The organism is Bradyrhizobium sp. SZCCHNRI1009, from assembly GCF_032487575.1.
Classification (GTDB): domain Bacteria; phylum Pseudomonadota; class Alphaproteobacteria; order Rhizobiales; family Xanthobacteraceae; genus Bradyrhizobium.
In genome coordinates this window covers 511519-569189 of sequence record NZ_JAUEUL010000001.1, presented here as the reverse complement: position 1 = coordinate 569189, position 57671 = coordinate 511519, and the positions used below count along the sequence as shown (strand labels likewise).

Below are 57671 nucleotides of genomic sequence, written 5' to 3'. Positions count from 1 at the left end.
ACCGGGCTGTCGCGGGCCGGTAAGACCGTGTTCATCACGGCGCTGATCCACGACCTCGTTCGCGGCGGGCGCATGCCGGTGTTCGAGGCCTTGGCCTCGGGCCGCATCGCCCGCGCCTATCTGACGCCGCAACCCGACGACGGCGTGCCGCGCTTTGCCTATGAGAGCCACGTGCGGGCGCTGGTCACCGAGCGACGCTGGCCGAGCTCGACCGTCGACATCAGCGAGCTCAGGCTGGTGATCGAATTCCAGCGCGCCAACGGCGCCGAGCGGACGCTCACGCTCGACATCGTCGACTATCCCGGCGAATGGCTGCTCGACCTGCCGCTGCTGAACAAGAGCTATGAGCAATGGGCGCGGGAAAGCCTCGCGCTGTCGCGCATCGAGCCGCGCGCGCATGTCGCCAGGGACTGGCACGCGCATCTGGCGACGCTCGCCCCCGAAGGCCGCGAGGACGAGTCGGCGACACTCGAGGCCGCACGGCTGTTCACCGACTACTTGCGCGCCTGCCGCGACGAGCGCTTCGCCATGAGCCTGCTGCCGCCCGGACGCTTCCTGATGCCGGGCAATCTCGCCGGCTCTCCGGCGCTGACCTTCGCACCGCTTGACGTGCCCGCCGACGGCCAGGCGCCGGCCGGCTCGCAATGGGCGATGATGGCGCGCCGCTACGAGTCCTACAAGGACATCGTTGTCAGGCCGTTCTTTCGCGACCATTTCGCCCGGCTCGATCGCCAGATCGTGCTGGTCGACGCGCTGGCGGCGTTCAATGCCGGACCGGAGGCGCTGCACGATCTCGAGGCGGCGCTGACCGGCATTCTCGATTGCTTCCGCGTCGGACGCGGCAATCTGCTGACCGCACTGTTCCGGCCGCATATCGACCGCATCCTGTTCGCGGCGACCAAGGCCGACCATCTGCATCACACCAGCCACGACCGGCTCGAAGCCGTGCTGCGGCGCGCCGTCAACCGCGCGGTGGCCCGGGCCGAGAGCACGGGCGCTGCGATCGATGTGGTGGCGCTGGCCGCCGTCAGGGCGACGCGCGAGGCGCTGGTCGCCCGCGGCCGCGACAAGCTGCCGTCGCTGCTCGGCACGCCGGCCGCCGGCGAAAGCGCCAATGGCGAGATCTTCGACGGCGACACCGAGGTGGCGACGTTTCCGGGCGAGCTGCCGGCCGATCCGGAGGAGCTGTTCAAGGGCGGCGCCTACCGCGGCCTGTCGAGCGCTGCTGCCGACGGCACCGACTTCCGCTTTCTGCGCTTCCGCCCGCCTTTGCTGGCCCCCGATGCTGGCGGCGAGCCCGCTTTGCCCCATATCCGCATGGACCGCGCCCTTCAGTTCCTGATCGGAGACCGGCTGCAATGAGCGAACGCGCCAAGCCTCGTCGTCCCCAGACCTTCCGGCTCGATGATCCCGACGTCGTCGTGGTCGATGCCGAGGACGCCGCCCGGCCCGGCCGGGGCACCATCCAGATCACGCCTGAGGCCGACCCGGCGCAATTGCCGGTGCCGGTCGAGACCGTGCTGCCGGCACGGCGCGGCTTTCGCTGGGGCGCCGTTTTCTGGGGCTCGGTCACCGGCCTCGTCCTGCTCGGCCTCGGCCTCGGCGTCACCCGGCTGATCGAGGATCTGTTCGCGCGCAGCGAGGCGCTCGGCTATGTCGGCGCGGGATTCGCGGCCGCAGCCGCGATCGCATTGGCGGTCGTCATTGCCCGAGAGACCTACGGCCTGGTGCGTCTCGCCACCATCGAGAAGCTGCATCAGCGCGCGGCCGCCGTGCTGCTGTCCGACGATCGCGCCGAGAGCCGCGAGGTGGTCGCCGAGCTGCTGCGGATCGCACATGCCAATCCCCGGCTGGCGCGTCCGCGTGCCGCGCTCGCCGGCCACGCCGACGACATCATCGATGGCGGCGACATGATCAAGCTTGCCGAGCGCGAGCTGATGGCGCCGCTCGACGTCGAGGCACGGCGCCTGGTGTCGGTCGCGGCGCAACGTGTATCCGTGGTCACGGCTGTCAGCCCGCGCGCGCTGATCGACGTGCTGTTCGTCTTTGTCGCGAGCCTGCGGATGATCCGGCAGCTCGCGCGGCTCTATGGCGGCCGTCCCGGCGCGCTCGGCATGATCAGCCTGTTGCGCCATGTCGTCGCGCATCTCGCCATCACCGGCGGCATGGCCGCGAGCGACAGCCTGATCCAGCAGGTGCTGGGCCATGGCATCGCGGCAAAGCTGTCGCAGCGGCTCGGCGAAGGCGTGCTCAACGGACTGCTTACGGCGCGGCTCGGGCTCGCGGCCATCGACGTGACCCGGCCGATGCCGTTCGCCGCGCTGCCGCGACCGGCGCTGGCGGATCTCGCCAAGGATCTCCTGCGCAAGCAGGAGGAGCAGGGATGAGGCTCAGGCCGGCGGCGCGGAATCGAACTCACCGGCGAGCCAGCGCCATTGGTACAATGGCGAGTCCGGCGGCGGCGCCAGTTCGGGCGTCCAGCCCGTCAGCCTGCCGAACGCGTAGGTGTCCATGACGCGGCCGCGCCAGCTCCGCTCGACGCGTCCGAGCGGCTCGCGGTGCGCGGTCGTGTCCGCCAGCAGCGGGCCGGCATTGTCCGGCTCGCGCACGACGTAGAGGCCGGCATGTCCCGCGATCAGGTTCATGCCGGGATCACGAAAGCCGATGAAGCGGGCACGCTCGTTGATCTGGATCACCGGCACGCGGCCGCGAAAGAACCACCGCATCATCGCGTAGGTGCGATAGTCGGAGGTCGCGATCCAGGTGGCACCGCTGCTTTTGAGCTCCTGCTCGGCGCGCGCCGCCACCTGCTGATAGCCCGCCTCGGCGCCGATCGGATCGGCCCGCCCGAGGAAATTCCAGGGCGCGGCAACGTAGTAGAGGAAGATCAGGACCACCATGGCGATGCCGCTGACGACGGCGATGCGCGCCCAGCGCACGGTGGATCGGACGAACCAGGCGGGCACGCCGTCCTGCGGCAGCTTGACGATGTTGATCGCGACCGCCGCAAACCCGATCGGCCACATGAACATCGGCCAGGTGTCGCCGATCCGCAAAGTGAACGACTTCCAGAGGAAGTAGAGGAACGGCACCAGCACCGCCGTCGACAGCAGGATCGCGACCGGCTCACGCGTGCGATAGCCGCGCCAGGCCGTGAAACTCAGCGCCGACAGCGTGACCGGCAGCAGCACGAAGCCGACCTGTCCGAACTGCAATCCGATGTAATCGCCGAGCGTCCGCAACGACAACTCATGCGGCGCGGTGGCGCGAACGAACTGGAAGCGGAACGAGGCCCAGTCGTGCTGTACGTTCCAGATCAGCACCGGCGAGAACACGGCCAGCGCAATCAATGCTCCGCACCATGGATAGGGACTGAACAGCCAGCGGCTGCGCCAGGCCGGAACGAGCAGGAATGCCGCCACGCCCGGCAGCAGCATGACCACCGTGAATTTGGACAACAGCGCCAGTCCGCCGAACAGGCCGGCCGCGAGCCACCAGCGGCCGTCATCGCTCTCGGCGAGGCGAACCAGCGCCCAGATCATCGCGAGCGCAAACGGGATCACCGCGACGTCCGGGGCCACCTTGGCCATCAGCAGGCCATAATAGAGCGCGGCCTCTGGCAGCAGCACCACGATGATCACCGCCCGCATATTGTGAGTGGCGCGGCGAACGATGTCGGCGAGCAGGAGCTGCGTCGCGCCCATCGCGAGGATGCCGGCAAAGCGGACGCCGAGATTGGTATCGCCGAACAGGGCAGTGCCCAGCCGGATGAACCAGGCGATCATGGGCGGATGATCGAGGAAGCAGAGCTGCAGCTCCTTCGACCAGGTCCAGTAATAGGCCTCGTCGGTGCGCAGATCGAGCGCAGCGGCGTAGACGAGACGGATGATCGTCATGCTCGTGATCACGGCCGCCGCCATCAGCCACGCAGCGCGCGTGGACCGAAACTTTGGGCTGTCGATGCCTGGGGAAATGGCCGTCACGCGGTGCTTTTCCCCGACTCCGCCGGGCGAGTCAACGTTCGCTCGCGCCGCCGGATGACCGCCGCCATCAGCCCTCTAGGACAACAGGGAATAAATCTCTAGCATTGCGGCTCCAGATCATACGGACCACATGACCATTTCGATTTCCCATCGTTTACAGTCCGCCCGGCGCGGCATCGGTGTGCGGCAGGTACGGCTGATCTGCGGCTTCATCCTCTTCAGCTACCTGCTCAGCCATTTTCTCAACCATGCGCTCGGCAACATCTCGCTGCAGGCCCTCGCCGAGGGCGTGTCCTATCATGTGGCGTTCTGGCAGTTTCCTCCGATCGCCGTGCTGTTCTATGCGGCCGCTCTCACCCATGGCGGGCTCGGCGTGTGGGCGCTTTATCAGCGCCGGCAATTCAGCCGCAGCACGATGGAGCCTCTGCAGCTGCTGCTCGGCCTCAGCATCCCCGCGTTGATCTTCAGCCACATCGCCGGCGTCCGCATCGGGCAGGCCCTGTACGGACAAGAGAAGCTGTACCCGCAGGTTCTGTACTCCTATTGGACCGGCCCGTCCTGGCGGATCTGGCTGATGTCGGCCGCGCTGCTGACGTCATGGGCGCATGGCTGCATCGGGCTGCACTTCTGGCTGCGGCTCAAGCCGTTCTACAAGCGCGCGGCGCCGTGGCTGCTCGCCTGCGCCGTGCTGATCCCGGCGCTGGCGCTGCTCGGCTTCTACCGTGGAGGCCGAGACGTCATCGCGGCAAGCGCAGCGCCGCAGTGGCGGGTCGAGAATCTGTCGCGGCAGATGGGCACGCCCCTGGAGCAGGCAGTACTCGAGACCATCATGAACGGCTTCCTGATCGGCTATGGCGGCCTGATCGGCTTGGCGCTCGCCGCGCGCGGCGTGCGAGCGGTGCATGAGCGACGTGGCGGCATGGTCACGCTATCCTACAACAATGGCCGCTCCATCCGGGTGCCAAAGGGTTTGTCGGTGCTCGAGGCCAGTCTGCGCAACAACGTACCGCATGCCAGCATGTGCGGCGGCCGCGCGCGCTGCTCGACCTGCCGCATCAGGGTGATCGGAGATCCCGGCGCGCTGCCGCCACCCTCGCCTCGCGAGGCCTTCGTGCTCGCGCAGATCGGCGCGGCCGACCCGTCGGTCAGGCTGGCCTGCCAGTTGCGCCCCACCGGCGATCTTTCATTCTTTCAGCTGTTCATGCCGAACCCGACACCCGGCGAGCGCACTAGCTCGCGCGCCGGAATCGGGCAGGAGCGCTACCTCGTCAGCCTGTTCGTCGACATGCGCGGATCGACCGGCCTCGCTGAGAAACGGCTGCCGTTCGACGTCGTGTTCATCGTCAACCGCTTCCTCAGCGCCGTCTCCCAGGCCGTGCTGGCGAATGGCGGGCAGCCCAATCAGTTCGTCGGCGACGGTATGCTCGCGCTGTTCGGACTAGCCACCGATTCACATGTCGCGTGCGGCCAGGCGATCCAGGCGGCGCGCGACATCGCGGCCAACATCGCCGAGCTGAACGCGTTCCTCAGCCATGATCTGCATGACCCGATCCGCTTCGGCATCGGCATTCACGGCGGCGAGGTGATCGTGGGCGAGATCGGCTATCGCGACCACATGGTGTTCACCGCGCTGGGCGACGCCGTCAACGTCGCATCACGACTGCAGGACATGACGAAGACCCTCGGCTGCCAGGTCATCATCTCGGACGAGGTCTACGCGCGGGCGCGACTTGCCGCCGACGTGCTGCCGCAGCGCGAGGTCGAGATTCGCGGCCGCGCTGAGCCGATGCGCGTCAGGACGGCAATGGATGCCGCCGAACTCGCGATGCTCTCGGACGAAGGGACGGCTGCATGACGAGTTGCGTTGAACCTGTTTGCAGCCTGCGCTGTCATACCGAGAACGGTTGCAGCGGGTCCGCGGCGACGGGCGGAACGGTGGCGTTGCGGTCAAAAGCCGCAAAGCCGCCACGATATCGATCATTTCGGGCCAAAACCGCCCGCTGTTTGCGCTATCACGCCTGTCACAACCGCAGTATTCTCGAATTCCGGGCCTGACGGTTTGCGGGGACCGCCGGTTCGAATTGGATTGATCCCGCGGAGGCGACGTATGGCTAAAGGTACGGTCAAGTGGTTCAACCCGACCAAGGGCTATGGCTTCATCCAGCCTGCGGCCGGGGGCAAGGACATTTTCGTTCACATCTCCGCCGTGCAGAAGGCCGGGCTGGCGACCCTCAACGAGGGCCAGACCATCGAGTACGACGAGATTGCCAACCGCGGCAGGAGTTCGGCCGAGAACCTGAAAGTGTAGCGGATCAATTGGCGCGCCATTCCGCCTCGCGGCTTTTCGGCGCGATCGTTCCCCTCACCAAGCCAGCATGATTGTCGACACGTCGAAATAGACAGGAGCGGTGCCCGCTCCTGATCACATCTTTACGCTTGTTTGTAGTTTCAGCTCCCTCCCCGCCATTGCCTCGCCCGCCCGACCCGGGTCAAATGCGCCTCGAACCGCGCCGACAACAGAATTCCAGCGCGCGGAAACAAGCGACGGGAGCGACGCATCATGGACGACAAGGGCATTTTCCATGGCCTGAAGGTGCTGGACTGCGCGAGCTTCATCGCGGCTCCCGCAGCCGCCACCGTGCTTTCCGATTTCGGCGCTGACGTCATCAAGATCGAGCCGCCCGGCGCCGGCGATCCCTACCGCAACCTGCCGAACCTGCCGGGCTATCCGCGCAGCGAGCATAACTACGCGTGGTATCTTGAAGCCCGCAACAAGCGCAGCCTCGCGCTCGACCTGTCGAAGCCGGAAGCGCAGGCCGTCCTGCATAGATTGGTCGGTGAGGCCGATGTCTTCATCACCAACTTTCCGCCGTCGGTCCGCGCCAAGCTCGGCCTCACCCACGACAAGCTCGCGCCGCTCAATCCACGGCTGATCTACGCGTCGTTCACCGGATATGGCGAGAAGGGCGAGGAAGCCGACAAACCCGGCTTCGACAGCAATGCCTACTGGGCGCGCTCCGGACTGATGGACCTGGTCCGTGCCGACGAGAGCACGACACCCGCCCGCTCCGTCGCCGGCATGGGCGACCACCCCTGCGCGATGGCGTTTTATGGCGCGATCGTCACGGCGCTTTACCAGCGCGAGAAGACCGGCAAGGGCTGCCATGTCGCCTCCAACCTGATGGCCAACGGGGTCTGGGCAGCCTCCGTGCTCGCCCAGGCCAAGCTTTGCGGTGCGACCTTCGTCGAGCGGCGGCCGCGCGAGCGCGCGCTGAACGCGGTCGCCAATCACTACAAATGCCAGGACGGCCGCTGGATCATGCTGTCGCTCCTCAATGAGGAGAGGCAGTGGCCGATCCTCGCCCGCTGCCTCGGCCGGGAGGAGCTGATCGACGATCCGCGCTTCGTCACCAAGGCCGATCGCCACGCCCGCTCGGTCGAGCTGATCCATGAGTTCGACGCGGTGTTCGCGACCAGGCCGCTGGCCGACTGGCGCCGGATCCTCGACGGCAGCGGGCTCGTGTTCGGCGTGGTCGGCATTCTCGACGACATCCCGAACGACAGGCAGATGATCGAGAACGATGTGCTGGTGCCGTTCGAGAACGACACCATGCTGACCGTCAACAGCCCGATCTTCATCGACGGCCAGCGCAAGGTCGCACCGCGCAAGCCGCCCGGCATAGGGCAGCACAGCGACGAGATCCTGCGCAGCGCCGGCTTCGACGACGAGGCCATCCGCGACCTGCGCGCGCGCGGCGCAGTAGCCTGAGCTAGCGCGTCGCGATGAAGCACATGCCGAACCGCGTCGCCGGCCCGGTCTGACAGGAAAGGTTCGCGGCGCAGGTCCAGGTCGAGAAGCTCCTGTCGTTGTCCGTCGCGTCAGCGTGGCGCGCGTAGCAATGCCCGCCCCAGCCGTCATTGTAGACCGTGCCGGCGAGCTCATCGCTGCCGCGCAGCTGCGGGCGGCTGGCGAAGCCGCGCGAGAAATCCGGCGTACGGCCCTCGGCAAAGGCGTTGAGGATGTCGCGCCGGCGGACCTGGTCGCCGAAGAAATGCGGCGAGCCCGGCACCACCACGGTGTTGGACGGCTTCTCCGCCATCCAGTCGACACCGGGGAAGTGGAAGCCGCCGATGCCGCGGGTCTGATGGCAGCCGCCGCAGCTCGAATCGTTGAGGCGACGCTCGAAGCCCGCGACCGACTGGATGTTCTGCAGCACGATGCCCTGCGCGGCCGCCTTCTCCAGCGCGCCGACCACATCGGCCTCGGTGAACACCGCGCCCTGCCCGGCCGCGCTCCCCTGCACCAGCCCGTAGGCCGGCAGCAGATCGGAATTGACGAAGCCGACCGGGGTCGGCGCCACCGCAACCTTGGCCAGGAACTGGTCGGGGATCACCGCGGTGCCGCGGTCGAGCTCGCCGAGATGGACGGGGTCGAGCAGCCAGGCCTTGAACTCGCGCGCCAATGCGGCATCCGAAAGCAGCCGGTCGCGATCGACCTGATCCTCCAGCACCGCCTCCTCGAACGTCCCGCTCGCGGCCTGATAGTCGAACACCTTCATCATGTAGTCGGTGCGGAAATCGCGGATCGCCGATTTCGGCGCATGCGCGATCTGCAGGTTGGTCTCGATGCGGTGGATGTTCTCCGGCCTGATCAGCGCCAGCGGCCCGTCCGGCGCCGTCAGCTTCGCGGCAAGCTCCGGCCCGGTCAGTTGCAGATCGGACGTCGCCAGCCACCGCTTGGCGATCTCGGCGCAGCTCGGGGAGTTGCTCTTGGCTTGCGCGTCGCTGCGCGCCTTGAGCACGATGTTGAGCGTCATCGGCAGCCGCGGCGAGGCGACCTCGCCGTCCTTGGCCTCGGGCGGCGTCGTCCGCGTCAGGCGGTACAGCAGCCGCACCTCGCCGCAATGGTCGGGATCGACGAAGGCGCGATCCATGCGATTGACGACACCGGCCAGCACGAAGCGGGCATCGGACGAATCGAGCACGGTGCGGTCGAACAGCTGGAACGCGTAGGACGTGCCGACGCCGATGCTCTCGTTCGGCAACGTCGTCTTGTGCTTGTCGACGTAGCGGTCGAACTCCGCCTCGAGCGCCTTGCGCACGGGGGCCATCGACGGCAGCGCGAACAATGCCGCGTCGGTCAGCGGCGCATCGCTCGCGCGCGCGAGCATCTTTCCGAGGCCGAACGCGCCGTTGTCGAGCTCACGCAGCGCGAACGGCTCGAGGATGGCGGCGCCGCGCTCGATCGGCGCGCTCTCGTCCGCGTAAGCGAACGGGGCGCAGCACAGCATCACAAGGCCGAATACCGACAGTCGCAAGATCCGCCTCCTCGATTCCATGGCGCAACTGACGGCCTGCTAGCCCTCGAAGATAGCCGAAAGGCGGGCGGCTTCGGACAATTGTGCGACGAGGCGCCTCACGTCGCGGTGAGGCGCCTCGTCAGATTCGTCTCCAAAAACAGATGGTCGGTCAGCGCGAGACGACAAGCCCCTTGGTGGTGACGACCACCCAGCGGCCGTCCTGCTTGCGGATCGCGTCGACCTTGCCGAGACCCGGCACGGGATCGCCGGCATAGACCTCGTAGAGGCCGCCGCGGCCCTCGATCAGCGCGCCGCCACGACCGACGTCACGCAGCACCCAGCCCTCGACGACCTTGGGCTTGGCGGCGTCCGCGCGGTTCGGCTCGGGACGAGGAGCGGCCTCCGCCCGCGCCGGCTCGGTCCGGCTCGCCTCTGCCCTTGCTGCTTCGGTCCTGGCTGCCTCGGCGCGGTTCGCCTCCTGGCGGCTCGCCACCCCCGCGGGCGGGGCCGCCGCATTGATCGCACCCACGGCCTGCGGCACGGATGCCGCGCTGTCACGTGACGCCGCCTGCTGCGATGTCGCGGACGCCTGCGCAGCGCGCAGCCGGTCCACGGCCTCGCTCAGACGCTGCAGCTCGCTTGGCTTGGCCGACGATTTCGTCGACAGGTCACCCAGGATCTTCTCGAGCCGGTCGAGACGCTCGGCGGACTTGTTGAGCTCGACGAGGCTGGTCTGATTGGTCTGGTCGAGGCTCGCCTTCAGCGCGGCGACATCATTGTCGATCCGCGCCACCGTCGCGCCAAGCGTGGAATCCGCAGCCTCGCCGGCCGTCGCATCGGCCACGTCACCGCCGCCGGAGCGCGTGACGAATTTGGCGGTGACCAGACCACCGGCAACGCCGCCGACGACCATCGACAGCAGCAGGATCGCGGCCATGGCCGGAAGGCCGAGCCTCCCGTTCACGGCATGCGGAATCACGGCATGCGGAAGGGTCTGCGCCTGCGGAGGCGACGACGCCCCAGCGGCGCGAGCTGCCGTCGCGGCGGCCGCCGGCTTGGGCGCCGCATCGACCTTGAACGGCTCGGTCTTGAACTTCGCCCTGGCCCAGGCTGCGGCCTTGTCGACGGCGGCAAGAGCACCAGCCTTGGTCAGCGGTCCGGCGACCGCCTGGACCGGCGTGACCGGACGCGGCGCGGACGCCTCTGGCTTGGCTGCGGATGCCGACTTGGCAACGGGCTCCGGCTTGGCAGCCGGCTCCGGTTTGACGGCCGGCTCGGGCCGGACGACGGCTTCCGTCTTGGTGGCAGTCACGGGCTTGATCGGCGCATCCGGCTTGATGGGCGCGTCCGGCTTCGGCGAGGTCGTAGCCATCGGACCCACCTTCGGCGCATTGGCCGCGAGCGTCGACAGCTTCGGCGTCTCGACCTTGAGGAGCTCGCCGGCCGCCGCCGCCTTGATCGGCTCCGACTTGACCGGCTCGGTCCTGATCAGATCCAGGATCGTCGAGGGAGATTTCGCAGCACTCGGGATCGCTCCGGCTTCGACCTTGCCCGGCACCGTGCCCCTTGCCGCCTGCGACTTTGTCAGCTCGGGCTTGACCTTGTCGGACTTGCCCTTGTCGGATTTGACCAGGTCGAGCCGCGCAGGCTCGGGCTTGGCGCGCTCCAGCTTCACCGCCTCGATCTTGGCGGGCTCGATCTTGTCCGGCTCGGCCGTGACGACTTCGCTCTTGGCCTGCTCGGGCTTGATCGTTCCGATCTCGGTGCCGGCCGTCATCCCGGTATTGATCGCAGAGCTGTTGATCGCTGGGCTGTTGAGCCCAGGGCTGTTGGGCGCAGACTTGGCGTCGGTCGTGGCGCCGTCCAATGCAACCGGTCCGGCCTTGGTGTCGAGCTGCGGCTCGGGCGCGGTCACCGCTTCCACGATTGCCACCTTGGGGTCGATGCCCGGACGATCAGCCGCCGGCGCTTCGTGATCCGGCGCGATCATGGGCGGGGCCACCGCGGCGATCGTGGGCACGGCCGGATCGACTGCGTCCGGGGAGGCGGATGTCGTCAGGGCCGGGTCGACGCTCGCAGGGGCCGCGCCAGTCGTACCGGCCACGCCAAGGCTGGCCCGTTCGGGCTTTTGGTCGCTCACGTTCAGAGTCTCCGCATGACGTTGAGCACTTGGTAACCTTAGTTAGCGTTCGATTGATTGCCAAAATCTTACTTTTGCAAGGCTTACCTGAGTTTTAGGGATTCATACCGGGCGGATTTGCGCCGACAAAGTGGAGCAGATGTGGCGGGCGGTGCCCGAATATTCAGCTCTGGGCGGCCCGTCCGGAGGCAGCAAGCTCGATCGGCACGCGGCGCAGCGTGGTCGACGGGGAGTCAAACAGAGCCGCTCTCGCGGCGCGATTGCACCCGAGCTTTGACCATCATTCCCTCCGCATCAGTCGGAGGGCGCAGGGAAGGCCGGGTGCCGACTGGCACCCGTGGCCCCCGTGCGGAAAGATTGCACGGGGCAGGAACCACAGGTTCAGCCGGAACGACCCGGCCCTCCCTGCGCGATGGCGTTACGGCTGCTTCGTAGTCTCCCCGGTGCGCCGGGCTTTCTGGTCACCGTCATCCGCACGAGGCGAAGCCTGCATGCGAACTTGACATCGGCATCGGGATGCCAGGACCCTACGACTTGACCGTCCGTACCGCGCTTGCTCGCCGGCCCGCTTGCGCAAAGCCCCAAGTCCGACACGGCCACCGCTCCCCGCTGCTACGCCTCGTGACGATCGGCCGAAACGTCCCTCTTCATCGCAGGCGGGATGGCCGGGATCATCGTCGTGATTTGCCCGACGCTGCAAGCCGGCAAGCGTGCGACAAACTGGCTCGACGGGCAGTTGGCGCATAAGAGGGATGCGGGAATTGCCCGTCGGGTCAGTGGTCGATGGACGACTGTAGGCTTGCGAATGCTATCAGTCTTGCAATGCCATTCAGTCTTGCAATGCCATCGACAGACGGAAGGCATGCTTGTCAGCCAACTGAACGCCAGTTCTCGACATCGGACGGCTGGCTCCCTGCTTGGCTGATAGGACGGGCCTGCACCAGAACCTTGAGGGAAGCGTTAGCCGAGCGAGGAACGAGAAACCGAAGAGAGCAATGCGCATCGATTGTCAGCCGGCCATCAAAGGCGTGCGGCCCGATGATCCGGTGGGATATGCCGACGAGCCCGGCAACTTCCATATCGGCGGCGCCGGCCAAATGCCCCGAACCGGGATTCCGCTTCTGCGACCGGAACACGAATATGAATTCTGCTTCTACGCAGACAGCAAATATGAAGGCGGCAGCTACGACGTAGAGGTCACAATGACGAGCACTGATCGATTCACGGGCTCGAGCGTGCAGATTGATCCAGAAGATCTTGATCGCACCACGCGGAACATGAGGCGCTTCTTTTCAGACCGCTGTTTTCTGATGCCGCGGATACCAATTCCTGCCGGGGAGCACTTTCGAAGCCTAAGGATGTTATGGCCCCCAAGAGACCGGAACAACGATGACGGTGCCGCACCGTCGAGATCGCCCCTGGTCAATACACAATCATAGATTGTATATTGTGCCGCCGGCCTTGTTGTTTTCGATGAACGCTCTGGTTGCTTTCGTAGACTAATACTCTGTGTTCGGGTTATTTTTCATTTTCAGCATTTCAAGGGGAGCGCTCATGCGAAAGCTCATTTCTTCGATCGGATTGTTGTGCGTCGCACTTTTGATCCTGGCCTCGCCGGGCGCGCACGCGCAGGCGACGCGGACCTGGGTGTCCGGGGTCGGCGACGACGTCAACCCGTGCAGCCGGACTGCGCCCTGCAAGACCTTCGCCGGCGCGATCTCGAAGACCGCCGCCGGCGGTGAGATCGACGTGCTCGATCCCGGCGGCTACGGCGCCGTCACGATCACCAAGTCGATCACCATCGACGGCGGGGGGACCATGGCCTCGGTCCTGGCGTCGGCGACCAACGGCATCAATGTGAATGCCGGCGCCAACGATGTCATCATCCTGCGCAATCTGAGCATCAACGGCGCCGGCACGACCCTCGGCCTCAACGGCGTCAATTTTCTCGCCGGCCGAAAGCTCGTCATCGAGAACTGTACCTTCGAGAACTTCTCGCAAAGCGCAATCTCTGTCGCGCCGACCGGTGCGGCACAGGTGGTGATCGCGGACTCCTCGCTCAAGGCGTCGGCGTTCGGCGTCACGGTCTCGACCGCCAATTCGAGCAGCGCGATCAGCGTGCTCGTCTCGAACACGAGGACCATCGAAAATGGCAATGCCGGAATATCCGCCACGGTCCCGGCCGGAAAGCCGGGGATGGGGGTGTTTCTCGATCGGCTGACCTCCGAGTTCAACAACACCGGCGTTCTGGCAAGCGGCAGCGGCGCCATCGTGACGTTGGGAAATTCCGTCATCCAGGGCAATTCCAACGGCGTCGTCCAGACCGGCGGCGGCTCCGTCTCGTCCTTCAAGAACAACGCAATCAGCAACAACGGCGTCGACGGCACGCCGCTCACGGGGATCAGCCTGAACTAGCGACGCCGCCGCGGGAAGCCCGACATCTGGCGACCCGCGCCTGGCGGACAACGTGCAATCACATCAGCGAGGTCCCGTCGCCGGCGGGACCTCGCTCGATTGTATCGATGCCGGCGCTCAGACGCCGGCGGCGGCCGCGTGCTGGGCCGCCATCTCGGCATCCGCAGCGGTGACGCGCTGGAACGCCGGACGCTGGGTGATGCGCTCGGCGTAGCGCACGAACACGTCCTTGCGCGGCACCACGCCGAACATCATGGTCCAGTTGAAGGCGACACCCCACAGCACGTCGGCGGCGGTCATGCGCTCGCCGAGCAGATACGGCCCCTTGGCGAGCTGCTGCTCCAGCGCCCCCAGCATCGTGTCGTAATCGGCATAGGGCGACTGCGTGACCGGCGCGGGCTCGCGCTTCATGAAATGGTCGATCACGGCGGGCTCGAACGACGCGCCGTAATACGCGATCCAGCGCAGATAAGGTCCGCGCATGGGATCGTCGAGCGCCGGCGTCAGCCCCGCCTGCGGAAACAGATCGGCGAGATAGATGAAGATCGCGACCTGCTCGGTCACGATCTGGCCGCGATGTCCGATCGTCGGCACCTTGCCGAGCGGATTGACGGCCAGGAATTCCGGCTTGCGCTGCTCGCCCGCCTTCATATTGAGGACATGCAGATCGTAGGGCGCGCCCAGCTCCTCGAGCAGGATGCGCGCGCCCGCGGCGCGAGTCTGCGGCGAGTAATACAGCGTGATCTTGTTGTCGGCGGTCATGATGGTCTCCTCCCATTGCCGGCTGCGGTGGCGGGCTTGTCGCACACCATACCTGACAAGGCGTGTCAGGTATGTTTAAACAACGTCATGCGCGCGAGCCGGCTGCTCTCCATCCTCACCACCTTGCAGGCCAAGGGACAGGTCACGGCGCCCGAACTCGCAGGCGCCTGCGAGGTCTCGGTGCGCACGATCTACCGCGACATCGACGCGCTCGCCGCGGCGGGGATCCCCGTCTATGCCGAGCGCGGCGCCGAAGGCGGGTTCCGCCTGCTCGACGGCTATCGCGTGCGGCTGAACGGGCTGTCCCCGGCCGAGACCGATGCGCTGTTCATGGCGGGCCTGCCCGGCCCCGCCGCAGCCCTCGGGCTCGACGACGCGATGAGCGCGGCGCAGACCAAGCTGGTGGCGGCGCTGCCGCAGAGCCTGCGCGCCAATGCCGGCCGCATGCAGGCGCGGTTCCATCTCGACGCGCCTGGCTGGTTCGGCGAGTCCGAGGAGCCGCCGCATCTGCGCGTCATTGCCGACGCCCTGCTCCGCGACGTCATGGTCGACGTCCGCTATCAGACCTGGCGCGCCGAGAAGCGCCGCCACGTCGCGCCGCTCGGCCTCGTGCTGAAGGGCGGCAATTGGTATCTCGCCGGGCAGGTCGAGGGCAGCGTGCGCACCTACCGGGTCGCGCGCATTCTCGACTGCCGCGTGACCGCGGACAGCTTCGCCCGGCCCGCCGATTTCGATCTCGCCGCCTATTGGCGCGTCGCGACGGAGCGGCTGGAGGCGGAGCTGCATCCGAAGACGGCCACGGTGCGGCTGTCGCCGCTCGGCGTGCGGCTGCTGGAGGTGTGGAGCCAGCCTTACGTGCGAGCGCGCACGCGCCTCGCCGACGAGGCCGACGCCGATGGCTGGCGCATCGCGACGATCCCGACCGGGACGACGCTGTGGCACGCCGCGGGTGAATTGCTGCGGTTTGGCCCCGAGGCCGAGGTGCTCGATCCGCCGGAGTTGCGCGCGAAGATGGCCGAGCTGGCGCAGGCGATGGCGAAACGCTACGGCGCCTGAGCTGCGACGGTGTGAGTTGTGGACGTATTTTCCATCCGCGTCGTTGCGAGCGCAGCGAAGCAATCCAGGGTGGAGGGCAGGACTCTGGATTGCTTGGCTGCTGTTTAGCCCGGAGACATAGCTTACACCTGTTCGGGGACATGGTTGACACTTTTGGGGTCACGCAAATCGATCGCTGCGATCTGATGAGCGGCAAAGAAAACTCCGAATTTTCCGTCTTGGCTGAGTGGACGAATAGCGAGTCGCTCACCGCGAAAGGCTTGAGGGACTTTCCAGAGCCGTCCCTCGAAACTGACATAGGCCTTCGTGCTCGACACGGAACGGACGATCTCCCCCTCGTCGTAGTCCACCGTCGGAAGGCGATCCGGCATGGTGCGTTGGCTGGGCCGATAGCGGCTTGCCGGCACATTGAAGTCGAGAGCCTCATGGGGGCGGTCGAGATTGTAGACGGCTCGCCATTCGTCGAGTGCCCGCTGGACATCGGGAAGGTCCCTGTAACGCTTGAAGGCAAAGACCTCGGCCTTCAGGCTGCGGTGGAAGCGTTCGTTCTTGCCGCGGCTCTGGGGATGATAGGGCCGGCTATGGATCGTTCGAACGCCGAGCTTCAGCAGCCAGACCGTCAACGCGGTCCAGGGGTCTTCGAGAGTAAAGCCCCAGGGGCCACCGTTGTCGACGAACATCGCATCCGGCAGTCCATAGCGGCGGAACGTCGTCTCCAAATGTCCTTTGACCGTAGAGCCGCGCTCATTGTCGCAGGCCGCCAGGCACAAGGAAAAGCGCGAGTGATCGTCCAGCGCGGTGAGCGGATGACAAGACACACCGTTCTCCAGCGCACTGTGTCCCTTGAAGTCCATCTGCCACAGCTGATTGGGCGCATCCTTCTCGAACCGCGTGTAGGGCTGCCCGGGCGTGCCGCCAGGCTCCGTCACCCGATCGTAGCGGCGCAGGATGTTATGCACGGTGGAGATCGCCGGGACAGCTTGCCCATCGCGATCGAGACGATGCGCGAGCTTGCGCGCGCCCCAGGCCGGGTGAGCATCGCGCAACGCGACAATCTGCTGCTCAGTCGCAGCTGCGGTGCGCTCCGGACTTCGATGCGGCCGCCGCGACCGGTCCGCCAGCGTCGTATCGCCGGCGTCAGACCGCTCGATCCATTTGTAGCCGGTCTGGGGGCTGATGCCGAACCGCCGACACAGCTGCCGCCGGTTGGCTCCCTCCTGCTTGGCAAGCATCACAAACTCTCGTCGCTGGTCCATGACAGACACCTCTCGCCACGGCATCGCTCGCCCCTTTGCTTGACGAATCGAGCCAATTTTGAGGTGTCAACCATGTCTCCGAACACCTGTCAGCCATGTCCCCGGGCTGAACACTGCGCTCGCAATGACGGGGCAAGAGGGGGCGCGCTCACATCCAGCTAGGATGAGCGCGACCGGCGAAGTGAGTGCGACTGGTACGATCAGCGCTACAGCACCACTGGCGCGTCGGGCAGCTCGTTCGTCTCTCCCGCATGCGGCGGAAAGTACCTGGCGAGCTCGCGCGACACGGCCGCGATGCCCTGCATCACGCCCTGCTCGAACCGTCCGGCGCGGAACTCAGCCTCCATCGCGCGGCAGATCGTCTCCCAGCCCTCGGCGCCGACGCGGTGATGAATGCCGCGGTCGGCGATGATCTCGACGTCGCGATCAGCCAAGAGCAGGTAGATCAGGACGCCGTTGTTGTGCGCGGTGTCCCAGATGCGCAATTGCGAGAACACGTCGAGCGCGCGCTCGCGCGGCGGCTGGTCGCGCCACAGCGGCCGGCCGTCGAGCGCGCCCTCGACGACGAAGCGGAGCTGGCCGGCATGGGTGCGCTCGCCGTCCTTGATCGCCTGCTCGATGCGGGCCAGCACAGCCGGCGTGAAGATGCGCCTGAGCTGCCAGTGATGCTGCAGGAGATGCCGGCCGATCCGCCTGATGCCCATGGTCGCGCGCCCCGTCCTCACCAGCTGCCCGAGGCGCCGCCGCCGCCAAAACTGCCGCCGCCACCGGAGAAGCTGCCGCTGTCGCTCGAGCTGCCGCTGCTCCAGCCTGATGACGACGAGCCGCTCGACCAGCCGCCGCGGCGGCCGCTGCCCGGCGTCATCGCGCCGAAGGCGTCGGCAACGAAGGCGATGACGAAGCCGGCGATCGCCGACAGCGCCGCCAGCCCAACCGATCCCACCATCAGCCAGGCGAGCACGCCCATGGCGCCACCGGTCGCGAGCGAGCCGATCAGCCGGCCGAGCAGCGTCCGCAGAAAGCCGCCGATCACCAGTGCGCCGAACAGCGCCACCGGCGCGAACGAGGTGATGGAATCGAAATCCAGGTCGTCGCCATGCGAGGCCTGCGGCTGCGGCACCGGCAGGGTCTCGCCGTTGATGACGCCGATGATACGGTCGATGCCGGCATCGATACCGCCGGCGAAATCGCCGGTACGGAATTTCGGCGTGATGACCTCGTCGATGATGCGACGCGCGGTGACGTCGGTGAGGCTGCCTTCGAGGCCGTAGCCGACCTCGATGCGCAGCTTGCGGTCGTTCTTGGCGATCACCAGCAGCGCGCCGTCGTCGACCTTCCTGCGCCCGATCTTCCAGGCCTCGGCGACACGGAGCGAGAACTGCTCGATGGTCTCCGGCTGCGTCGTCGGCACGATCAGCACCGCGACCTGGCTGCCCTTGCGGGTTTCCAGGTCCTTCAGCTTCTGCGTGAGGCCCGCGATGTCCGAGGAGGACAACGTGCCGGTCTGGTCGACGACGCGGCCGGTGAGCTGCGGCACCGCGACGTCCGCCAGCACGATCGTCGCGAGGCAGACGAACAGCGTCGCAAGCAGCGCCTTGAGGACCGGCAGCGCGCGCACGATTCCTTGGCTCCGGCTATTTCGACGGCGCAGGCGACGGCGCGTTGAAGTCGACCTTCGGCGCCACCGAGATCTCGCGCTCGTTCTCGACGGTGAAGTTGGCCTTCTCCTTGTAGCCGAACACCATCGCGGTCAGATTGTTCGGGAAGGTGCGGATGCCGACGTTATACTCCTGCACCGCCTTGATGTAGCGGTTGCGCGCCACCGTGATGCGGTTCTCGGTGCCTTCGAGCTGGGACATCAGGTCGCGGAACAGCGCGTCCGATTTGAGCTGCGGGTAGTTCTCGGTCACGACCAGCAGCCGCGACAGCGCGGAGGTCAGCTCGCTCTGCGCCGCCTGGAACTTCTGCAGCGCCGCGGGATCGTTGACGACGTCGGGCGTGGCCTGGACACTGCCGACCTTGGCGCGGGCGTTGGTGACGCCGAGCAGCACGTCCTTCTCCTGCTGGGCAAAGCCCTTCACGCTGTTGACCAGGTTGGGCACGAGGTCGGCACGGCGCTGATACTGGTTGACCACCTCCGACCAGGCCGCCTTGACCTGCTCGTCATTGGTCTGGATGACGTTGTAGCCGCAATTGGTCAGGCTCAGCGTCATCAGCGCCGCCAGCACGGTCAGCAATCTCCGCATCGCGCGTCCCCCTCTTCATCCGGTTGTACCGCCTTCACACAGCACAGCTTTGGCGACGGCGCAATGACGGCAGCCGGCCGCCGGACATGGGTCGCGGCGGCCGGTGGGTCGGTTCAGGGAAGTTCCGGGGCTCAGGCAGCGTTGGAGGACATACCCTCCGCCGTCATTGCGAGCGCGAGCGAAGCAATCCAGAGTCCCGCCCACCACCCTGGATTGCTTCGCTGCGCTCGCAAAGACGGGCGGAGGCAGTTGAGACGCAATCTTGCAACCGACTCGCCGAACTCCCGCTCAACTGCCCTTGCGGTCGCGCAGCTGGGTCACGAACATGTCCTGCCAGCTCGCGGGCTTGACCTTGATCGAGCCGACGCCGTGCATGAACTCGGCGATCTTCAGCACGCCCTCGGGCGTCGCGGAGAACCAGGTGTCCTTGTCCTGCAGCATCTCCAGCACGTCCTCCTTGGTGGTCTTCACCTTGGCGGTGCGGGCGTAGATCTCGGCCGCGGCAGCCTTGTCGTTGGCGATCAGCGTGCAGGCCTCGTCGAGCGCGTCGAGGAACGCCTGCACGACCTTGGGATTGGCGTCGACGAAGCGCTTGGGCGCGAACACCACGTCCATCGTCATCCGTCCGAGCACGTCGGCGGAATTGGCAACGCGGCGGATCTTCGAATCCTTCAGCTCGATGTAGGAGAACGGCGGGGAGGTGAAATGCGCCGTGATCTCGGTCTTGCCCGAGGTGAGCGCCGCCAGCGCCTCCGGATGCGGCAGGCCGACGGTCATGGGATCGAGCTTGGCGTAGTTCTCCTTGCCGAACTCCTGCGCCGCCATCATCTGCAGCATGACCGCCGACAGCGAGGTCTTGATGCCTGGCAGGGCGATCTTGTCGCTCGGCTTGAAATCCTTCAGCGACTTGATCTCGGGATTGTTGGTGTTCATCCACAGCGAGGTGGAGCTGAGGCCGCTGACGCCGACCACCTCCACCGCTGGAATGCCCTTGGCCTTGGCCCACAAGGTGATGAAGCCGGGCGCGCCGGTGCCGGCGATGTCGAGCGAGCCGGCCATCATCGCGTCGTTGATGATGTTGCCGCCGTCGAGCATCTGCCAGTTCACCTTGAACGGGCCGAGCCCGGCCTTCTCGGCCTGCTTCTCCATCAGCTTCTGATCCTCCATCACGATCAGCGGCAGATAGAGGATGCCGTAGCCCTTGGAGAGCCTGATCTCCTTGACCTCGGCCTGCGAGGCACCGATGGCGCCGAGCAGCGCGGCGAGGCCGAGCGCGGCGGCCGTGAATGATTTGCTCCAGGACATGGTCGTCTCCTTCCTTGTTGTTGTGCTTATAACTCGAAATTCAGTGCTGCATGCCCCAGCGCTGCACCGTCTTGCGCTCGATGGTGGCGAACACGACGTTCTCGACGACGAGACCGATGAAGATCACGGTGAACAGGCCGGCGAACACGTTCGCCGTCTCAAGCTGGTTGCGGTTCTCGAAGATGAACCAGCCGAGGCCGCCCGAGCCGGAGGACACGCCGAACACCAGCTCGGCTGCGATCAGGGTGCGCCAGGCGAAAGCCCAGCCGACCTTGAGACCGGTCAGGATCGCCGGGAAGGCGGCCGGGATCAGGATGAAGCGCACCAGCTTCAACCCGCGCAGGCCGTAGTTCAGGCCGACCATGCGCAAGGTATTCGACACCGAGCGGAAGCCGGAATGGGTGTTGAGCGCGATCGCCCACAGCACCGAATGCACCAGCACGAAGATGATGCTGCCCTTGCCGAGGCCGAACCAGATCAGCGCCAGCGGCAGCAACGCGATCGCCGGCAGCGGGTTGAACATCGAGGTCAGCGCCTCCAGCATGTCGGCGCCGATCCGCGAGCCGATCGCGATCGTGGTCAGCACGGCGGCCAGCGCGATGCCGATGCCATAGCCGATCAGCAGCGTCTCCAGCGACACCAGGGTGCGCGCCGGGATGATGCCGTTGCCAATGTTCTCGAAGAAGGCGGAGAGCGTGTCGGTGAAGGTCGGAAACAACAGGGGATTGCCGAGCCACAGGCCATAGGCCTGCCACAGCGCGGCGAGCGCCAGCAGGATGATGGCCTTGCGGACCGCACCGATACGGTAGATGCGCTCCAGCCAGGATAGGCTCGCCTCGACCTTGACGTCGCCGAGGGGCGTGTCTGCATTGACGATCTCCGGGCGCAGCGCCAGCGTCTCGCTCATGGATGCTCTCCTCGTCTCAGTGATGGCCGAACAGCATGTCGTTGATGCGCCCTTCGAGCGCGACCTGCTCGGGCGAACCCATCGTACCCGGCGGCACGCTGTTGAGCTCGGCGCGGACGCGGCCGGGATGCGGCGACAGCAGCAGGATGCGCGAGCCGATCTTGATCGCCTCCTCGATCGAATGCGTCACGAACAACACGGTGAAGCGGGTGTCCTGCCAGAGCTGCAAGAGCTCGTCCTGCATCTTGCGCCGGGTCAGCGCGTCCAAGGCGGCGAACGGCTCGTCCATCAACAGCACGTCGGGCTCCATCGCCATGCCCCTGGCGATCGCGACACGCTGCTTCATGCCGCCGGAGAGCATGTGCGGATAGGAGTCGATGAACTTGGTGAGACCGACCTTGTCGATATAGGACTTCGCCCGCTCGTTGGCCTCGGCCGTGCCGAGCCGGCCGCTGGCGGTCAGCGCGAATACGACGTTCTCGCGCACGGTCTTCCACGGCAGCAGCTGGTCGAATTCCTGGAATACCATCATGCGGTCCGGGCCGGGCTCGCTGACGTCGTGGCCCTTGAGCCGGATGCGGCCCTCGGTCGGCTTCAGATAGCCGCCGATCGCCTTGAGAAGCGTGGATTTGCCGCAGCCGGAGGGGCCGAGCAGCACGAAGCGGTCGGCATCGAACACCTTGAAATCGACGCGGTAGGTCGCCGTGACCAGGGTGTCCGGCGTCTTGTACTGGAGCGTCACGCCCTCGACCGAGAGCAGCGGCTCGAACTGAGATGGCGATTGATGGACGGTCATCGTCCTCCCCTCCTCTATATTGCAGTGCGAAATTTCGCTGGTGCACTTCGGCGCCCTTATTCGAAGTGATAGAGGAGGAGACTGACGCGAACCTGACTCCGGGACTGAGACGAAGACCTTGCGCATCCTGCTGGTGGAAGACACGCCCGAGATCGGCGCCGCCGTGACCAGCCGGTTCGAGCGGATCGGCTATGCCGTCGACTGGGAGAAGGACGGCCGCACCGCGAGCGAGCTGATCGAGGTGCAGACCTATGACCTGATCGTGCTCGACGTGATGCTGCCGAACATGGACGGCTTTGCCGTGCTCAAGCATCTGCGCAAGCGCGGCCTGCGCACGCCGGTGCTCGTGCTGACGGCGCGCTCGGCAGTCGACGACCGGATCGGGGCGCTCGATCTCGGCGCCGACGACTACCTGATCAAGCCGTTCGACTATCGCGAGCTCGAAGCGCGCGCCCGTGCGCTGCTCCGGCGTGCGGCTGGCCAGTCCGACAATCTGCTGACCCTCGGGCCGCTGGTGATCGACCGCGCCGGGCGCACCGCCAGCGTCGCCGGCCAACCGCTGGACCTGACGCGGCGCGAGCTGACCGTGCTGGAAATCCTCGCCGCACGCCCCGGACGCTACGTCGCCAAGGAGGAGCTGGTCGAGCAGCTCTTCAGCTTCGACCAGGACCCGAGCCCGAACGCGGTCGAGCAGTTCGTCGCACGTCTCAGGCGCAAGCTGGCGGCGACGTCAGTCGAAATCAAGACCGAGCGCGGCCTTGGCTATCAGCTCCACGCTTCGTGACCTCAGGACCTCGCTGCGCGCGCGGCTGCTGATCGCGATCGGCGCGATCCTGGCCGTGGGCGCCGTCGTGCTCAGCCTCGCCGCCTGGCAATATGCCGCGACCGCCGCGCGCGACGCCTATGACAAGCTGCTCGCCGGCGGCGCGGTGCAGATCGCCGAGAACATCTACATGCAGGGCGGCGTGGTGACGCTGGATCCGCCGGCGGCAGCGTTCGCGACATTGTCGGCCTATGACCTCGTGTTCTATCGCGTCACCGACCCGCGCGGCGTCGTCATCGCCGGCTATGACGACCTCGCCGTCACCGTGCCCACCAGGGCGCTGCGCGAGGGCGTGGTGCTGCGCGACGGCGTCTATCGCGACCAGGCCGTGCGCATCGCCGCGGTGGCGCGCAAGCTCGACGGCGCGCCCGGCGATGGCTGGAGCCAGATCGTGCTGGCGCAGACCCTGCGCGCCCGTGACGCGCTGACCTGGGATCTTGCCTCGAAGGCGATCGGCCTGATCGCCGCGATGAGCCTGCTGGCGCTGGTCGCGACCGCGCTGTGCCTGCGGCTGGTGTTCGCGCCGCTGACGCGGATCGAGGCCGAGATCGTCAAGCGTCGCCCCGATGATCTCAGCCCGATCGCGATCACGCCGCCGCGCGAGGTGCGCGCGCTGGTCGGCGCCATCGACGGCTTCATGCAGCGCCTCGCCGAGCGCATCGCGCTGATGCAGCGCTTCATCGCCGACGCCACCCACCAGCTGCGCACGCCGCTCGCGGCCATCGACGCCGAGGTCGAGCTGCTGAGCGATCAGACCAAGGACCCGAAGGCGCTCGACCGGCTGCGCGGCCGCATCGCCGACCTCGCCCGTCTCACCAGCCAGTTGCTCGATCACGCCATGATCCAGCACCGCGCCCAGGCGCCGCGCTTCGCGGCGACCGATATCAATGCGCTGGCGAAATCGGTGCTGTCGCAAAGCGTGCCGCTGACGCTGGATCGGGAGGTCTCGGTCAGCTTCGTGGCGTCGGAGGAGAACGCGGTGGTCGCCGCCGACGCCATCAGCCTGCGCGAGGCGCTTGCCAACCTCATCCACAACGCGCTGGCGCATGGCGCGCGGACGCGGCTGATGGTGAGGGTGGAGAAGGCGGCGGCGGGTGTCGCGATCGTCGTCTGGGATGATGGGCCGGGGATCGCCGAGGAGGCGCAGACCGGACTGCTGGCGCCGTTTCAGAAGGGCGACGGCTCGCATGGATCGGGGCTTGGGCTTGCGATCGCCAAGGACGTCGCGGAGGCCCACGGCGGAAACCTGCGGTTTGCGGGCAGCGCGGGCGACTTCAGCGTGATCCTGGAACTACCACCCCAGCCCCATGGCTAAACCTTTAGTTGTTTCATTACACGCCCGTTCTGAAATCAACGGTATGTCGTTCCCAGCATCAGGGGAACCACCATGGTACGGCTTGCCGTTCTAGGAATTGTTGCAGCGGCCAGTCTCTCATGCACCGCACCGGCAACCGCCGCGGATCAGGACGGCGAATGCGCGAAGTCCCTGCTCAGGACCTCCCCCGAGATCGTCATTGCGGCCTGCTCCCGAATCCTTGCCGAGCCCAACACATCCTCGGCCGAGCGTGGCCGCGCCCTCTCGGTTCGAGGCTCGGGCTACTATCACACGAAGCGGTGGGACTTTGCAGCGAAGGATTACGATGCCGCCATCGCGCTGATGCCGACCGATGAAGAACTGCTGCTGTCCCGCGCGACGACGGCGTCCCGTCTCGGCGATCTCACACTGAGCCACTCACTCATCGAGAAGGTCCTGACGCTCAATCCGTCCAATCCGAATGCGATCTGGCGCGTCGGCGCCTCCTATGCAGACGCCGGCGACGACCGCTCCGCGATCCGCTATTATGACATGGCCTTGGCGATCGCGCCGAGAAACCAGTATGCGCTGCTGCTCAGCAGCGACAGTCATCAGCGTTTGCGCCGCTTCGACGAAGCGCTGAAGACCGCTGACGCGCTGGTTGCGCTCGGTCCCGACGAGATCAATCTGCAGCCCTATTTCGACGGCTATGGTAACCGGCTCGACTTCTACATCGTCGCTCTGAAGAACCGCGCGCGCATTTACTGGACAGTCGGCCAGTTTGACCGTGCAGAGCAGGACTTGAACGCTGCCGTAACCTATCGACGGATTCCCCTGTCGCTCACGGCACGGGGCCACTTGCTCACCTACAGACCCGGACGAGAGCAGGAGGCGTTTGCCGACCTGCAGGAAGCCAAATCGCTCGGGTCCGAGCAATATGAGACCTTCTTCGACCTCGGGCTCATCCACGCCAAGCGTCAGCAATTCCGCGAGGCGATCGCCGAATTCGATCGTGCCGCGGCGATTGATCCGCCATCCGGCGAGGCGTTCCGCATGCGTGCACTGATGCATCGGGAACTCGACGAGACCGATCTCGCGTTCGACGACATGGTGCTGGCCGTGAGCATCGAAGAGTCGGTGCTCAAGCGGACCGTTCTGGCGCTGCGCACCGCCGGCTATTGGCGCTCGAACCAGGCGCCTGACGAACTGACGCCCGACTTCAAGGACGCGATCCGCGCCTGCATGCTCGACAAGCTCTGCAAGTGAGTCCTCCGATGACATCCCGCATTCGCTCCGCCATCCCGCTCATCCTGATCGCCGGGCTGCTGGGCACGCCCTCTCTCGCCGAAGACATGCTTGGAACGGCGGGCCCGATCCGCTCCTTCGGCTTCGGAACATGCAAGCTGCCCTATCCGGCGAGAGCCCGCGGCGAATGTGATCCGCCGGAAGTTTCAGCAACACTGCCGGCGGATGTCCGTTCGCAGCAGCGCGTCGTTCGCGCGCGTCAGCTCACCGAGATCGCCAGGCTGCCGCAGGCGATCGCCGAGCTTGATACTGCCATTACCGAGCAGCCCGGCAACGTGCCGGCGCTGCTGCTCCGCGCCCGCCTAAGGATACCCGCCCAGCTGACCGAGGCCACGCGCGACGTGAAGGCGGCGCTGCAGGCCGCCCCTGAGAATGCCGACGCGCTGGCGACCATGGCCTTCATCCTCATCGGTCAGGACGATCAGGCCGCGCTTCAGTTGGCCACCGACGCCCTCGTCCGCAACCCGCCATCGGTCGATGCGCTCTGGATCCGGGCCATCCTTGCAAACCGAAGCGGCCGGCCGGAGCAGTCGGAGGCGGATCTCGATCGGGCCATCGCAATCGAGCCCGACGATCGGCGAAGCCGCATGACACGCGCCGAGATCAGGCTGCAGACCGGCAAGGCGGCTGGCGCCAAGGAGGATCTCGATGCGATCCTCGCGGCGGGGTCTGATCTCCAGGCGCTGCAGATGCGGGCGACGATACTGGCCGGGCTGGGAGACGACAGCGCAGCGCTTGCCGACCTGAACAAGGTTCTCGGTCCGCCCGGACAGCGGGTGCTTCCCGGCCCGGCCCGACCCGACCTCGTCAACATGTTCGTGCAGCGCGCCTTGATCCTCACCCGCACCGGACGAGAGCCGGATGCCAGGCAGGACCTCGAAACCATCGTCGCGCTGGGCGGCAATCGCGCGATCCTGCAGATGCAGGTCTACCTGCGGGGTCATGGCTTTCCGGACCTCGCTCTGAACGGCAAACGGTCCGACCAGCTCGACGACGCGCTGCGCGCCTGCTTCATCAACAGTGCATGTGGCCGCGGCATCGCCATCCGCGGGTAGCATCTCGTCTGCGGTGGCCTGACCGCCGCATCCTCAATGCCGGCAAGCGGCAGACGGATGCGGCGGTCTGAGAAGTGAAGTTATGCTTACGCCGCCGCCTTCTTGGCCTTCGCATCCCGGATCGCCGCCCATACCTTCTCAGGCGTCAGCGGGGTCTGCAGATTGGTGATGCCCAGCTCGAACAGTGCGTCCATCACGCCATTGGTGACGCAGGGCGGGCCGCCGATGGCGCCGGATTCGCCGCAGCCCTTGGCGCCCAGCGGGTTGGTCTTGCAGGGCGCGGAATCATCGAGCGTGACGACGATCGGCGGCACGTCGTCGGCGCGCGGAATGCAGTAGTCCTGATAGGTCGCGGTCAGGAGCTGGCCATCGGCATCGTAGGCGACGTTCTCGTACAGCGCCTGGCCGATGCCCTGGGCGACGCCGCCATGGATCTGGCCGGCCACCAGCATCGGATTGACGGCAACGCCGACGTCGTCGACGGTGGCGTAGCGCACGACACGGCTGATGCCGGTCTCCGGATCGATCTCGACCTCGCAGATATGGGTGCCGTTCGGCCAGCTCGGACCATCGACCTCGCCCTCGCTGTCGACCGACAGCTTGGCGCCCTGCTCCTTCTGCGCGATCTCGAACAGGCTGATGCGGCGGTCGGTGCCGACGACGGTGAGGACGCCGTCGCGATATTCGATGTCCTCGACCGCGGTCTCCAAGAGGTTCGACGCCTTCTCGCGCGCCTTGCTGATGAGATCGTTGGAGGACACCGCCACCGCGGTGCCGCCGACGAACAGCGAGCGCGAGCCGACGCTGCCGAAGCCGGTGGCGAGATCGGTGTCGCCCTGCACCACGTCGATCTTGTCGAGCGGGATGCCGAGCGTGTCGGAGATCATCTGGGTGTAGGTGGTCTGCAATCCCTGCCCCATCGCCATGGTGCCGGAGTGCAGGATGACGCGACCCTCGGAGGTCGCGTGCAGCGACACCTTCTCGGTGTGGGCGCGGCCGCCGGTCCATTCGATGTAGGAGGTGAGGCCGCGGCCGTAGAGCATGCCGCGCTTCTTCGCTTCGCGCTTGCGCGCATTGAAGCCGTCCCAGTCCGCAAGCTTGGACGCGCGCTCCAGCATGTGGGCGAAGGCGCCGGAATCATAGACCTGGCCGACGGCGTTGGTGTAGGGCAGTTGCGCCGGCTTGATGTAGTTGGCCTTGCGGATCGCGCGCGGATCGATCCCGATCTGGCGCGCGGCCGTGTCGAACAGGCGCTCCACGATGAACACCGCCTCGGGACGCCCGGCGCCGCGATAGGCACCGACCGGTGCGGTATGCGTCATCACGGTCTTCACCTCGAAATGCACCAGCGGCAGGTCATAGACACCGGTCTGCACGAACGGCCCGAGCACCAGCGGAATGATGTTGGCCGCACCCGATGAATAGGCGCCGGTGGCGCCGATCGAGCGCACGCGATAGGCCAGCACCTTGCCCTTGGCGTCCAAAGCGAACTCGGCGGTCGAGGTGAGGTCGCGGCCATGCGTGCCGCCGACGAACTCGTCGGTGCGCTCGGCGCGCCAGCGGATCTTCTTGCCGAGCTTGGTCGCGGCATAGGCGACGATGCCGTCCTCAGGATAGAGGTTGGTCTTCTGGCCGAAGCCGCCGCCGATGTCGCCGACCAGCACGCGCACACTTTCCTTCGGCCGCTTCAGCACGGCTTCCGCCAGCACGTCACGGGTCGAGGCCGGCGTCTGCGACTGCACGTACAGCAGCAGCCGGCCGGTCTTCTTCTCGATCTCGGCAATAGTCGAGCGCGGCTCCATCGCCGAGGGCACCAGGCGCTGGCTGGCAATGTCGAGCGACACCTTGTGCGCGGCGCTGGAGAAGGCCTCTTCCACCTTGGCGGCATCGCCATAGCTCATCGCGGCAACGATATTGTCCGGCGCCTCGGCCCAGACGACGGGCGCACCCGGCTCGAGCGCCTTCACCGGATCGGTCACCGCCGGCAGCACCTCGTAGTCGACGGCGATCGCTTCCGCCGCTTCCTGCGCGATCGTGCGCGACGCCGCGACCACGGCCGCGACCGCCTCGCCGGTGAAGCGGACGACCTCATGGGCGAGCAGGCGGCGCGGCGGCACCGTCATCGGCTTGCCGTCGGGACGCTTGAAGATCGCCAATGTCGGAATGGTGCCGACATCGTCGGCGACGAGGTCCGCACCGGTGTAGATCGCCTGCACGCCCGCGATCTCGCGGGCGGCGGCGGTGTCGATCGACAGGATCCTGGCATGCGCATGCGGGGAGCGCAGCACGTAGAGCCACAGCGCGCCGTCCTCCGCCTTGTCGTCGATGAACTGCCCCTTCCCGGTCAGCAGCCGCTGGTCCTCCAGACGCTTGACGGGCTGCCCCGCACCAAACCGCATATTGTTGGGAAGAATGTTCATTCGGGAATCCTTGGTCAGTTCAATGTAATTGCATGGGGTTTTAGCGGATCGATGTTCCGCTGGCCAAGCCATGATTGTGCTGGTGCGTCATACCGCACTGTCATGCCCGGGCTTGGCCCGCCTGCGCAGCCGAAACCGCTTCGGCCCAGCGAAGGCCCGGGCATCCACAATCCCGTCTCCGTTGGGATGGATGGCCGGGTCAAGCCCGACCAGCGTCACGCCAGGCTGCGCAGCACCTCTTCGACGACCTTGCGCTGCTCGGGCGAGAGCGGGGCCTGCGGCGGCACGGGATCGCCGACGTCGTACCCCTGGATCGACAGGCCGGCCTTGATGCAGGCCGCGAGGTTGAAGCGGGCGAAGGCCTCGTTGACGCGCCACAGCTTCTTCTGCAGCAGCATCGCATCGTCCCAGCAGGTCGCCCTGCAGAGATTGTAGAGTTCGACGCTCTGGCGCGGAATGATGCAGGCCGGCCCTGCCATCCAGCCCTTGCCGCCGATCAGCATCACCGCCGCCGGAATGTGCGAGGACGCCGCGAACACCTTGATGGCGTCGCCGCAGCGATTGATGATCGACAACAGCCGACCGGTGTTGGCGGACGCGTCCTTGATGTAGTTGATGCGCGGATGCTCGGCGAGATCAGCGATGACGTCGAGCGACAGGTCGGAGCGCTGGAACTGGGGATTGGTGTAGATGACGACGGGAATGTCGACGGCATCGGCAATCGCCCGGAAATACGCCTCGATACCGGCGTCGTTGACCGGGAAGTAGGCTTCGAGCACCGCCAGGATGCCGGTTGCGCCGCGCCTCTGGTAAGCCTTGGCCTGCGCCACCGCATCAGCGATCGCAGTCGAGGCCACGCCGGCAATCACGGGGACGCGGCCCTTGGCGGCCTCGATGGTTGTCTCGACGACGGTCATGCGCTGCGCGCGGTCGAGATAGGCGAACTCGCCGGTCGAGCCGAGCGGCGTCAGGCCGTGCACGCCGGCATGGATGAGATCATCGCACAGCCGCCCCAGCACCTCCGTCCGGATCGTGCCATCCGCGCCGATCGGCGAGGCCAGGTAGGGGAAGACACCATGAAATTCAGTCATGCGGCCGGTATAGCGGCCGGGCCGCCGCCTCCGCAAGCACGCGCATGATCGCGGGCAGCCCCCCTCTGCACTGAGTGCTTCCAGCGACGCGTCCGTCCGGGCGGAACCTGGCTCGCGCGGGCGGGTGCAACGGTGTCACACTGCTGCAGCAATCGCATGTTGTCGCTCACAACTGACCTGCCGATCAGTTCGCGTTAAACCCAGCTTCAAACTTCTTCTTCACCATGGAGGAAGGTCCGGCGGCAGAGGCGATGAGAAAGCAGCGATTCAATCTGCGATTGCGCGCACCATGACGAGGAAGGGCGAACGCGGTGGCGTCAAACACGGCAAAAATGGCTACGAACTTCGCCATTTTCAGTCATTTTTCCGCCGGATTGACCAACCATCATGCCAAGCGGAAACAGTTAGTACGAGTGCTCCAGCGTAAATTCGCCGTAGGAATTTCGATCGGAGACGAGGGAAGCCTGCAGCGAGAACGGCGATGAAGACGCTTTACGATTTACTCGGAGCTCTTCCGGACGATGACGCTGACGATATCCGGGCGGCCTTCCGCAAAGCGGTCAAAGAGAGCCACCCCGACGTCAATCCCGGCGATCCGGACGCCGCGCTGCGGTTTCGACAGATCATCCGCGCCAACGACATTCTCGGCGACAAGGAGCAGCGCACGGCCTATGACCGGCTGCTCGGAGCCGCGCAGGACGAGCATCGGCAGGATTCCAAGCTCGCGGTCGTCGCCAGGGTTCACACGGTCGCGTCCGGCGTGATGGCGCTGGCCGGGGCGTCCGCCTTGGCGCTGACGGGCTACCTGCTGTTCACGCACATGTCCTCGGCGTCCGTCGCGCCGCTCGAGCCGATCGTGGTTGCCACCAACAAGGTGAAGCCGAACGAGGTTCCCGCCAAGCCGATCGATGGCCCCACCGATGCGGCGACGGCCGTCGACGCGGCCGCAGGCAACGAGGCGGCTGCCGGCACAACGGTCGGAAACGCATCGGGCAGCAACAACGCGGCGTCCACCGAGCCACTGCCGCTGCGGGCCAGCAAGGTCGACGTGGTCTATTCGGCCGAGCAGGATCGCGCGCCCTGTGCGGCAGGCGCCACCGCACCATGCGGAGCAGATGCCATGCTCGCCGGGGGTACGGCCTCGAACGAGGCCCAGGCCCATCACGATCGCGGCATGGCCGCGTTCCAGAAAGGCGATTTCGCGGCGGCGCTGGCCGATCTCGACGCGGCGATCCAGCTCGATCCCCGCTACCATGAGGCCTATATCGACCGCGGCATCGTGTTCTATCGCATGCGCAAATTCGACCGGGCCTTTGCCGACGTCGCGGCCGCAAAGCGCATCGAGAAGACGAACCGCGCCGTGCTCGACGCGATGGCGAAGCGTCAGCCGCTGCGGCCGCTGAAGCTCGACCCGCCAAAATCCGACATCAAGGCGGAAACGCCGAGGGCAGAGGCGCCGAAAATGGCGGCGGCGGCGCCGATGCCCTCGCGGATGTCGACGGCGACGCCGGTCTATCCAACCAGCGACCCCAGCCGCGCGCCCTGAGCGATTGACGAAGATTTAAGGTAACTCCGGACCTTCGTCGCGCGAATCGTTCGCGCCCATCAACTGTTAGGAAAGGTGTCCCATGGTGGTCCCATGGGACATGGGCTGCTTTCCAGATTCATCCATCCGAACCCGGCGATCCGGCGCGAGCTCGTCGATCTGCTGTACACGTCTCTGCCGCAGGTCATGTCGATCAACGCGGCCGCCATCACCGGCTCGGTCACGCTTGCGGTCCTGCACGGCGATCCCGGCTACATCGCGATCTCATTCGCGATCATCGTCAACGCCATCGGTCGCGTGGTCAGCCTGCTGCGCTACAAACAATATGCGGGACGCCTGTCCGATCGCGACGTGATCCTGTGGGAGAAGGTGTACGCCGCGGGCGCCGCCGCCTTCGGCCTTGCGCTCGGCGCTCTCACCTTCCGCGCGTTCCAGCTCAACGATGCTCCGGGCGCATGGATCGCCTTCGGCCTGTCGATGTCCTATTGCGTCGGCATGGTGTCGCGCGCGGCGATCCGCCCGTGGGTCGTGCTGACGACTACCGCCGTGCTGCTCGCCCCCACGCTGATCGCGGGGCTGATGCGCCCCGAGCTGCCCTATCAGCTCGGGGCCGTCCTGCTGGTGCTGTTCTGGTTCTCGATCCGCGAAGCCTCGCGCCATCTCAGCACCGCGTTCATCGAGCGGCTCGAGGCCAAGCACGCGCTGGCCCGCCAGGCCAACCATGATTTCCTGACCGACCTGCCCAACCGGGCGGCCTTCCTGGCTGCGCTTGAACGCACGACCGGGACTGTCGCGATCGTTGCCATCGATCTCGATGGCTTCAAGCCCGTCAACGACCGCCACGGCCACCACGCCGGCGACGACCTGCTGCGTCAGGTCGCAGCCCGGCTGTCGAGCTGTGTCGGCCGGGGCGGTCTCGCCGCGCGCTTCGGCGGCGATGAGTTCATGCTGCTGAAGCCGGTGGCGAGCGGCGCGGACGGACGCGACGAGGCGCTGGCGCTCGCGCGCGAGGCGGTCCGCTCGCTGTCGATGCCGTTCCTGCTGTCCGACATTCCCGTGGTGATCGGCGCCAGCGCCGGCCTGCTGGTGAACGACCGGCCGCTCACGGACGAGTCCATGGACGAGGTTCTGCGCCAGGTCGACAGCGCACTCTACGCCGCCAAGCGCGCCGGGGGCGGCTGCTGCACCTGGGCCGAAGCTGCGGACGGCGCGTTGCGGCAGGCGGGCTGACGCGCGGCCTTCGATCTCAGGCGACGATCACCTTGTGCAGCAGCGCGTCGATCTCGCCGGCATCGAGCTCACCTTCGCGTCCGATCAGCACGAGCTGCGCCGTGAGGCCATCGGCGGGCGACACCGGCGACGGCGCCAAGGTGCCACGCGTCGCCACCGACTGAAACAGGATCGGCTGTCCCGGATGGCCGGTGAACAGCAGGATGCCCTTGATGCGCAGGGTGCGCGGCGCGAGCTTTCCGATCACCTGCTGGAAGCGGGCCAGCGACAGCGGAGCACGGGAGGTCCAGGTGAGGGTTGCGAAAGGTTGCGACATCGTCGGCACCTGCTTGGGCAGCTCTCGCGGCGCGCGAATGTCGCGGCTGAACAGCAGGTCCGGCGCGACGACGCCATGCGATATCTCGAAGATCGCCGATTGCGGCTTGATGCCGCCGACGACGCCGCGGACCGCATCGAGCGCGGCGCGGTCGAGCAGATCGGCCTTGGTCAGCAGCACGAAATCGGCGGCGCGCAGTTGCGAGCGCCACAGCGCGCCCTGCGCGATCCCGGGATCATCGCGCAGCCGCTGCGGATCGACCAGCGTGACCACGGTCTCCAGCGGCGCGACCCTGAAGATCACGGGATCCATCAGGCTGCGGATGATCTCGGCGGGATCGGAGATGCCCGATGTTTCGATCACGATCGCATCGGGTGCCGGATCGCGCTTGATGACGGAGGACAGCGTGCGCAGCAGGTCGCCCTGCAGCGAGCAGCAGATGCAGCCGTTCTTGAGGCTGATCACGCCTTCCGTGACAGTGCCGAGCAATTGCGCGTCGATGTCGACCGCGCCGAAGTCGTTGACAACGGCGGCGATGCGCCGCCCGCCCGGATTGGCGAGCAGATGATTGAGCAGGGTCGTCTTGCCGGCGCCGAGCGAGCCGGCAACCAGCAGGACCGGGACGTTCATGACAGGACCGGACGGCGCACGGCCTGTCCCGGCCTGACGTCGCGAACGAGCTCGCCATTGGCGATGACCGCGCGGCCATTGACAAGCAGATGCCTCACGCCCTCGGACGGCCGGTTCATGTTGAGGAAGTCGGCGCGGTCACGCAGGCCCACGAGATCGAGCACCGCGATGTCGGCGTCGCAGCCGGCCTGCAGCCGTCCCTTCTTGCGCATCGCGGGCGTCGACGGTTCCAGAATCCGGGCCGGAATCAGCGTGCACTTGGCGAGGCCCTCCATCAGCGGCACCGCCTTGCGGTCCAGCACCCATTCGCGCAGGAATTTGGTAAACGTCGCCGATGAGCGCGGATGCGACACCGCGTCATCCGGCAGCGGCCAGGCGTCGCCGGTGTAGTCGGTGCCGTTGGACAGGATCCACGGCATTGCATCGGAAGCGATGGCGCCGCCCGGAAACAGCACGGAGACGTCGAGCAGGTCGCGGTGGCGCTGGTTGACGGCGACATCGAGGAAATGGATCAGCACCAATGCGCCGGGATCGTCCTGCTGCCGCGCGAGCAATTCGTCGCGGCTGCCGAGCCGGTGGCGCTCGGCCACCATCTCGATCGCGTCATAGCCGGTGCCCATGCGCTGGCAGAACGCGGGGTCGGCGAAGAAGCCGGCCCCGACCACGGTCGAGCCGGTGCCGTAGGGATAGGCTTCGGTCGTGACCTTCAGGCCCTGCTTCTGCGCGGTCTGCACCAGCTCGGCGCAGCGCTCGACATCCTGCAGGCTCGTGCTGTTGAAATGGCAGATGTGCATGTGGGCGCCGGTCGAGCCGGCCAGCCCGATCAGCCGCGTGTAGGCATCGACCGAGCTGCGCGGATCGACGTTCGACATGTAGGCGATGTGCGTGTAGGTCGGCACGTCGTGCCTGGCCGCCAGGCTGCACAGCTCCGACAGCTCCTTCATGCCGGTGCCGGGCGCGTAGGCATTCGGGAAGGCGATGCCGAGACCGCCCTGCTCCAGACCCTGCCGGGTGCGCTCGACGATCTCGGCGGTCTCGGCCGCGGTCGCGACCTCCTCGACCCATCGCTTGTCGCGCATCGCCTCGCCCATGCCGGCGATGTTGGACGCGGTCTGCTGGGTCGTCATCGTCGCGATGCGCGCGAACACCCAGCCCGACGCTGCGCCGTAATTCAGAAGGCGGCCGATCGCCGCCTGCTCGTCATACCAGCGCGCCACCGGCATCACGCCGATCTCGAGCTCGAGCGTCGTGGTGACGCCGTCGAACGCCTGCATGCGGTCCGCCGGCAGCGACTGGCCGTGGGCGTGCAGATCGATGAAGCCGGGTACGACGGCGAGGCCGGCCGCATCGACCACCTGATCGGCAGCCCCGCCGACATCGCCCACGGCAGCAATTGCGCCATCCTTGATGGCGACATCGGCCGTGGCGTCGAGCTTCGTTTCCGGGTCGAGCACGCGACCGCCGCGAATGATCAGATCGTAGTGAGGCATGAAATCAGCTGGGCTCGCGAAGTGGAACTGCTGAAAGCCCTAACACAGATGCGCGACGATGAGAACGCGGCGGGAGAGATCGATTCTCTCCGAGCCATGCGTGGCGCACTTATCAGTTCGTCGACCTGCCGCCCCCGCTCTTCCCCTTGCGCAAGCGATCGGTCAGGATTGCGAAAAGCGACCTCTCGGCATCCGCCGTTCGACAGAGGAGACCCGAATGGATTCGCCCACACGGCGCATCGCCGACTTCACCTGCGAGAAGCAGCCGGCGACCGGCGCGCGCGGGATGGTCGTCACCAACCATCCGCTCGCCTCCAGCGCCGGCGCCGAGATGCTGATGCGCGACGGCAACGCGATCGATGCCGCGGTCGCCGCACTGTTCGCGCTGACGGTGGTCGAGCCGATGATGGTCGGCATTCTCGGCGGCGGCCTGTCGCACATCCGCCTTGCGGATGGACGGCACATCGTGCTCGACGGATTGAGCACCGCGCCGCGGCGCGCCACGCCAGGAATGTATGATCCGGTCTCCGACGAGATCGCGCTGGCGCGCGAGACGCGCGGCCGCCGCAATGTCGCAGGCGCGCTCGCGGTCGCCGTGCCCGGTGCGCTGAAGGGATGGTGCGAGGCCCTGGCGCGCTTCGGCCGGCTGCCGCTGGCCGAGGTGATGGCGCCGGCGATCCGGCTCGCCGAGCACGGCTTCATCGCCAGTCCCTATCTCAACGATTGCGTGCGGCTGGTCGCGGACGACCTCGCGCGCGATCCGCATCTCGCCGCGCTGTTCCTGCCGGACGGCACGCCGGTCAGGCCCGGCGCCCGCGTGATCCAGACCGACTATGCCCGCTCGCTGCGGCTGATCGCGGAGCACGGTCCGGACGCTCTCTATGGCGGTCCGCTCGGGATCGCGCTGGCCAACTACATGGCCCAAAGTGGCGGCCTGATCGATGCGGCCGACCTCGCCGCCTACGCGGTGATCGAGCGCGCGCCGATCCGCGGGCTCTATCGCGGCCATGAGATCATCGGCCCCCCGCCGCCCTCGTCCGGCGGCGTGCACATCGTGCAGATGCTGAACATCCTCGAGGGCTTCGACGTCGGCGGGCTCGGCTTCGGCTCGGCCGACGGCGCCCATCTGCTCGCCGAAGCGCTGAAGATCGCCTTCGCCGATCGGGCGGTCGCCACCGCCGATCCTGCATTCGTCGACGTGCCGGTCGCGCGCCTGACATCCAAGACCTATGCCGCCGAGCGGCGGGCAGAGATCGACATGCGCCGGGCACGGAGCTTCGGTCCTGGGCTTGCGCCGACGGAGTCCGCCAACACCACCCATGTCACGGTCGCCGATGCCGCGGGCAACGTCGTCGCGGCGACCCAGACCATCAACGGCCTGTTCGGCGCCTGCGTACAGATCCCGGGCACCGGCATGACCGCCAACAACTACATGTATAATTTCGATCCGCATCCGGGCCGCGCGCTGTCGATCCAGCCGGGCAAGCGCGTCTTCACCTCGATGGCGCCGATGATGGCGCTGCGCGACGGCCGCTTGCGCTATGCGCTCGGCCTGCCCGGGGGCTTGCGCATCTTTCCTTCGGCCTTCCAGGCGCTGGTCAACCTGATCGACCACGGCATGTCGTTGCAGGAGGCGGTCGAGGCGCCGCGGCTGTGGACGCAGGGCGGCGTGCTCGAGCTGGAGCCGGCTTTCCCCGACCATGTGGCGCGGGAGCTCGCCGGACGCGGCCACGAGATCAAGCGCGAGCCGGTCGTGGCCGGCGGCATGAACGCGATCGCGTTCGGCGACGACGGCACGCTGACGGGTGCCGCGTGCTGGCGCGCCGACGGCACGCCGATCGCGATCTCCGGCGGGCGCGCCCGCGCCGGGCTCCGCTTCGCCATCGCCTGAGGTCTACAGGCGCTCTCGCATCATCCGCGCGATCGCCTCGCCGATCACGACGGTGGTGAAATGCGTGTTGGCGCGGCAGTCCGACGGCATGATCGAGGCGTCGGCGACGCGCAGGCCGGCAATGCCCTTCACGCGGCCGTCCGGATCGACCACGCCATCGTCATCGGTGAAGCCGCTCATGCGGCAGCTCCCGGCGGCATGCTGGATGTCGCCGGTGACCTGCCGCAGCAGCGCATCGAGCTCGGCATCGGGCAGCGCAGCCGCCTGCAGCACGGTGAACTCCGTATCGCCGAGGCGAATCCAGTCGGCGATGTCGTGCAGCGCCGGCTGCACCGTGATCGGCGCCAGCCGCTTCACCGCATCGCGCATCCGCGCGATGTCGCGCGGATCGGCCAGCATGTTCTCCTCGACGATCGGATCCACGCGCGGATCGGTCGAGGCGAGCTTGAGCGTACCGCGCGCGAAGGCGTTGAACAGGCCGGCGCCGATCGCGCCGGGCACACCGATGCCGCGATGATTGAACGCGATCAGGATCATGTCGCGCTTGCCGCCGCCGGCGAGGCCCGACGAGTAGGTGACGCAGCAATTGGTGTGGCGGGTGTCGCGATCGGTCGGACGCAGCGCGTCGCGCAATTGAATGGTGGTGCGGAACAGCGGATGATCGAAGAAGTGCCGTCCCACGGGAAGATCGCGCAGCACGGCGATGCCGAGCGCCTGAAGATCCGCCGCGGGGCCGATGCCCGAGCGCAGCAGGATCGCCGGACTATGGATGGCGCCGGCGCACAGCACGACCTCACGCGCCGCAATGTCCTTCACGCCTTCACCCTCGCCATGGACGCGCACGCCGGTCGTCCTGCCGTCGCTGATCAGCAGCCGCTCGACCAGCGCCCGCCCGCGGATCTCGAGGTTCGAACGGCCGCGGGCCGGCTCCAGATAGGCCTCGTTGGTGGAGATGCGCCGGCCATTGCGGCTGTTGATCGGATAGCAGGCGACGCCCTCGCCGTCGGGCCCGTTGAGATCGTCGCACCAGGGATAACCGCTCGCCAGCGCGGCATCGCGCAGGCCGCGGTCGATCGGCCCCCATGTGTCAGGCGGTGCGCGGTAGACCGGAAGCGGCCCGCCGCGGCCGTGGCCCTCGCGATCACCGAGCGCGAGATCGTCCTCGATCACCGCGAACAGCGGCATGATGTCCTTGGCCGACCATCCCGTGCAGCCATTGGCCGCCCATTCGTCGAACGCATCGGCCACGCCGCGGATCGCGATCTGGCCGTTCATCATCGAGCTGCCGCCCAGCCCCTTGCCACGCCAGTAGAAGCGCATGTCCTGCCCGGCGACGCGGCGGGACATCAGCTGCGGCCACTGCCACTTCTCCTGGAAGGCGCGATCATGGATGATCGGAATCGGGTTCGGCGTCACGATCTCCCACGGCGCCTCGTCCGCCCGCCAGTCGGCGCCGGCCTCGAGCAGCAGGACCCGCGTCCGGGAGTCTTCCGACAGGCGTGCAGCCACGGCCGCGCCCGCGGAGCCGCCGCCGACCACAATGACGTCATACATGGACTGAATTCCCGCTGTTCTCTGGCATCGCAATCATGACGGCCAGCTTGCGCTGCCGCGAGCGATCCGTGAAGCCCTCGAAAACTCAGGCCACCAGCATGCCGACGCAGAGCTGCGGCGCATCCTCGGCCACGAGACAGGAGGCCACGGCGATCACCTCGCGCGCCGATTTCCAGGCGCCGCCGCCGCCGGCCGGGCCATTGGTGTAGAGCGTCTCGACCTCGTTGCCGATGCGGATCGCCTCCGCCATCGTCTCGGTCCGCCCGGCGACACGAACGCGCACCTCATAGGGCTCGGGACCTTCTGCGCGCTCGTCGCCATGCAGCGCATTCAGCCCGATCAGGTCGCAGCGCAGCTCGCTCACGGCCACGCCGGTAAGCGCGAGACGCTCGCGGACGATGTCGAGCGCGAGGCGGCCGCGCGCGACGGCACCGGGACCGGCATAGGAGATCTGCCCCTCGCCGACATAGGAATCGAGATAGCCGACCGACGTCTTCAGCAGTCCCGTCTTCGGCCGGCCGCGGCCGCCGACCACCCTGACCCGGTCCGGACCGAGCTCCTCGACGGTCACCTGCGAGAAATCCGCCACGACGTCGGGTTGGAAATATTGCGCGGGATCGTGGATCTCATAGAGCAACTGCTCCTTCACCGTTCCCGGCGTGACGCAGCCGCCGGAGCCCGCGACCTTGGTCACGATCAGTTCGCCATCCTCGCGCACCTCACCGATCGGAAAGCCGAGCCGGGCGAGATCGGGAACGTCCTTGAGTCCGGGATCGGCGAAATAGCCGCCGGTGATCTGGCCGGCGCATTCGAGCAGATGACCGACGACGGTGCCCTGCCCCAGCCGGTCCCAATCGTCCAAAGCCCAGCCGAACTCATGGATCAGGGGGCCGAGGAACAGCGCCGGATCGGCGGCGCGCCCGGTGATCACGACATCGGCTCCGTCCGCGAGCGCCTCCGCGATCGCGCCCGCGCCGACATAGGCGTTGGCGGAGACGACGCGATTGCCGAGGGCATGGATCGTGTCGCCGGTGCCGAGCACGACATCGGCTGTCTTCAATGTCTCCAGAACATCGTCGCCGGTCACGGCCGCGATCTTCAGCCCCGTCAATCCAAGCTGGCGCGCGATGGCGCGGGTGGCTTCGGCCGCGGCGACCGGATTGGCGGCGCCCATGTTGGTGACGATACGGACCTTGTTGGCGCGGCAGATCGGCAGCACCGCCTGCATGCGCGCCGCCAGCAGCGGATCATAGCCGGCGGCCGGATCCTTCATGCGCGCCTGCTGCGCCAGCGCGATCGTGCGCTCCGCAAGGCATTCGAACACGAGATAGTTCAGGCCGCCCTTCGCCGCGAGCTCCACCGCGGGCTCGATCCGGTCGCCGGAATAGCCCGCGCCGGCGCCGATCCTGATGCTTCGCATCGGCCGCTCCTCCTGACATCATGCGCCGTTCGTCGGCTTCTGCCGGCCACATTAGCGGCCGCGGTGCGACGTTGCCAACGTCCGCATCAGACGATCAGGCATGCTGCTCATCCGCGAGCGCCAGCGTCGGGGCCGCGCTGCTCGCCGTGCATGCGACGGCAACGGCCATGTGCTCGTCGGCCCAGCACCATCGCCGGCCGCCGGCGCGCTTGGCGCCATAGAGCGCGCGATCGACCCGGTCGAGCAGCGCTTCCGTGTCCGCCCGCCGATCCCCCGCGACCAGAACGCCGGCGCTGGCGCCGATCTGCACGCGCGTTCCAGCCAGCGTGAAGGGACGCGACAGCGCCGTCACCGCGGCTTGCGCGAGCGCGAGCGCGGCGTCACGTCCGGCTGCGGGCAGCAGCAGCATGAACTCGTCACCGCCGAACCGCGCCGCCAGGCCGGCTTCGCCGAGGCAATCCTGCAGGCGTGCGCCGACCTGGCACAACAGCTCGTCGCCGGCCTGATGGCCGAACCGGTCATTGACGAGCTTGAAGCCGTCGAGATCGACCGCAATGATCGCCACGGGACGATCGCACCGGCCGAGCGCGGCGATGAATGCAGCCCGGTTCGGCAGGCCGGTGAGGAAATCGCGCAGCGCCTGCCGCGCCAGCGCCTGCTCGGCCATGATCCGCTCGGTGAAGGCGGCCGTCAGCCGATAGGACGTCCCGCGCAGCGTGATCCAGAACAGCACGATCATGCCGGCGCCCATCCGGTAGACCGGCTCGGGCTGCATCAGGCAGGCGATGACGGTCGGGATCAGCAGCACCGCCGACGAGGTCATGACGATCCACGGGCTGACGCGCGACACGATGCCGACACAGAACGCCATCGACAGGCCGAAGCACATCCAGATCCCGGGCCCGTCGCCGATCTGGAACGCGCGGGCCGACAGCGCACCGATGGCCAGACCGAAGGCGGCGGCGCCGAGGCCGTAGAGGCGTTCCCAGCGAATGATGGCGTCGTGATCGAGCCGATCGAAGCGCGCGGCGAACATCCGCAGCTTGACCACGCGCAGCGCGCCGATCACCAGCAGCGCCACCGTGATCGCGGCGTAGCCCGGATCGTGCGCCACCCAGGCCATCACGCTGCCGATCACGACGGCCGCGACCGCGATCGTCCCGACCAGCGGCATCGAGCTGTACAGCAGGTGCGCGAGGTCGCGACGAATGTCCGGGTCCAATCGATGCATCGCAATTCCGTTTCGGCAATTGCGCGCACTCTCGTACCCACGCCTTAACGAAATCTCGCTGCACCCGCGAAGGGCTGCCATGCGCCGCGGATGCTTAAGAGATGCTCACCGCAACCCTGACAATGCGAATGATGTCAGCGCATGACGCGCCAGAGCGACACAGGGCGTCGGATCAGCTCGCCCAATTGTCGCGGAACTCGCCGAACAGCGTGATGCCGCCGCAGGCATAGATCGTCTGTCCGGTGATGTAGCTCGCCTCGGACGAGGCGAGAAAGGCGAACACGCCGGCGATCTCTTCCGGGCTCGCTACCCGCCCCATCGGAATGTGGGACTCGACCGCCGCGCGCTTGGCGGGGTCATCGGTCCAGGCGGCGTTGATCGGCGTGTCGACCGCGCCGGGCCCGACCGAATTGACGCGGATGCCGCGGCCGGCGAATTCGAGCGCGAGGGTCCGGGTGAGGCCCGCCATCGCACTCTTGCTGATCGAATAAGCGAGATAGCCGGGCTTCGGAATGATCTGGTGCACGCTGGACGTATTGATGATGTTGCCGCCGCCGCGCGCGACGAAATGCGCCAGCGCATGACGCGCGCACAGCACCGCGCCGTTGAGGTTGACCTCGAGGATCTGGCGATAGGCGTCGACGTCGAGCGTCTCGCTCGGCGATTCCCGCTGGAAGCCGGCATTGTTGACCAGGCAGTCGAGCCGGGGCCAGCGCGTCAGCACGGTCTCGAACATCTCGGCGATCTCGGCCTCGACGCCGATGTCGGCCTTCACGGCGAAATGATCGCGCGCGCCGTGACCATGCGCGGCGGAGGCCGCGTGCACCAGCGCCAGGGTCTCATCGCCCGATGGCGACGGACCGCCGAAATTGATCGCGACATGCGCGCCCTCCTCGGCAAAGCGCACCGCGATCGCGCGGCCGATGCCTTGGGCCGCACCGGTCACCAGCGCGTAGTGCCCGACCAGGCGCGACGTCCGTTCGGCTGGTTGGTCAGATGGCTCCATGTCTCGACTCCCTGAAAATGATCTCGCCTCGCTCGCGCTACGATGACTCGCGTTCGGATGACAAGGCTATCAGGAGTCTGGTATCGCTCCACTCCCTATCCGTCACTGCGCACGCACGCGTGAGACGTCATGTATCTCGGCATCGATCTTGGAACATCCGCGGTCAAGACGATCATCGTCGATGATGCGCAGCGCGTCGTTGCGAGCAGCAGCCACGCCTTGACGATGGACGTGCCGCGACCGGGCTGGGCCGAGCAGGACCCCGCCGCCTGGATCGCCGCGGTGTTCGCCACGCTCGATGCGCTCAAGGCCGATCATCCCGGCGCGTTGACGGCGGTGGACGCCATCGGCCTGTCGGGCCAGATGCATGGCCCGGTGCTGCTCGATGCCGCGATGAATCCGTTGCGGCCCTGCATTCTCTGGAACGACGGGCGGTCGGAGCGGGAATGCCTCGCGCTGGAGCAGCGCTGGCCCGCCTTGCGCATGATCACCGGCAACAAGGCGATGCCTGGTTTTGCCGCGCCGAAGCTGATGTGGATCGCGGCGCACGAGCCCGAGATCTTCGCGGCCACGCGGCTGGTTCTGCTGCCAAAGGCCTATGTCCGGCTGGTGCTGACGGGCGACGCGATCGAGGACATGTCCGATGCGTCCGGCTCGCTCTGGCTCGATGTCGTCGGGCGCGACTGGTCGGACGAGGGCCTCGCCGCCACCGGCCTGACGCGTGCGCAGATGCCGCGCCTCGTCGAAGGCTGCGCGCCGGCGGGCCGGTTGCGCAGCGACCTCGCGGAACGCTGGGGCATGACGAAGCGTCCGGCCTTCGCGGGCGGCGCGGGCGACAACCCGGCCGGTGCCGTCGGCATCGGCGCTGTCAGGCCGGGCGCCACTTTCATCACGCTCGGCACGTCCGGCGCCGTGATCACGCCGGTCGACGCCGTCACGGCCAATCCCGAGCGCGTCGTTCACACCTTCTGTCATGCCGTCCCTGCGATGTGGCTGCAGGCCGGCGCGATGCTGTCGGCGGCCTCATGCCTCGCCTGGGTCGCGCGGCTGCTTGGCGCGAGCGAAACGGAGCTGCTTGCCCCGCTGGGCGCACGGCCCGCCGCGCCGTCGCCGGTCAGCTTCCTGCCCTATCTCGCGGGCGAGCGGACGCCGCATGACGATCCCCATGCCCGCGGCCTGCTCGACGGCCTGAGCCATGCGACAGATCGCAGCGTCATCGTCCAGGCGGTGCTCGAGGGCGTGGCCTTCGCCCTGGCCGACTGCCGCGACGCGCTGAGGGAAACCGGCCTCGTGATTGCCGAAGCGGATGCGATCGGCGGCGGATCGCGCTCCGACCTCTGGCTGGCGATCCTGGCTGATGTCCTCGGCATTCCCGTTCATCGGCTGGCCGAGGGCGAGACCGGCGCCGCCTTCGGCGCGGCCCGGCTGGCACGTCTTGCCGTTACCGGCGAGGACATCGGCGCGGTCTGCACGCCGCCGGCGCGCATGCGGACCTTCGCGCCGGACGTCGCGCTGTCGGCAGCCTATGCCGAGCGGCGGCCGCGCTGGCAACAGCTCTATCGTCGGCCGAGCTAACCCGATCTCCGAAAGGCATTCGTCGCGGCGACGCGTTGCAGCGGCGTCTCTTTCATATTGTATTCGGCAACAGCCTCTAGTTTAATGGCTACCCCGCGCCAGCGATCAACGAGCCGCGGACGACAAGACGACGTGCATTGGGAGGCACGATGAGCGGTCCGATCCTCGAGATGCGAGGGGTGTCGAAGTCATTCTTCACCATCAAGGCCCTGCACAAGGTCGACCTCACCGTCTACGCCGGCGAAGTCCATGCGCTGATGGGCGAAAACGGTGCCGGCAAATCCACGCTGATGAAGATTCTCTCCGGCGCCTATCGCCCGGATCCCGGCGGTGAGATCCGCATCGAGGGCCGGCCGGTGCGCATCGAAGGGCCGATGGGCGGCCGCAACGCCGGCATTTCGATCATCTACCAGGAGTTGTCGCTGGCGCCGAACCTGACGGTCGCCGAAAACATCTATCTCGGGCGCGAGCTGTCGCAGAGCGGCCTGCTCGCGCGCAGCACCATGCGCGAGGGCGCTGGACCGATCCTGGACCGGCTCGGCGCCGATTTCACCGCGTCCACCTTGGTGGCCGAGTTGTCGATGGGCCAACGCCAGCTGGTGGAGATTGCCCGCGCGCTGCATGCACGATCCAAGATCCTGATCATGGACGAGCCGACGACCTCCCTGTCAGCCGGCGAGAGCGAGAAGCTGTTCGCGCTGATCCGCCAGCTGCGCGCCGAGGGGCTCGCCATCATCTACATCTCGCATCGCATGGACGAGGTCTATGCGCTCGGCGACCGCGTCACCGTGCTGCGCGACGGCCGGCTGGTCGGCTCGCTCGACAAGCCGGAGATCCGCGCCGACAGCATCGTCCGCATGATGGTCGGCCGCGACGTGTCGTCGTTCTACAAGAAGGACCACGACCCACACGCCAAGCGTGATCGCGCGGTGCTCAGCGCCGTCGACCTCGGCGACGGCCATCGCGTCAAGAACTGCTCGCTGACCGTTCATGCCGGCGAAGTCGTCGGCCTCGCCGGGCTGATCGGCGCCGGACGCACCGAGCTCGCGCATCTCATCATCGGCGCCGCGCCGAAGACGACCGGACACATCGAGCTCGACGGCGAGAAAGTCAGCATCGACACGCCGCGCGATGCGCTCGATGCCGGGATCGCCTATCTGACCGAGGACCGGAAGGCGCTGGGCCTGTTTCTCGACATGTCCTGCGCCGACAACATCAACCTCGCCGTGATCGGACGCGACGCGAAGCTCGGCGGCATTCTCGATCGCGACAAGGCGAAGACGCGCGCCGACGAAGCATTCGCCGCGCTCGGCATCCGCGCCCCCAATCCCGGCGTCACCGTCGGCGGGCTGTCGGGCGGCAATCAGCAGAAGGTGCTGCTGTCGCGCCTGCTTGCGACCGCGCCGAAGGTCCTGATCCTGGACGAGCCGACGCGCGGCGTCGACGTCGGCGCCAAGTCCGAGATCTATTCGATCATCGACAATCTCGCTAAGTCGGGCACCGCGATCCTGGTGATCTCGTCCGATTTGCCGGAGATCCTCGGCATCTGCGACCGCGTGCTGGTGATGCGCGAAGGGCACCTGGCCGGCGAGCTGCAGCAGAGCACGACATCACCCATCACCCAGGAAGACATCATGGCGCTGGCCACCGGGACGGAGCACGTCGATGCCTGACAACAGTTCGTCGCAAGCCAAGACCGCGCCTTCATCCGGCCTGCCGTCCGCGTCGGACAACAAGCAGCAGCGGCTGCGGCTGATGATCCGCGCCGCCGGCATGCTGCCGGTGCTGCTCATCCTTTGCGTCGGCTTCCACCTGCTGTCGGAGGGACGCTTCTTCACCGGACAGAATCTCGGCATCGTGCTGCAGCAGGCCGCGGTCAACACCGTGCTCGCCGCCGGGATGACCTTTGTCATCCTGACCGGCGGCATCGATCTCTCGGTCGGCTCGATCCTGGCCGCCGCGGCGATGGCCGGGCTGACACTGTCGAAGATGCCAGATCTCGGCGCGCTGTGGCTGCCGGCCGCGGTGCTGACGGGCCTTGCCTTCGGTGTCGTCAATGGCGCGCTAATCGCGCTGTTGCGGCTGCCGCCGTTCATCGTGACCCTCGGATCGCTCACCGCGGTGCGCGGTCTCGCCCGCCTGATGGGTGGCGACACCACCGTGTTCAACCCGTCCATTCCCTATGCCTTCATCGGCAACGCCTCGCTGACGATCATTCCGGGCGTCGTCTCGATCCCCTGGCTGTCGGTGATCGCGTTGCTCGTGATCCTCGGCTCCTGGCTGATCCTGCGCCGGACCGTGCTCGGCGTGCACATCTATGCCGTCGGCGGCAATGAGAGCGCGGCGCGGCTCGCCGGCATCAAGGTCTGGGCGGTGCTGATCTTCGTCTACGGCATGTCCGGCCTGCTCGCCGGCCTCGGCGGCGGCATGCAGGCGGCGCGGCTCTATGCGGCGAACGGCCTGCAGCTCGGCCAGTCCTACGAGCTCGACGCCATCACCGCGGTCATTCTCGGCGGCACGTCGTTCGTCGGCGGCATCGGCTCGATCTGGGGCACCTTGGTCGGCGCGCTCATCATCGCGGTGTTGTCGAACGGGCTCATCCTGGTCGGCGTGTCCGACATCTGGCAATACGTCATCAAGGGCCTCGTGATCATCGGCGCCGTCGCGCTCGACCGCTACCGGCTGCAGGGCTCGGCCCGCACCTGAGACGACATGGCGGGCTCCACCGGGGCCCGCCGCAACGCATTCTTCCACGGCCACTGGTCCGCCGTGCGTAGACGAACAGGAAGGGCCAGGGAGGAAACCAATGTTGAAGTCGGTTTTGTTTGCCGGTGCCGCGCTTGCGCTCGTGATGAGCTCCGCGCCGTCGTCGGCCAAGGAGCTGAAATCGATCGGCGTCTCGCTGGGCTCGCTCGGCAATCCGTTCTTCGTCGCGTTGTCGAAGGGCGCGGAGTTCGAGGCCAAGAAGACCAACCCGAACGTCAAGATCACCGCGGTCGGCTTCGAATACGATCTCGGCAAGCAGGTCACCCAGATCGACAACTTCATCGCCGCGGGCGTCGACATGATCCTGCTCAATCCGGGTGATCCGAAGGCGGTGGGTCCTGCGATCAAGAAGGCGCAGGCCGCCGGCATCATCGTCGTCGCGGTCGACACCGCGGCCGAGGGCGCCGACGCCACCGTGACCACCAACAACGTGCAGGCCGGCGAGATCTCGTGCCAGTACATCGTCGACAAGCTCGGCGGCAAGGGCGACGTCATCATCGAGAACGGACCGCAGGTGTCGGCCGTGATCGACCGCGTCAACGGCTGCAAGAGCGTGTTCGCCAAGGCTCCTGGCATCAAGGTGCTGTCGAGCGACCAGGACGGCAAGGGTTCGCGCGAGGGCGGCCTCACGGTGACGCAGGGCTATCTGACGCGCTTCCCCAAGATCGACGCGATCTTCGCCATCAACGATCCGCAGGCGATCGGCACCGATCTCGCCGCGCGTCAGCAGGGGCGCACCGGCATCGTCATCACCGCGGTCGACGGCGCGCCCGACATCGAAGCCGCGCTGAAGGATCCGGCCTCGCAGCAGATCCAGGCCTCGGCCTCGCAGGATCCGTTCTTCATGGCGCGCCGCGCCGTGCAGATCGGCGTCGGCCTGCTCAACGGCCAGAAGCCCGCCTCGACCGTCGAGCTGCTGCCCTCCAAGCTGATCACGCGCGACAATGTCGGCGAGTACAAGGGCTGGACCTCGGAGCGGAAGGAATAGACTTCGGTCGTCGACCTGCATCTGATTGAAAGCAATGAGAAGCGCCGCCCTCTCCGGGGCGGCGTTTTGCTTGGAACCACATTCTGTCTCGTCGGCGAGCCTTCAACGACCGATCGCCGCGGAGCTGGCGGATGGATGCCGATGGCTGCCAAGCTCGACGATCTCGACCGCGGGCTGGTGCGGGCGCAGGGCCTGTTCATTCCACAGCAGGAATTCCTCGCCGCGCTCGGCCGCGAAAAGGACCGCGCTCATTCAGCGTGGTTGTCGCGTTTGCGACAAGGCTCCTCTGTTTGTCCCGATTTTGCGCTGGTCCGGAACTTGCGTGAGCCGGCCTGACGGCATCAATCAGCAGGCGATCCGATGGCTTTTACCGCAGTCTGTCCGACAAGCGCCATGGCTGAAGGCGGCATGGGCCTGTACCAGGTCGGCAAGAAGAGCGTGCTGCTGCTCTGGCCCCGTGGCGGAGAGCTGAAGGCCTATCGCGGCCGCTGCCCGCATGCCGACGTGCCGCTGACGGAAGCGACCTTCGACGGCAAGACGATCACCTGCCCGCACCATCAATGGGGCTTCGACGGCGTGAACGGCAAATGCGTCACCCATCTGGTCCGCAACGCGCTGCACGCCTACCCGCTGCAGGTCGAGGGTGATGAGATCCAGGTCGATGTCGGGCCGGTCAAGCCGGCTATCCCGTCGCCATCAGCCGCTTCATGAACTGGTCAACCTCGCGACGCAGCGTCTCGACCTCGCCATGGACCCGCTCGGAGGCATTGTTGACTCGCGATGCGATCCGGCCGGTGTCGGCGGCAGCGCTGCTGATCGCGCCGACGTCTGACGCGACCCGTGCCGTGCCGGACGAGGCTTCCTGAACGTTGTGCGCGATGTTCTGCGTCGCCGCCGCCTGCTGGTCGACCGCGGCCGAGATGGTGGACGCGATCTCGTCGATCTCGGCGATCGTCCGCGCGATCGCCTCGACCGCCGCGACCGACGTCGAGGTCGAGTGCTGCATCTCGTTGACCTTGGCGCTGATCTCCTCGGTCGCCTTGGCGGTCTGGTCGGCGAGACTCTTGACCTCGGCCGCAACGACGGAAAAGCCGCGCCCGGCATCGCCGGCCCGCGCCGCCTCGATCGACGCATTCAGCGCCAGGAGGTTGGTCTGTTCAGCGATCTCGCTGATCAGCTTGACCACGTCACCGATCCGGACCGCCGCATCGGCAAGCTCGCGGATCTCGCCGCCGGCACGGTTGGCCTCACCGACCGCACGCCCCGCGCTTTCGGTGGAGCGTGAGACCTGCCGGCCGATTTCGGCGATCGAGGACGCGAGCTGATCCGCCGCGCCCGCCGCCGTCTGCACATTGGACGACGCGCGCCCCGAAGCCGCGATCACATCCTCGGTGCGGCGGCTGGTTTCCGTCGCGGCCGTCGCGACGTGGCCGGCGTCGGACTCGAGATCCCCCGCCGCGCCGACGAGGCTGACGACGATCTGATCGAGCTGCGTGCCGAACTGCCGTGCCAGACCCGCAATGTCGACCACCCGGCGGCCGAGGCCGTCGGTGCCCTGGTTGATGATCGCCGCCGAGCGGCGGAATGCGCCAGGCAGGCCCCGCACCATGATCTTGCGGAAATGCTTGCCGCGGCTGGCATAGTCCATCGACGCCGACGCCTCGCGCACGAAGGCGTCGGTGATGTCGAGCATGTCGTTGATCGATTTCTGCAACAGACCTATGTCGCCGTGCTGGCGCCGGCTCAGCAGCCGCGGCTCGAGATTGCCCTTGGCTGCGCTGTGACAGACCTTGGCCGCCTCCGCGATCACGGCAGATGCCACCCGCAGTTGCCACAAGCCAAGGCCGAGCAGCAGCGCAACAGCGATGAGCAGCGCTCCGCCTGCGGCGGGCGGGGTCGCGCCGGCGACGACGAGCCAGGCCAGCCCGCCGAGTGCCAGCAGCGCCGCGGCCGCGATCGCGATCTGGGCCTTAGAGAGAGAGCACGAACTCATCATAATCAACGCCTTGTTGTTTGATCGCCGAGACCATCATGTCAAAGCTTGCGCGCAGGCCGTCCTTGGCATTGGCGTGGCGCGCCTCCTCGTCGCACAACGTCTTGTAGATCGGCTTGAGGCTCTCGATCGGCCCACGCTCGGGTCTGCGGCGGTTGGAATGGTAGCCGATGATATTGCCCTGGTCGTCCAGCGTCGGCGTCACATGGGCGAGCACCCAATAATGGCTGCCGTCCTTGGCCAGGTTGACGACATAGGCGAAGATCTCGCGCTTGGCCTCCAGCGTGTCCCACAGCAGCTTGAAGACGCATCGCGGCATCTCGGGATGGCGGATCAGGCTGTGAGGCGCTCCCAGGAGCTCGTCATAGCTGTACCTGGCCATGCGAACGAAGACGTCGTTGGCGTAGGTGATGCGTCCCTTGCGGTCGGTCTTCGAGACGATCAGGTCTTCTTCGCCGAGCATGTGCTCGATGCCGGTCGGTTTCACAATGTGGGCCATGACTGGTCCTCCTTGCGGTCATCACGATGCGGGGCGGACAGACGGGATGGCCCGGCCCGTACGGCCGGTCCGGTCGACGCGCGGGCACAACCGGCGCCGCCCGGCGTGCGGCCAGGTGTCGCCAGGACCCCATCGGCCGGCTTTCGCCGGGCCCAGGAGAAGGCTGTCCGCCTCCCGGCCTCAATCTGACGTTAACTGTGAAACATCGCGTTAACTGGGAGCCCCCGCCAGAATACAGGTGGCGCCCGCGGCGGGGACGGGGCGCGCCGGCTCGATGGCCGGCGATCGGTGCGGACCGCTGGCCGGAGGATCGCGTCGGCCGTCGCCTTGTTGGAAGATGTGGCACAAGGACCAGGAGGTGCGTACGTGACGCCCCGCAACCTCATGAGACGCGCACGGGCCGGTCGGGGCGCTCATGCCCGACCGGCCCGGCGCCCCCTGCCTCAGAAGAAGCCGAGCTTCTTCGGGCTATAGCTGACCAGCATGTTCTTGGTCTGCTGGTAGTGGTCGAGCATCACCTTGTGGGTCTCGCGTCCGACGCCGGACTGCTTGTAGCCGCCGAATGCCGCATGCGCCGGGTAGGCGTGATAGCAGTTGGTCCAGACGCGCCCCGCCTGGATGTTGCGGCCGAAGCGGTAGCAGGTGTTGGCGTCGCGGCTCCACACGCCGGCACCCAGGCCGTAGAGCGTGTCGTTGGCGATCGCCAGCGCCTCGTCCTCGGTCTTGAAGGTCGTGACCGAGACCACGGGTCCGAAGATCTCCTCCTGGAACACGCGCATCTTGTTGTGCCCCTTGAACACCGTCGGCTTGACGTAGTAGCCGCCGGCGAGATCGCCGCCGAGCACATTGCGCTCGCCGCCGATCAGGAGCTGCGCGCCCTCCTGCTTGCCGATGTCGATGTAGGACAGGATTTTGGACATCTGCTCGGAGGAGGCCTGCGCGCCGATCATCGTGGCCGGATCGAGCGGGCTACCCTGCACGATCGCCCCGACGCGCTGCAGCGCGCGCTCCATGAAGCGCTCGTAGATCGACTCGTGAATGAGCGCGCGGCTCGGGCAGGTGCAGACCTCGCCCTGGTTGAGCGCGAACATCACGAAGCCTTCGATCGCCTTGTCGAGAAAGTCGTCATCTTCGGCGCAGACGTCCTTGAAGAAGATGTTCGGCGACTTGCCGCCGAGCTCCAGCGTCACCGGGATCAGGTTCTGCGAGGCGTATTGCATGATCAGGCGCCCCGTCGAGGTCTCGCCGGTGAAGGCGATCTTGGCGATGCGGTTCGACGACGCCAGCGGCTTGCCGGCTTCGAGGCCGAAGCCGTTGACGACGTTGAGCACACCCGGCGGCAGCAGGTCGCCGACGATTTCCATCAGCACCAGGATCGAGGCCGGCGTCTGCTCGGCCGGCTTGAGCACGACGCAATTGCCGGCGGCGAGCGCCGGCGCGAGCTTCCACGCCGCCATCAGGATCGGGAAATTCCACGGAATGATCTGGCCGACGACACCGAGCGGCTCGTGGAAGTGATAGGCGATGGTGTCGTGGTCGATCTCGGCGATCGAGCCTTCCTGGGCGCGGATCACGCCGGCGAAATAACGGAAGTGATCGATGGCGAGCGGGATGTCGGCGGCGGTGGTCTCGCGGATCGGCTTGCCGTTGTCCCAGGTCTCGGCGAGCGCGAGCTTGTCGAGATTGGCCTCCATGCGGTCGGCGATCCTGTTGAGGACCATCGCGCGTTCGGTCACGCTGGTACGGGCCCAGCCGTCCTTGGCGGCATGCGCGGCGTCGAGCGCGGCCTCGATGTCGGACGCATCGGAGCGCGCGATCTGGCACACCGGCTGGCCGGTGATCGGCGAAATGTTGTCGAAATATTTGCCGGCGTTGGGGGCCTTCCAGGCGCCGCCGATGAAGTTGTCGTAACGCGCAGCGAAAGGCGGCTTGAGCGCCGCATTGACGTCAACCTTGGTCATCTCTCTCTCCCATTCACGCCGATGCACACGGCGTTGCAGGGAGGCTCGATCAAACCGGCACGACAGACCAGAGGCTGAAACGAGCGCGTCCGGACAAGTGTCGCAGTTCTGCGACATGTTGGCTGCGATTCGACAGTCGCGGCGCGTTCATCGCTCGAGCCCGAGCCGCTTCATCTTCCGGTGCAGGGTGGCGCGCGACATGTCGAGCTCCTTCGCCGCCTTCGAGACGTTGCCGCCGGCGCGCGCCAGCGCGCGCTTCAGCACCGCGCGCTCGGCGGCGTCGATGTCGTCGCCACCGGTGGTCGTGTCCTTGATCAGGTCGCCGGCCGGCACCGGGCGCGCCAGCGCGGACGGAGACAGGTTGAGCGCCCGCCGCGCCGCCCGTGTGGCACCGATGACGAGGTCGTTGCGATCGACCGCCAGCAGCGAGTTGATCTCGCGCTCGCTGTCCGGCGTCAGCACGATGCGGGCGTGTGGAAAGGCCTGGCGGAAATTCTCCGCCTCGATCAGCCGCGCGGCATCCGCGACGGTGGTCGCGATCAGCCGACTGAAGCCTTCGGTCAGATCGGCACGGCAGGAGGAGACGTCGAGCGCGGCCTTGAGCTGGCCATGCTCGTCGAAGATCGGCGCCGTGGTACAGAACAGGCGCGCGTTGCGCGACAGGTAGTGCTGGTCGCGGTCGATGGTCAGCGGCCGCTTCTCGACCAGGCAGGTGCCGATCGCGTTGGTGCCCTCGTGCCGCTCGCTCCACACCGCGCCGGTCCACAGGCCCCAGGATTCGAAAGTGGCGTCGTCCCCGCGGGCGCCGCGGCGCTCGAGCACGGTGCCGTCGGCATCCGCCAGCAGCACCGAGCAGCCGACACCCCCGACCGCCAGGAACAGCCGGTCGAGGCTCGCCTGCGCGATCGCGAGCAGCCGTCCGAGCCGGGCGCGCGCGTCTGCGACCTCGGCGGCCGTCAGGCGGGCCGGCAGCTTCGGCGTGGCGGGATCGAGCGCATGGAGATGGCCGGAGCGCCGCCATGACGCCGCGAGCGCCGAGACCGCCGGCGCGCCTCTGTCGGCTCTGTGATCGGCCTTGCCGTCAGCGTCAGCCTTCGCATCCCCCTTGGCCAAAGCCTCCAGGATGCGATCCGAATGGGCATTCCCGGGCGAACGCCCCATGTCCCTCCTCCCGGCTTTCCTGCCGCGATTGGCGCAGCTTATAATCAGATTAGCGCAACTACAGCACCGCCGTTTGACCGGCGTCAAGGAACGGGGAGCTGGAGCGCCCCCTCGGAGGTCGGAAAGTTCCTGACCTCGGCGCGCGCCAGCTGAGCGCCGGTCGACAAAAGCGAAAGGCCGCCTGGACGATCCAGGCGGCCTCAATCGTGTTGAATGGATGCGTCCGCCGCTGATCTCAGCGGCCGCCGCGCGACAGCATCTCGAAGCGGTAGTTGACGCCGATCATCGCCGTGTGGAGCTGGGTCTTCTGGCTGACGACGTTCGGCCCGCCGGTGATCGCGGCGGCGCCCGGCAGCGTGCCGGTCACCGTGCCGAAATCGGCGTAATCATACTCGGCGAAGGCCGACCAGTTGCGCGCGAACATCCACTCGACGCCGGCGCCGACCGTCCAGCCGCTGCGGTTGAACGCCACGCTGGCGGACTGTCCGGTGGCGGTGTTGACGACCGAAACATTGGTCCGTGTCCACGCCGCGCCACCGCGCACATAGGCCAGGATCTCAGGCGTCACGAGATAGCCTGCACGCACCGTGGCGGTGTAGAGGTTGCTGGTTCGCGTGTTCATCGTCAGCGCCGGTCCGAGCTGGCTCGACGCATTGATGATGCCGAGATCGGCCATCGCCTGGATGCCGACGACGAAGCGGTCCATTTGGTAGTCGCAACCGAGCTGCAGGCCGCCGACGACGTCGCTGCCATTGCTGGAGATGGCGGTCGGAATCTGCACGGCCGCGACGGGCAGCGGCGCCACGTTGCCGCCGCCGGCCACCGGCGGCGGATTCTGCGCCGGCGGATTGCCATTGTTGCCCTGGGGCGGCGGGTTCGGTTGACCGCCGCCATTGTTCGGCGGCGGATTCTTCGGCGGCCAGGGCTTGTCCGGATGATGCGGCCATCCGCCATGATGGTAATTGCCGCCCTGCTGCTGCCAATGATCCTTGTCGGGCTGCTTGTCGCCATAGCCGCCCTTGCCGTCGTCATTGTCGTGCGGCTTGCCGCCCCAGCCGTAGCCGCCATGCTTGTCGTCGTTCCGGTCGTCCGGCTTCATCCAGGCGTAGCTTTCACGCTCGCTCTTCATCGGCTGCTTCGACCAGCCGAAACCAAGCGGCTTGTCGGTGCCGTCGTCCTTCTTTCCACCCCATCCGGAAGCCGGCTTGTCGTGATCGTCCTGCCGATCACGGTGCAGCCAAGCCGATCGGTCGGAGTAGCCGCTCGAATGCAGCTGCGACCAGCCGCTCGACTTGCCATGGTCGTCGTCGTGAGGCTTGTCGAACCAGCCGCTGCCATATTTGACGTCGTTGTAGTTGTCGTCCTTGTTCTTGGATGGAGCCGACGGCCAGGAAGACTTGTTGTCGCCGCCTTTCGATCCAACCTGTGGCCAATGATGACCACCGTCTTGATCGGGCTTGTAGGACGGCTTGTCGTTCGGCCAGCCGTGATCCTTGTCGCCATGATACTGCTTGCCGGGCTGCCACCAGCCCTTGTCGTTGCGCTCGCAGATCGGAGGCTTGCCCGGCGGCTTATGCGGCGGCGGCTTCCATCCGCCGTTGTTCCCGCCGGGGTTGTTCGGCGGCGGCGGGTTCGGCGCGGGGTTTGCAACCACAGGCGGCTTGACCACCGGCGGGTTGTTTGCGTTGCCGACGGGCTGCTGCACGGGCTGAACCGGCGCGGCGGCGGCATTGGCGACCTGGCTCCACGTCTGCTGCTGACGCGACCAGGCCATCCCGGCGTTCGCGCCGGCATGGCAGCCACTCCACCTGTAGGCGAAGACGTCGGGCGGCGGGAGCGGGGGAGGCAAGGCGAGATCAGTCGCCCAGACCGATGTCGTACTTCCTGCGAAAGTAGATAGGCAAAGGCATACGCCAAATACGCGACGCATCGAACTCACAACTCCTGAACACGTGCCGCAACAAACGGCGGCCGCATCAGGAGGGTGAGATTGTGTCGCGAACTGAATTGAAAAATGTCATTCGGAAGGAATGCAGATCGCGACGCCGACGCGATCGAAATTCGGCTTTGACTGTTGCACGCAAGATGCAGGATTCTGGCAAAATGAAGCAGCGCGCGACACGATTGCGACAAACGGCGCGACACGCGATGCCGCAGCGGCTCATGAGTTCGTAGTAGACGAACGTCCGCACCGAACTCACAGCAAGCGCAGAGCGCGCTCGGCGGCATGCGTCCTGATCGCGCGCACCTCGCGATCGTCGGCCTTCACATCAACCACACGCTCCGATTGCACTACAGCGAAGAGGGCGGCACTTGGTCTGTGCGGCCGCCTTCGCCGTCGACGCGCCGACGCTCGGCTGTCCATGCGCGTCGACAAGTCCTGCCCTTGGTTTCGCCGCTATTGCGCAGCCCGCGCGACTTCATCGATCGGAAGAGAAAGCGGCAAAGGCCGCCGCAATCGCACCGAATGGGGCGGACCCTCGTCGACGTCGCGGCAATTGATCGGAGCAGCGCGCCGCAAAACATCCATGATTGCGGCCGGATGTAGCGCGGCGGCGCGCGGCAGATTTCGTGTCATGCCATCGGCATCACGGATTGCGCCGCGAGAACGAGATGGCATAGGCGCCGTTGCGGATGTCGATCATCGGATCGTCGGAGGCCTCGATGCCGTCGGTGAGCTGGCCCGGCAGGAACAGCAGCTTCTTCTGCGCGGCGTCACTGTCTTCGACCGCCTTGTCGATCGTCAGCACGCCGAGCTCGACCAGCTTGCGATCGTCGGGCCAGGCCTTTGCCGGGTCCTTGGTGTCGTCGCCGGCCGCGGCGAGCTGCGCCTTGAAGCGGAACGTCACCGGCCCCTGCTTCAGCCGCGCCGGCAGCTCGGCCATCAGGAAGTCCGGCGCGCGTTTCGCCGCGTCCTCCTTGTCGATATGCACGACCTTCTCCGGCAGCATCTGCCAGCGCACCGCCTGCTTCTCGCCGGCCTTGTTGACGAGGACGAAGGCGTTGACGCCGAAATAGGCCTCGTCGGCAAGACTGTCCGGCGTCGCGATGGTGCCGAGCGCCGCCGGCACCGACGGGTGGCTGCCGATGAACTGCTCGAGCCTGGTCGGCTTGGCCGCGTTCGGCCCGGAGTCCGCGATCGCCAGGAACAAATCCCGCAACTCCGCACCGGTCGAGACAGGGAAGAATTTCAGCGAGTTGATCACGAGGTCCATGTCGCTGCCGTCGGCGAGATGAAACTTCACCGCCATGCCGTGCGGATTGGCATCGCCAGAGCCGTCCGGCAGGTTCGGCACGCCGGTGGAGTCCGAGAACCGCACCGTGACCGGAACCTCGCCGCCGCTGAACAGCGACGCCTTGCTCAAGGTCGCCGCCTCGGCCGACGGCTTGAACTTGCCCTCGACGACGACGCCCTTGGCGTGATTGGCGCGGAAGCCGGCGTGCACGCCGAACACCTTGTTCATCGCATTGACGAGCTGCTCCTCGACCGGCGGCTCCTGCGCGAGGGCAGCGGCCGGCAACGCGAGGGCAATCCCGGCCAGCGCGGCAACGAGTGTGCGTGTCGTCATGAGCGGCGTCCTCCTTGTATGAGGGATGCAGCATAGCAGCATGAATTGACGCGCGAGCGACTTTCGAGCGCGGCCGATGGGCGCCCCTCACCGCATGATCCACCTTGCCGTCTGACAGGAGCCATTACGCCCCGTCACCCGCTCCTTGCGGCGAGATGGCGAATGTCTCTATTGTAGTCGCGCGTGTCCGGTCTGCCTCCCTCCGCGGTGCGGATCGGGGGATCGTGCCCCCTCCGACCCTGACGCCGGACGGCGCGCCCACGACGGAGTTTCGACTGTGTCCGCACCGGAAAGCTTCCCCATCGACAGGATCCACGTCCCCGACAAGAAGCGCAAGGCGCTGAGGCAGGACGCGGTCGACGCGCTGGCCGAAAGCATTTTGGAGGCCGGCCAGCGCGAGCCGATCCTCGTCCGCCGCGACAAGGACCATTTTGTCCTGGTCGAAGGTCTGCACCGCCTCGAAGCCTGCAAGGCCCTCGGCGAAAGCGCCATCATGGGTCTGCTGATCTCCGCCGAGGAAGCCCGCCAGCGCGAGCTGCCACCGCCGCCGGTCGATCCGGAGCGCGAGAAGATGGAGCGGCTGCGCAAGCTGCGGCTGGAGAAGGAGGAAGCGGAGAAGCTCGCAACGGCCCCGAGAGGCGTCTCGGGCGCCCATGCCGCGACGCGCCCGCGCGGGCCGACCGAGACGACG

At 67.0% G+C, this 57671-nt stretch carries 48 protein-coding genes (2 of these 48 only partly in view); 22 read left to right on the top strand and 26 right to left on the bottom strand.

All coding sequences use genetic code 11. The features are described 5' to 3' along the window. Together QX010_RS02615 and QX010_RS02610 are read left to right on the top strand one after the other, a co-directional pair. Window positions 1-1362: the 3' portion of a YcjX family protein gene (locus QX010_RS02615; protein WP_316177420.1), read on the top strand. Its footprint begins 102 nt before the window's first position; the window shows 1362 of its 1464 coding nt (coding positions 103-1464); its start codon lies beyond the left edge, outside the window; it ends in the stop codon at window positions 1360-1362. Then, window positions 1359-2387, top strand: a complete 1029-nt coding sequence (locus QX010_RS02610; protein ID WP_316177418.1) for a TIGR01620 family protein — start codon at window positions 1359-1361, stop codon at window positions 2385-2387. Before QX010_RS02615 ends, QX010_RS02610 begins: the two co-directional genes overlap by 4 nt. 3 nt (window positions 2388-2390) lie before the next feature. On the opposite strand, the gene QX010_RS02605 is transcribed toward QX010_RS02610, so the two are convergent. Then, window positions 2391-3896, bottom strand: coding sequence for a glycosyltransferase family 39 protein (locus QX010_RS02605; RefSeq protein ID WP_316177416.1), 1506 nt, complete (start codon window positions 3894-3896; stop codon window positions 2391-2393). 217 nt (window positions 3897-4113) lie between these two features. Between QX010_RS02605 and QX010_RS02600 the strand changes: the two genes are divergently transcribed. From QX010_RS02600 to QX010_RS02590, 3 genes are all read left to right on the top strand, one after another. Next, complete coding sequence (locus QX010_RS02600; protein WP_315803177.1) at window positions 4114-5838, top strand: adenylate/guanylate cyclase domain-containing protein; 1725 nt, start codon at window positions 4114-4116, stop codon at window positions 5836-5838. 252 nt (window positions 5839-6090) lie between these two features. After that, the gene (locus tag QX010_RS02595) at window positions 6091-6291 is read left to right on the top strand and encodes a cold-shock protein (RefSeq protein ID WP_315713975.1); all 201 of its coding nucleotides are present in this window, start codon (window positions 6091-6093) and stop codon (window positions 6289-6291) included. Window positions 6292-6543: 252 nt separating this feature from the next. After that, window positions 6544-7752, top strand: coding sequence for a CoA transferase (locus QX010_RS02590; protein WP_316177414.1), 1209 nt, complete (start codon window positions 6544-6546; stop codon window positions 7750-7752). Between the two features lies 1 nt (window position 7753). On the opposite strand, the gene QX010_RS02585 is transcribed toward QX010_RS02590, so the two are convergent. Both QX010_RS02585 and QX010_RS02580 read right to left on the bottom strand, forming a co-directional pair. Continuing rightward, on the bottom strand, window positions 7754-9322 hold the full coding sequence (locus QX010_RS02585) for a hypothetical protein (protein WP_316177412.1): 1569 nt from the start codon (window positions 9320-9322) through the stop codon (window positions 7754-7756). A gap of 130 nt (window positions 9323-9452) precedes the next feature. Beyond that, window positions 9453-11423 carry a hypothetical protein gene (locus tag QX010_RS02580; RefSeq protein WP_316177410.1) on the bottom strand — a complete coding sequence of 657 codons (1971 nt, stop codon included), beginning with the start codon at window positions 11421-11423 and terminating at the stop codon, window positions 9453-9455. A gap of 995 nt (window positions 11424-12418) precedes the next feature. Between QX010_RS02580 and QX010_RS02575 the strand changes: the two genes are divergently transcribed. Continuing rightward, complete coding sequence (locus QX010_RS02575; protein WP_316177408.1) at window positions 12419-12862, top strand: hypothetical protein; 444 nt, start codon at window positions 12419-12421, stop codon at window positions 12860-12862. 115 nt (window positions 12863-12977) lie between these two features. Then, on the top strand, window positions 12978-13838 hold the full coding sequence (locus QX010_RS02570; protein WP_316177407.1) for a right-handed parallel beta-helix repeat-containing protein: 861 nt from the start codon (window positions 12978-12980) through the stop codon (window positions 13836-13838). Between the two features lie 117 nt (window positions 13839-13955). On the opposite strand, the gene QX010_RS02565 is transcribed toward QX010_RS02570, so the two are convergent. Further along, complete coding sequence (locus QX010_RS02565) at window positions 13956-14600, bottom strand: glutathione S-transferase family protein (protein WP_316177406.1); 645 nt, start codon at window positions 14598-14600, stop codon at window positions 13956-13958. Between the two features lie 87 nt (window positions 14601-14687). Here QX010_RS02565 and QX010_RS02560 point away from each other — a divergent pair, with 87 nt between their 5' ends. Beyond that, complete coding sequence (locus QX010_RS02560; RefSeq protein WP_316177404.1) at window positions 14688-15656, top strand: YafY family protein; 969 nt, start codon at window positions 14688-14690, stop codon at window positions 15654-15656. Window positions 15657-15778: 122 nt separating this feature from the next. On the opposite strand, the gene QX010_RS02555 is transcribed toward QX010_RS02560, so the two are convergent. The 7 genes from QX010_RS02555 to QX010_RS02525 form a co-directional block, all read right to left on the bottom strand. Then, entirely contained in the window at window positions 15779-16936 is a 1158-nt protein-coding gene (locus QX010_RS02555) for an IS481 family transposase (RefSeq protein ID WP_315800828.1), read from the bottom strand. Between the two features lie 182 nt (window positions 16937-17118). Continuing rightward, window positions 17119-17616 carry a TPM domain-containing protein gene (locus QX010_RS02550; RefSeq protein WP_316177402.1) on the bottom strand — a complete coding sequence of 166 codons (498 nt, stop codon included), beginning with the start codon at window positions 17614-17616 and terminating at the stop codon, window positions 17119-17121. A 17-nt stretch (window positions 17617-17633) separates the two neighbouring features. Beyond that, a complete protein-coding gene (locus QX010_RS02545) occupies window positions 17634-18530 on the bottom strand; it encodes a YgcG family protein (RefSeq protein ID WP_316177400.1) in 897 nt (298 codons plus the stop codon). 16 nt (window positions 18531-18546) lie between these two features. Next, window positions 18547-19158, bottom strand: coding sequence for a LemA family protein (locus QX010_RS02540; RefSeq protein WP_316177398.1), 612 nt, complete (start codon window positions 19156-19158; stop codon window positions 18547-18549). Window positions 19159-19446: 288 nt separating this feature from the next. After that, on the bottom strand, window positions 19447-20463 hold the full coding sequence (locus QX010_RS02535) for an ABC transporter substrate-binding protein (protein WP_316177396.1): 1017 nt from the start codon (window positions 20461-20463) through the stop codon (window positions 19447-19449). A gap of 40 nt (window positions 20464-20503) precedes the next feature. Continuing rightward, a complete protein-coding gene (locus tag QX010_RS02530; RefSeq protein WP_316177394.1) occupies window positions 20504-21370 on the bottom strand; it encodes an ABC transporter permease in 867 nt (288 codons plus the stop codon). Between the two features lie 16 nt (window positions 21371-21386). Further along, window positions 21387-22166, bottom strand: a complete 780-nt coding sequence (locus QX010_RS02525; protein WP_316177392.1) for an ABC transporter ATP-binding protein — start codon at window positions 22164-22166, stop codon at window positions 21387-21389. Window positions 22167-22284: 118 nt separating this feature from the next. Here QX010_RS02525 and QX010_RS02520 point away from each other — a divergent pair, with 118 nt between their 5' ends. The 4 genes from QX010_RS02520 to QX010_RS02505 all read left to right on the top strand — a co-directional run bounded on the left by QX010_RS02520 (window position 22285) and on the right by QX010_RS02505 (window position 26643). After that, entirely contained in the window at window positions 22285-22950 is a 666-nt protein-coding gene (locus QX010_RS02520; protein ID WP_315713962.1) for a response regulator transcription factor, read from the top strand. Beyond that, window positions 22925-24304 carry a sensor histidine kinase gene (locus QX010_RS02515; RefSeq protein WP_316177390.1) on the top strand — a complete coding sequence of 460 codons (1380 nt, stop codon included), beginning with the start codon at window positions 22925-22927 and terminating at the stop codon, window positions 24302-24304. The genes QX010_RS02520 and QX010_RS02515 overlap by 26 nt, the downstream gene beginning before the upstream one ends. A 72-nt stretch (window positions 24305-24376) precedes the next feature. Further along, entirely contained in the window at window positions 24377-25549 is a 1173-nt protein-coding gene (locus QX010_RS02510; protein WP_315804827.1) for a tetratricopeptide repeat protein, read from the top strand. An 8-nt stretch (window positions 25550-25557) separates the two neighbouring features. Further along, complete coding sequence (locus tag QX010_RS02505) at window positions 25558-26643, top strand: hypothetical protein (RefSeq protein WP_316177388.1); 1086 nt, start codon at window positions 25558-25560, stop codon at window positions 26641-26643. Window positions 26644-26729: 86 nt separating this feature from the next. On the opposite strand, the gene QX010_RS02500 is transcribed toward QX010_RS02505, so the two are convergent. The 3 genes from QX010_RS02500 to QX010_RS02490 all read right to left on the bottom strand — a co-directional run bounded on the left by QX010_RS02500 (window position 26730) and on the right by QX010_RS02490 (window position 30506). Then, window positions 26730-29063 carry a xanthine dehydrogenase family protein molybdopterin-binding subunit gene (locus tag QX010_RS02500; protein WP_316177386.1) on the bottom strand — a complete coding sequence of 778 codons (2334 nt, stop codon included), beginning with the start codon at window positions 29061-29063 and terminating at the stop codon, window positions 26730-26732. Between the two features lie 215 nt (window positions 29064-29278). After that, window positions 29279-30154, bottom strand: coding sequence for a dihydrodipicolinate synthase family protein (locus tag QX010_RS02495; RefSeq protein ID WP_316177384.1), 876 nt, complete (start codon window positions 30152-30154; stop codon window positions 29279-29281). Window positions 30155-30338: 184 nt separating this feature from the next. Continuing rightward, window positions 30339-30506, bottom strand: coding sequence for a hypothetical protein (locus tag QX010_RS02490; RefSeq protein WP_315804823.1), 168 nt, complete (start codon window positions 30504-30506; stop codon window positions 30339-30341). A gap of 129 nt (window positions 30507-30635) precedes the next feature. Between QX010_RS02490 and QX010_RS02485 the strand changes: the two genes are divergently transcribed. Then, window positions 30636-31700, top strand: a complete 1065-nt coding sequence (locus QX010_RS02485) for a J domain-containing protein (protein ID WP_315804822.1) — start codon at window positions 30636-30638, stop codon at window positions 31698-31700. A 93-nt stretch (window positions 31701-31793) separates the two neighbouring features. Further along, entirely contained in the window at window positions 31794-32930 is a 1137-nt protein-coding gene (locus QX010_RS02480) for a GGDEF domain-containing protein (protein ID WP_316177382.1), read from the top strand. 16 nt (window positions 32931-32946) lie between these two features. On the opposite strand, the gene QX010_RS02475 is transcribed toward QX010_RS02480, so the two are convergent. Together QX010_RS02475 and QX010_RS02470 are read right to left on the bottom strand one after the other, a co-directional pair. Next, complete coding sequence (locus QX010_RS02475; protein ID WP_316177381.1) at window positions 32947-33876, bottom strand: GTP-binding protein; 930 nt, start codon at window positions 33874-33876, stop codon at window positions 32947-32949. Then, the gene (locus QX010_RS02470) at window positions 33873-35366 is read right to left on the bottom strand and encodes an amidohydrolase family protein (protein ID WP_410051914.1); all 1494 of its coding nucleotides are present in this window, start codon (window positions 35364-35366) and stop codon (window positions 33873-33875) included. Before QX010_RS02470 ends, QX010_RS02475 begins: the two co-directional genes overlap by 4 nt. A 217-nt stretch (window positions 35367-35583) precedes the next feature. Between QX010_RS02470 and ggt the strand changes: the two genes are divergently transcribed. Continuing rightward, on the top strand, window positions 35584-37257 hold the full coding sequence (gene ggt, locus QX010_RS02465; RefSeq protein ID WP_316177379.1) for a gamma-glutamyltransferase: 1674 nt from the start codon (window positions 35584-35586) through the stop codon (window positions 37255-37257). A gap of 3 nt (window positions 37258-37260) precedes the next feature. Here ggt and QX010_RS02460 read toward each other — a convergent pair whose 3' ends face one another. The 4 genes from QX010_RS02460 to QX010_RS02445 all read right to left on the bottom strand — a co-directional run bounded on the left by QX010_RS02460 (window position 37261) and on the right by QX010_RS02445 (window position 42468). Further along, window positions 37261-38811 (bottom strand): GMC family oxidoreductase, encoded by a 1551-nt coding sequence (locus tag QX010_RS02460; RefSeq protein WP_316177377.1) that lies wholly within the window; start codon window positions 38809-38811, stop codon window positions 37261-37263. Between the two features lie 85 nt (window positions 38812-38896). After that, window positions 38897-40231: an acyclic terpene utilization AtuA family protein gene (locus QX010_RS02455; RefSeq protein WP_316177376.1), complete on the bottom strand. Its 1335-nt coding sequence runs from the start codon at window positions 40229-40231 to the stop codon at window positions 38897-38899. Between the two features lie 94 nt (window positions 40232-40325). After that, entirely contained in the window at window positions 40326-41462 is a 1137-nt protein-coding gene (locus QX010_RS02450) for a GGDEF domain-containing protein (RefSeq protein WP_316177375.1), read from the bottom strand. Between the two features lie 172 nt (window positions 41463-41634). Beyond that, window positions 41635-42468: an SDR family oxidoreductase gene (locus QX010_RS02445; protein WP_316177373.1), complete on the bottom strand. Its 834-nt coding sequence runs from the start codon at window positions 42466-42468 to the stop codon at window positions 41635-41637. Between the two features lie 129 nt (window positions 42469-42597). Between QX010_RS02445 and xylB the strand changes: the two genes are divergently transcribed. The 6 genes from xylB to QX010_RS02415 all read left to right on the top strand — a co-directional run bounded on the left by xylB (window position 42598) and on the right by QX010_RS02415 (window position 48508). Further along, window positions 42598-44043: a xylulokinase gene (xylB, locus tag QX010_RS02440; RefSeq protein WP_316177371.1), complete on the top strand. Its 1446-nt coding sequence runs from the start codon at window positions 42598-42600 to the stop codon at window positions 44041-44043. 149 nt (window positions 44044-44192) lie between these two features. Beyond that, window positions 44193-45716 (top strand): sugar ABC transporter ATP-binding protein, encoded by a 1524-nt coding sequence (locus QX010_RS02435; RefSeq protein ID WP_316177369.1) that lies wholly within the window; start codon window positions 44193-44195, stop codon window positions 45714-45716. Continuing rightward, complete coding sequence (locus tag QX010_RS02430; RefSeq protein WP_315804813.1) at window positions 45709-46749, top strand: ABC transporter permease subunit; 1041 nt, start codon at window positions 45709-45711, stop codon at window positions 46747-46749. The genes QX010_RS02435 and QX010_RS02430 overlap by 8 nt, the downstream gene beginning before the upstream one ends. A 100-nt stretch (window positions 46750-46849) precedes the next feature. Beyond that, the gene (locus QX010_RS02425) at window positions 46850-47797 is read left to right on the top strand and encodes an ABC transporter substrate-binding protein (protein ID WP_316177367.1); all 948 of its coding nucleotides are present in this window, start codon (window positions 46850-46852) and stop codon (window positions 47795-47797) included. Window positions 47798-47938: 141 nt separating this feature from the next. Further along, window positions 47939-48133, top strand: a complete 195-nt coding sequence (locus tag QX010_RS02420) for a hypothetical protein (protein WP_315804811.1) — start codon at window positions 47939-47941, stop codon at window positions 48131-48133. Window positions 48134-48157: 24 nt separating this feature from the next. Further along, window positions 48158-48508, top strand: coding sequence for a Rieske 2Fe-2S domain-containing protein (locus tag QX010_RS02415; RefSeq protein WP_316177365.1), 351 nt, complete (start codon window positions 48158-48160; stop codon window positions 48506-48508). On the opposite strand, the gene QX010_RS02410 is transcribed toward QX010_RS02415, so the two are convergent. The 6 genes from QX010_RS02410 to QX010_RS02385 all read right to left on the bottom strand — a co-directional run bounded on the left by QX010_RS02410 (window position 48480) and on the right by QX010_RS02385 (window position 56980). After that, window positions 48480-49790, bottom strand: a complete 1311-nt coding sequence (locus tag QX010_RS02410) for a methyl-accepting chemotaxis protein (RefSeq protein ID WP_315804846.1) — start codon at window positions 49788-49790, stop codon at window positions 48480-48482. The two genes, QX010_RS02415 and QX010_RS02410, sit on opposite strands and share 29 nt — an antisense overlap. Beyond that, window positions 49768-50289, bottom strand: coding sequence for a PAS domain-containing protein (locus QX010_RS02405; RefSeq protein WP_315804809.1), 522 nt, complete (start codon window positions 50287-50289; stop codon window positions 49768-49770). The genes QX010_RS02410 and QX010_RS02405 overlap by 23 nt, the downstream gene beginning before the upstream one ends. 443 nt (window positions 50290-50732) lie before the next feature. Continuing rightward, window positions 50733-52250, bottom strand: coding sequence for an aldehyde dehydrogenase (gene adh, locus QX010_RS02400; protein ID WP_315804808.1), 1518 nt, complete (start codon window positions 52248-52250; stop codon window positions 50733-50735). Between the two features lie 147 nt (window positions 52251-52397). Then, entirely contained in the window at window positions 52398-53411 is a 1014-nt protein-coding gene (locus tag QX010_RS02395; protein ID WP_316177362.1) for a helix-turn-helix domain-containing protein, read from the bottom strand. 235 nt (window positions 53412-53646) lie between these two features. Further along, window positions 53647-55185, bottom strand: a complete 1539-nt coding sequence (locus tag QX010_RS02390; RefSeq protein ID WP_316177360.1) for an outer membrane protein — start codon at window positions 55183-55185, stop codon at window positions 53647-53649. Between the two features lie 814 nt (window positions 55186-55999). After that, entirely contained in the window at window positions 56000-56980 is a 981-nt protein-coding gene (locus tag QX010_RS02385) for a catalase family peroxidase (RefSeq protein ID WP_316177358.1), read from the bottom strand. Window positions 56981-57257: 277 nt separating this feature from the next. Here QX010_RS02385 and QX010_RS02380 point away from each other — a divergent pair, with 277 nt between their 5' ends. After that, on the top strand, window positions 57258-57671 hold the 5' portion of the coding sequence (locus QX010_RS02380; protein ID WP_316177356.1) for a ParB N-terminal domain-containing protein. The gene runs 114 nt beyond the window's last position; only the first 414 of its 528 coding nucleotides appear in the window; the start codon lies at window positions 57258-57260; the stop codon falls past the right edge of the window.

Bases quoted from the DNA above. Each gene is read 5' to 3' on its own strand.
- QX010_RS02480 (WP_316177382.1), top strand. From the start codon at position 31,794: ATGGGACATGGGCTGCTTTCCAGATTCATCCATCCGAACCCGGCGATC.
- QX010_RS02610 (WP_316177418.1), top strand. From the start codon at position 1,359: ATGAGCGAACGCGCCAAGCCTCGTCGTCCCCAGACCTTCCGGCTCGAT.
- QX010_RS02605 (WP_316177416.1), bottom strand. From the start codon at position 3,896: ATGACGATCATCCGTCTCGTCTACGCCGCTGCGCTCGATCTGCGCACC.
- QX010_RS02475 (WP_316177381.1), bottom strand. From the start codon at position 33,876: ATGAACGTCCCGGTCCTGCTGGTTGCCGGCTCGCTCGGCGCCGGCAAG.
- QX010_RS02575 (WP_316177408.1), top strand. From the start codon at position 12,419: ATGCGCATCGATTGTCAGCCGGCCATCAAAGGCGTGCGGCCCGATGAT.
- QX010_RS02420 (WP_315804811.1), top strand. From the start codon at position 47,939: ATGGCTGCCAAGCTCGACGATCTCGACCGCGGGCTGGTGCGGGCGCAG.
- QX010_RS02395 (WP_316177362.1), bottom strand. From the start codon at position 53,411: ATGGGGCGTTCGCCCGGGAATGCCCATTCGGATCGCATCCTGGAGGCT.
- QX010_RS02460 (WP_316177377.1), bottom strand. From the start codon at position 38,811: ATGTATGACGTCATTGTGGTCGGCGGCGGCTCCGCGGGCGCGGCCGTG.
- ggt (WP_316177379.1), top strand. From the start codon at position 35,584: ATGGATTCGCCCACACGGCGCATCGCCGACTTCACCTGCGAGAAGCAG.
- QX010_RS02455 (WP_316177376.1), bottom strand. From the start codon at position 40,231: ATGCGAAGCATCAGGATCGGCGCCGGCGCGGGCTATTCCGGCGACCGG.
- QX010_RS02410 (WP_315804846.1), bottom strand. From the start codon at position 49,790: ATGAGTTCGTGCTCTCTCTCTAAGGCCCAGATCGCGATCGCGGCCGCG.
- QX010_RS02540 (WP_316177398.1), bottom strand. From the start codon at position 19,158: ATGCGGAGATTGCTGACCGTGCTGGCGGCGCTGATGACGCTGAGCCTG.
- QX010_RS02525 (WP_316177392.1), bottom strand. From the start codon at position 22,166: ATGACCGTCCATCAATCGCCATCTCAGTTCGAGCCGCTGCTCTCGGTC.
- QX010_RS02585 (WP_316177412.1), bottom strand. From the start codon at position 9,322: ATGGAATCGAGGAGGCGGATCTTGCGACTGTCGGTATTCGGCCTTGTG.
- QX010_RS02555 (WP_315800828.1), bottom strand. From the start codon at position 16,936: ATGCCGTGGCGAGAGGTGTCTGTCATGGACCAGCGACGAGAGTTTGTG.
- QX010_RS02565 (WP_316177406.1), bottom strand. From the start codon at position 14,600: ATGACCGCCGACAACAAGATCACGCTGTATTACTCGCCGCAGACTCGC.
- QX010_RS02385 (WP_316177358.1), bottom strand. From the start codon at position 56,980: ATGACGACACGCACACTCGTTGCCGCGCTGGCCGGGATTGCCCTCGCG.
- QX010_RS02530 (WP_316177394.1), bottom strand. From the start codon at position 21,370: ATGAGCGAGACGCTGGCGCTGCGCCCGGAGATCGTCAATGCAGACACG.
- adh (WP_315804808.1), bottom strand. From the start codon at position 52,250: ATGACCAAGGTTGACGTCAATGCGGCGCTCAAGCCGCCTTTCGCTGCG.
- QX010_RS02450 (WP_316177375.1), bottom strand. From the start codon at position 41,462: ATGCATCGATTGGACCCGGACATTCGTCGCGACCTCGCGCACCTGCTG.
- QX010_RS02495 (WP_316177384.1), bottom strand. From the start codon at position 30,154: ATGACTGAATTTCATGGTGTCTTCCCCTACCTGGCCTCGCCGATCGGC.
- QX010_RS02560 (WP_316177404.1), top strand. From the start codon at position 14,688: ATGCGCGCGAGCCGGCTGCTCTCCATCCTCACCACCTTGCAGGCCAAG.
- QX010_RS02430 (WP_315804813.1), top strand. From the start codon at position 45,709: ATGCCTGACAACAGTTCGTCGCAAGCCAAGACCGCGCCTTCATCCGGC.
- QX010_RS02470 (WP_410051914.1), bottom strand. From the start codon at position 35,366: ATGCCTCACTACGATCTGATCATTCGCGGCGGTCGCGTGCTCGACCCG.
- QX010_RS02595 (WP_315713975.1), top strand. From the start codon at position 6,091: ATGGCTAAAGGTACGGTCAAGTGGTTCAACCCGACCAAGGGCTATGGC.
- QX010_RS02535 (WP_316177396.1), bottom strand. From the start codon at position 20,463: ATGTCCTGGAGCAAATCATTCACGGCCGCCGCGCTCGGCCTCGCCGCG.
- QX010_RS02405 (WP_315804809.1), bottom strand. From the start codon at position 50,289: ATGGCCCACATTGTGAAACCGACCGGCATCGAGCACATGCTCGGCGAA.
- QX010_RS02505 (WP_316177388.1), top strand. From the start codon at position 25,558: ATGACATCCCGCATTCGCTCCGCCATCCCGCTCATCCTGATCGCCGGG.
- xylB (WP_316177371.1), top strand. From the start codon at position 42,598: ATGTATCTCGGCATCGATCTTGGAACATCCGCGGTCAAGACGATCATC.
- QX010_RS02435 (WP_316177369.1), top strand. From the start codon at position 44,193: ATGAGCGGTCCGATCCTCGAGATGCGAGGGGTGTCGAAGTCATTCTTC.
- QX010_RS02445 (WP_316177373.1), bottom strand. From the start codon at position 42,468: ATGGAGCCATCTGACCAACCAGCCGAACGGACGTCGCGCCTGGTCGGG.
- QX010_RS02425 (WP_316177367.1), top strand. From the start codon at position 46,850: ATGTTGAAGTCGGTTTTGTTTGCCGGTGCCGCGCTTGCGCTCGTGATG.
- QX010_RS02500 (WP_316177386.1), bottom strand. From the start codon at position 29,063: ATGAACATTCTTCCCAACAATATGCGGTTTGGTGCGGGGCAGCCCGTC.
- QX010_RS02550 (WP_316177402.1), bottom strand. From the start codon at position 17,616: ATGGGCATCAGGCGGATCGGCCGGCATCTCCTGCAGCATCACTGGCAG.
- QX010_RS02415 (WP_316177365.1), top strand. From the start codon at position 48,158: ATGGCTTTTACCGCAGTCTGTCCGACAAGCGCCATGGCTGAAGGCGGC.
- QX010_RS02510 (WP_315804827.1), top strand. From the start codon at position 24,377: ATGGTACGGCTTGCCGTTCTAGGAATTGTTGCAGCGGCCAGTCTCTCA.
- QX010_RS02570 (WP_316177407.1), top strand. From the start codon at position 12,978: ATGCGAAAGCTCATTTCTTCGATCGGATTGTTGTGCGTCGCACTTTTG.
- QX010_RS02485 (WP_315804822.1), top strand. From the start codon at position 30,636: ATGAAGACGCTTTACGATTTACTCGGAGCTCTTCCGGACGATGACGCT.
- QX010_RS02390 (WP_316177360.1), bottom strand. From the start codon at position 55,185: ATGGCCTGGTCGCGTCAGCAGCAGACGTGGAGCCAGGTCGCCAATGCC.
- QX010_RS02590 (WP_316177414.1), top strand. From the start codon at position 6,544: ATGGACGACAAGGGCATTTTCCATGGCCTGAAGGTGCTGGACTGCGCG.
- QX010_RS02490 (WP_315804823.1), bottom strand. From the start codon at position 30,506: ATGGCGAAGTTCGTAGCCATTTTTGCCGTGTTTGACGCCACCGCGTTC.
- QX010_RS02600 (WP_315803177.1), top strand. From the start codon at position 4,114: ATGACCATTTCGATTTCCCATCGTTTACAGTCCGCCCGGCGCGGCATC.